The organism is Staphylococcus epidermidis (genome assembly GCF_006742205.1).
Classification (GTDB): Bacteria; Bacillota; Bacilli; order Staphylococcales; family Staphylococcaceae; genus Staphylococcus; species Staphylococcus epidermidis.
Map to the genome: position 1 here is coordinate 1,787,818 of NZ_AP019721.1, position 57,671 is coordinate 1,845,488.

Here is a 57,671-nt window from a genome sequence, read left to right on the forward strand (position 1 = left end):
AAACTGAAGCTCGTTTAAGAGAAGCTCGAATTAAAGAAAGGGAGGCTGTAAGTCATGAGTCATGATGCAAATACTATTGATTCTCGTACACACGAAGGCGAATTAAATAAACTTGGCTTTTGGATTTTCCTTACAGCTGAATTTGCGTTATTCGGTACCCTATTTGCAACGTTATTAACGTTACAACATGGTGGCGGATATGGCGGTAAATTAACTACCGACTTATTCGAATTACATTTGATTTTAATAATGACTTTTGCATTATTAATTAGTTCTTATACTTGTGGTATTGCAATTTATTACATGCGACAAGAAAAACAAAACTTAATGATGTTTTGGATGATTATCACAGTTATCCTAGGTCTTGTATTCGTAGGTTTCGAAATTTACGAATTCGCACACTATGCTTCTGAAGGTGTTAACCCAACTATTGGCTCCTTCTGGTCTAGTTTCTTTATACTACTAGGTACGCACGGTGCACACGTATCATTAGGTATTGTTTGGGTTATTTGTTTGTTAATTCAAATCGGCACTCGTGGTTTGGATTCATACAATGCTCCTAAATTATTTATAGTAAGTTTATACTGGCACTTCTTAGATGTTGTTTGGGTCTTCATCTTTACTGCCGTATATATGATAGGGATGGTGTATAGCGGATGAATACAATCGTAAAACATACAGTAGGTTTTATTGCTTCTATCGTACTAACGCTTTTAGCAGTTTTTGTAACTCTATACACTAATATGACATTCCATGCTAAGGTAACTATCATCTTTGGTTTTGCTTTCATTCAAGCTGCCCTTCAATTATTAATGTTCATGCATTTAACTGAAGGTAAAGATGGACGTTTACAATCGTTCAAAGTTATCTTTGCAATTATCATTACTTTAGTAACTGTTATCGGAACATACTGGGTAATGCAAGGTGGACACTCTTCTCACTTATAAAGATGAGTTTTCCAGGGTTGATTTCAATAAAGAATGAATTTGAATATATTTGTTCTTTATTGATTCATTTCCACCTTATATGTAAAGAGCCTGAGACTTTTAAGTCTCAGGCTCTTTTTATTTCGTTATCGTAACAATCCCATACCATGTTATGCTTTAATTATTATGAAATACGGAGATGATGATATGTCTATTCCCATTATAATTGATACTGATCCTGGTATAGATGATGCTACAGCAATTAGTATCGCACTTTCACACCCTCAATTTGACGTTAAAATGATATCAACTGTGAATGGTAATGTAGGTATTGAGAAAACGACAGCAAATGCATTAAAGCTAAAAAGGTTTTTTAATAGTTCTGTTCCTGTACATAGAGGGGCATCCCAACCATTGATTAATGACATCTTTGAAGCTACATCAATTCATGGTGAGTCTGGTATGGATGGTTACGAGTTTCCACAAATAAATCAAGATGATTTAACATCAATTCATGCAGTTGAAGCAATGAGAAATCTATTAGTAAATACTCAAGAACCTTTAACCTTGATTGCCATAGGTCCACTAACAAATATCGCTATTCTTTTAACTAGTTATCCCGAAGTTCAACCATTTATTAAGGAAATTGTTTTAATGGGTGGTAGTACCGGTAGAGGTAATGTAACGCCTTTAGCTGAATTTAATATATATTGTGATCCAGAAGCTGCTCAAATTGTATTTAACTCTGGATTACCTTTGACTATGATTGGTCTTGATTTGGCTCGTGAAGCATTGTTTACTCACCATTTTGTAAAAGACTTCAAAGATACAAATGCAACTTCAAACATGTTATATAATTTATTTCAGCACTATAAGAGTGAAGATTTTGAAATAGGATTTAAATTATACGATGTATTCACTATATTATATTTGTTGGATCCAGAAGCCTTTAATGTCAAGGAGGCGTATACTCAAATAGAATTAAATGGCAACTTTACAAGGGGAGCCACAGTGGTAGACTTTAATATGGAGCATCCCAATTGTACAGTTGTTTTAAGTCCTGTTGAAAGACAGTATGAGGATTTATTCTTAAACGCCCTTTCTTATTGTAAATAATTAAATTGCAATTTGAATGTTATTTTATTAATCATATAACAAATGCCCGGTTACACTTCAGATTGAAGTTCCGGGCATTCGTTATATATAATTTATTGAAGACTAACCTTGTAAATATGGAATAACGAGTCTAATCCATTATTAACAAAATTACAATTACTCAACTTTAACACCTGCTGTATTATAAGGCTTTTTCTGGTCAAGAATATTATAGAAAATGTGTCTCATTTTGTCTTCATTACTCACTAATCCAGGTGTATTACTTACATTCGTCCCTAAAATGACAATATACCGATCATTAAAGTAAACAGTAAAAATTTGACCAAAGAATACCCCGTTGACTCTATTTAAATACGGAGTTATGTAAAAACCATATCTATATTCTTCTGGATATTCTTGAGTTCCAAATTCATGTAAAATAGGTCGAGTTTGACGTGCATTAAAGATTTTATTTTGTTGTAACGTATAAATTAATTTGCCCATATCATGTGGCGTCATATATAAATTACCAGCTCCATAATATTGATCTAATATATTAGGTTTAAGGAATGAAAAAGTATTATTTTTAAACTTATAGCCTTTTGCCATCTCACTTTGAAGAGGTTTCTCGTCATAAAAAGCAGTATGTTTGAGATTATATTTATTACCTAATCGTTCATAATAATTTTTAACATATGGTTTTCCAGTAACATTTTCAATAACTTTAGCTAAAACTAAATAATTAGCATCATTATATTGATGCTTATGATAAACTGTATCATCAATACCTCGAGCTTGAATTGCTCTAACAGCCTGTTCTAAATTTTTGATATTAGTTGAAGCTTCATATTTATATAGTCCACTTTTATGTAACATTAAATCTTTAATTGTAATTTCTTTATTTGTTTTAAACCAAGGAATATATTTAGTGACTGAATCTTGCAAATTCACTTTATTTTCGACTTCAAGTTGCTTCAGCATTAAACCTGTTGTAAATTTTTGCGCTGATCCTATTAAATACATTGTATTTGCAGTGTTCTTTTTGCCTTTCTCTATATCTTGATAACCATATCCTTTATTCATTTTAACTTTTCCATTATCAAATACAGCTACAGTTCCATTAAATTGAGTTTTTTCTAAATATTTGTTTATCGATTTGGAAGTAGGATCTTTTTTATCATATTTAGTCTTTATTTTTTTAGGTTTCTCAACAGTCTTATCTCTCTTTTCTATATAATTCGTATTTCCACTTTCTTGACTTAACGTTTGTTTTTTTAATTCTAGGTGTCTTGTCCATTCAACACCTAATATACCTATTGACACGACTAAAGTTAATAATACGATAATAAAAAATACGATTTTAAATTTATTTAATTTCATCTTTATTGTTTGCCTCACACTTTAATGTCTTAAAATTTTGTTGACTATTCACATCATATATCAATATATTATATTATTCGTTATCATTTTTAAGAATTAATACCCACAATACTTGAATAAATAATTATCTGATGAGATATCTGAAATAAATGCTTATATATTTTCCTAGCTAAAATGATAATGACTTTTTTATTTAATCACACGACTACACTTAAACGATTAAAAGATTTTAAATACTTTAACTGTAATTTAATAATACTTTGGTTATCTGTGACACATCCAGTTACTTTTAAGAATTACAATGCAACTAATATTATGATATTCATAATGTCAACGAATACAAATACTTGTTCAAGAACGTTATAATATATCTAACTACTAAATTAATTAGTAAATACTTTTTTGATTATCAAATTTAAGATTCTTAATCAGAAATATTACTTACAGATATTATTTTTGAACAACTAATCCGTCTGCACCTTGTTATAACAATATTTGTAGCTATTAAGCTAAAGTTTATTATAACTTAAAGCTATAAAGAAATCACTTTAATTAGATAATACACTTATTTAAAAATAAATCTATAGTACTTTGGTACTATATGAAAATTGAGTTAAACAATAAGTTGTTTAACTCAATTTTATAATCATTCGTCAATAATATTTTGTAACAATAAAATGTTGATGAGAGTTGTAATTTGATTAATAAAGTAATACAATTTAAGGCTATAGTGTACTTAATAAATCATAACTTTTTATGTATCAATCATTTGTGAAATATTTAAAATTTAACTAGGAGTACTAACAATGAACAAATTTATAAAATATTTTTTAATATTATTATCTTTTGGTCTCCTCGTTGTTCCAATTATTTTTGCTACTCAATTATATCAAAGTTCAGAATCGGCATTTGAGTCATCTCAAAACACTAAAGATTCTCAACGAAAGTCTACTTTAAGAGATTCAAAAGTTGATCCTGAAAAACAACCTATATCAATTTTATTCTTAGGTATAGACGATAATGAAGGTAGAGAAAAAAACGGGCAAAGTGTAGAACATTCTAGGTCAGATGCTATGATATTATCTACTTTTAATCAGAAAAAGCATCAAATAAGAATGCTTAGCATACCTAGAGATACTATCAGTTATATACCTAAAGTTGGCTATTACGATAAAATAACACATGCGCATGCATATGGTGGACCTCTTGCTGCTATGGACTCAGTTGAAGCAACAATGAATGTACCGGTAGATTATTATGTGCGTATTAATATGAAAGCCTTTGTTGAAGCAGTTGATGAATTAGGTGGTATATATTATGACGTACCATATAACTTAAATGAACCTAACAGTGATGATACTGGTAGAATTAAAATAAAAAAAGGATACCAAAAGCTAAACGGCGACCAAGCATTAGCTGTAGCTCGAACTAGACACCATGATTCAGACCTTAAACGTGGTCAAAGACAAATGGAACTTATTAAAATATTGTTCCAAAAAGCTCAAAATTTAAAATCTATAGATAAACTTGACAATGTTATTAGTATTGTAGGGAAAAATGCTAAACATAATTTAACTCAAAAAGAAATTAAGTCTCTAGCCAAAATGTATCTTGGTGGTAGTACTGAAATTAAAACATCACAACTTAAAGGTAAGGATGACTACTTAAATGATATATACTATTACCACCCAAGCGTAAAAAGTATTATGGAATATTCAAATCTTTTACGTAATGATTTAGATTTATCTAAAATAACAAACAAAAACGATTTCTTAGATCAAAGAGTCATTAAACGATATGGTTCACTCGTACCCTTAACAGAATTAGATGAAGACTTATTGCGTAAGAACCAAAAGGAATCGACTGATAGTCAGAAAGAGTCTGATTCTTCATCACAAAATAATGATGAAGAAGATCAAACTAACGAACAAACAGACCAAAATAGCTTAAACGGAAACGAACAGTACCCAAATCAACAAGACAACAATCAAACCAATGGTGAAAATGGTATGATAAATAATGACAATTATCCTTACGCACAATAAAAGCTATATAAACTTATGTAGTAAATATACTTAAAAGGAGCGCAAATATGAGTCGTAAAACATATGAAAAAATTGCTAATATTAATGGTATGTTCAACGTACTTGAACAACAAATCATTCATAGTAAAGATATGGCATTATTTAGGAATGAATTTTTCTATGTAAACCATGAACACAGAGAAAATTATGAAGCGCTTTTGATCTACTACAAGGATAGTTTAGATAATCCCGTTGTAGATGGCGCATGTTACATTCTTGCATTACCTGAAATATTTAATAAGGTTGATGTGTTTGAGTCTGATTTACCTTTTACCTGGGTTTATGATGAAAATGGACTTTCTGATACAATGAAAAGTATCAGTGTGCCCCTTCAATATCTTATTGCAGCCGCTTTGGAAGTGACTGATGTAAATATATTTAAGCCTTCAGGTTTTACTATGGGCATGAACAATTGGAATATTGCCCAATTACGTATTTTTTGGCAATACTGCGCTATCGTCAGAAAAGAGGCTTTATAATACTATCAATTAGTAATAAACGTATCGTTTCTTAATTCTTTGGTTTATAAATTATATATTTTTCTAATTATCAGAGTGAGGTTAGGATATAATTCCTAGCAAAATAGCCAGTAAATGAGTTTTTTATAAATTCATTTACTGGCTTCTTTATTTATAATACTTCGTATTGTTTTCTCGCTTTCTTAGGGGACAGCTTCAACCTGTAGTCTTCAGCTTGACCTGTTCCCTCAAGAGTCTCGCCAAAAACTTTATGTTTATATGTAATTTCACATTGAAATACTTTAAAAAAATAAGGCCCTTTCGTAAAATTTAATAAATATCACTAAAATAAATTAACGAAGTTCCTTATGTATAAAGATTATAATAAGACTCAACTTACTTTACCAATAGAAACTTCAGTTCTTATCCCCACAAATGATATTCACGACATGTACCTGACTCATTCTTTTTTTGGTGATGAACTAATTATGAATTTATAATGAACCTGCTTTATTCCATTTTTTATAAATTTTCATTTTCAATATGGTTAAAATAATTTTTTAAGGGAAAACCAGTGAAAATGGAGGTGATACTGTGTTTCAAATAGCAAAAAACCAAACGATGCTAGATGATTGCTTTGAAATAAGAAAGTGTGTTTTCGTCGAAGAACAAGGCGTACCACTCGAAAATGAATTTGATCAATATGAAGATTACTCATTCCATATAGTGGGATATATAAATGGTGTTCCTATGGCAACTGCTAGAATTAGACCTTTAAATACTCATATTTGTAAAATTGAACGTGTAGCAATCATCAAGTGGTATCGTGGTCTTGGGTACGGTAAAAATTTAATACATGCTATTGAAACAATTGCAAAAAAACACCAATACAATGAACTCACTATGAATGCTCAATTACAAGCTCGAGACTTTTACTTAAAACTAGGTTACTCACCTTTTGGTAAAGTATTCTTAGAAGAAAATATAAATCATATTAGTATGAATAAGTTTTTATAAATTGATTTACATTCTATATACAAACTTAGCAATTTTAAAAATTGTAATAATCTTTATGTAGCTTACAAGCTTATAATAAACGTAAATAGTGATTTGACAATGTTCCCAGCATAAAAAAACAATATTTCTATTTGAGGCACAGGTTAAAATTACATTACAAATATGTTAAAAGCCATACAGTGTTAAGCCTTAAAGATTATAATTGAAACAAATCATATTAATGCGAGGAGTAAGAAATAAATGGCGAAAAAATTCAATTACAAATTACCGTCTATGGTTGCTTTAACGTTATTTGGCACAGCTTTTACTGCACATCAAGCAAATGCTGCTGAACAACCACAGAATCAGTCTAATCATAAAAATGTATTAGATGATCAAACTGCCCTCAAACAAGCAGAAAAAGCTAAAAGCGAAGTTACACAATCAACTACAAATGTATCTGGTACACAAACATATCAAGACCCTACCCAAGTTCAACCTAAACAAGACACACAAAGTACTACATATGATGCATCATTAGATGAAATGAGTACTTATAATGAAATTTCATCAAATCAAAAGCAACAATCTTTATCAACAGATGATGCGAATCAAAATCAAACGAATTCTGTTACAAAAAATCAACAAGAAGAAACAAATGATTTGACACAAGAAGATAAAACATCCACTGATACAAATCAATTACAGGAGACACAATCTGTAGCAAAAGAAAATGAGAAAGATTTAGGAGCTAACGCAAATAATGAACAACAAGACAAGAAGATGACTGCAAGTCAACCTTCCGAAAATCAAGCAATTGAAACTCAAACTGCTTCTAATGATAATGAAAGCCAACAAAAAAGTCAGCAAGTAACTTCTGAACAAAATGAAACTGCTACACCTAAAGTATCAAATACAAACGCATCTGGTTATAATTTTGATTACGATGATGAAGACGATGATAGCTCAACAGACCATTTAGAGCCTATCTCATTAAACAATGTGAATGCTACATCTAAACAAACTACTTCATATAAATATAAAGAACCAGCTCAACGTGTAACAACTAATACTGTAAAAAAAGAAACGGCATCTAATCAAGCGACTATAGATACAAAGCAATTCACCCCATTTAGTGCAACTGCTCAACCGAGAACAGTTTATTCTGTATCTAGTCAAAAAACATCATCATTACCGAAATATACACCAAAGGTTAATTCTTCAATAAATAACTATATTCGTAAAAAGAATATGAAAGCACCAAGAATTGAAGAAGATTATACGTCATATTTCCCTAAATATGGCTATAGAAACGGTGTGGGACGTCCTGAAGGTATCGTTGTTCATGATACTGCAAATGATAACTCAACAATCGATGGCGAGATTGCTTTCATGAAACGTAATTACACAAATGCATTCGTACACGCATTTGTTGATGGCAATAGAATTATAGAAACAGCTCCGACAGATTACTTATCTTGGGGTGCAGGTCCATATGGAAATCAACGTTTTATCAATGTTGAAATCGTCCATACACATGATTATGATTCATTTGCACGTTCAATGAACAACTACGCTGATTATGCTGCAACGCAATTGCAATATTATAATTTAAAACCTGATAGCGCTGAAAACGATGGAAGAGGAACAGTTTGGACACATGCTGCTATCTCTAACTTCTTAGGAGGTACTGATCACGCTGACCCTCACCAATATTTAAGAAGTCACAATTATAGCTATGCAGAATTATATGACTTAATTTATGAAAAATATTTAATTAAAACGAAGCAAGTAGCACCTTGGGGCACAACATCTACAAAACCGTCACAACCTTCTAAACCATCAGGAGGAACTAATAATAAGTTAACTGTGTCTGCTAATCGTGGTGTTGCTCAAATTAAACCAACAAATAATGGCTTATATACAACTGTTTATGACAGTAAAGGTCATAAGACTGATCAAGTACAAAAAACTCTATCCGTTACTAAAACTGCAACATTAGGAAATAACAAATTCTATTTAGTTGAAGACTACAATAGCGGTAAAAAATACGGTTGGGTTAAACAAGGTGATGTTGTTTATAACACTGCTAAGGCACCAGTAAAAGTGAATCAAACATATAATGTTAAAGCAGGGTCAACACTTTACACAGTTCCTTGGGGTACACCAAAACAAGTTGCTAGCAAAGTATCTGGTACTGGAAATCAAACATTTAAAGCAACTAAACAGCAACAAATTGATAAAGCAACGTATCTTTATGGTACAGTGAATGGTAAATCTGGTTGGATTAGTAAATATTACTTAACTACAGCATCTAAACCTAGCAATCCAACTAAACCTTCAACAAACAACCAATTAACAGTGACTAACAATAGTGGTGTTGCTCAAATCAATGCAAAAAATAGTGGCTTATATACTACAGTTTATGACACTAAAGGAAAGACAACAAATCAAATCCAACGTACATTGTCAGTGACGAAAGCTGCCACACTTGGTGATAAAAAATTCTATCTTGTTGGTGATTATAATACTGGTACAAATTATGGTTGGGTAAAACAAGATGAGGTCATTTACAACACAGCTAAATCACCTGTAAAAATCAATCAAACATACAACGTCAAACCTGGTGTTAAATTACACACAGTACCTTGGGGCACATATAATCAAGTGGCTGGAACAGTTTCAGGTAAAGGCGATCAAACTTTTAAAGCAACTAAACAACAACAAATTGATAAAGCAACATATCTTTATGGTACAGTGAACGGTAAATCTGGTTGGATTAGTAAATACTATTTAACTGCACCATCAAAAGTTCAAGCTTTGTCTACTCAATCAACACCAGCACCTAAACAAGTAAAACCATCTACACAAACTGTAAATCAAATTGCTCAAGTGAAAGCTAATAATTCTGGAATAAGAGCATCTGTATATGATAAAACAGCCAAAAGTGGTACGAAATACGCTAACCGTACATTCCTTATCAATAAACAACGTACTCAAGGTAATAACACGTATGTACTACTTCAAGATGGAACAAGTAATACTCCATTAGGATGGGTAAACATTAATGATGTGACAACTCAAAATATCGGAAAACAAACTCAGTCTATAGGTAAATATTCAGTAAAACCTACAAATAATGGTCTATATTCTATTGCTTGGGGTACTAAAAACCAACAATTACTAGCACCTAATACGCTAGCTAATCAAGCATTTAATGCTTCCAAAGCTGTTTACGTTGGTAAAGATTTATATCTATACGGTACAGTCAATAACAGAACAGGATGGATTGCTGCTAAGGATTTAATCCAAAACAGTACTGACGCTCAATCAACACCATATAACTATACTTTTGTTATCAATAATAGTAAAAGTTATTTCTATATGGATCCAACAAAAGCAAACCGATATTCTTTAAAACCATATTATGAACAAACTTTCACAGTCATTAAGCAAAAAAATATTAATGGCGTTAAATGGTACTATGGTCAACTTTTAGACGGTAAATATGTTTGGATAAAATCAACTGACTTAGTTAAGGAAAAAATTAAATATGCATATACTGGAATGACTTTAAATAACGCGATAAATATCCAATCTCGTCTTAAATATAAACCACAAGTACAAAATGAGCCTTTGAAATGGTCAAATGCTAATTATAGTCAAATTAAAAATGCTATGGATACAAAGCGTTTAGCTAATGATTCATCCTTAAAATATCAATTCTTACGTTTAGATCAACCACAATACTTGTCAGCACAAGCTCTCAATAAATTATTAAAAGGCAAAGGTGTACTTGAAAACCAAGGCGCTGCATTTAGCCAAGCTGCACGTAAGTATGGTCTAAATGAAATTTATCTTATCTCACATGCTTTAGTAGAAACAGGTAATGGAACTTCACAACTTGCTAAAGGTGGAGATGTTTCAAAAGGTAAATTCACAACTAAAACAGGTCACAAATACCATAATGTCTTTGGAATTGGTGCATTTGACAATAATGCACTTGTAGATGGTATCAAATACGCTAAAAATGCTGGATGGACTTCTGTCTCTAAAGCAATTATTGGTGGCGCTAAATTCATTGGAAATTCATACGTGAAAGCAGGACAAAATACGCTATATAAAATGCGTTGGAATCCTGCAAACCCTGGTACGCATCAATATGCAACTGATATTAATTGGGCAAATGTCAACGCACAAGTATTAAAACAATTTTATGATAAAATTGGTGAAGTCGGTAAGTACTTCGAAATTCCAACATACAAATAAATATGAAGTAAGGCAGCTCTCATAGTTCATGAAAGTAGAGCTGCCTACTTTTTTGATGATTATTTATCCTGTCACTGCTTCGAATATGACATATGCTAAATATTAAACTTTTTCAAATATAAAAAAGCTAAGCACACTTATATGTAATTTAATATTACAATTCAGTTGCTTAGCTTTATATGTTTATATATAATTGAATGTATTTTACACTTAACATCATAATTAAAAACCGATATATATCAGATGAAAATGTGTCTACTATTAAGTTTGTTTAATAATTGATTTAAACTTGCAATTTCGTCTGAAGATAGACATTGACATCTCGCTTCAATTAACTCGCATCTCGCCGTGTTGATTTGCTGAATTAAAGCCCTTGCTTCTTCAGTTAATATCAGTTCTTTACATCGTAAATCTTCATGAGATTGTTGACTCATGATATAACCTTTTTGGACTAACTTTTTAATCCATCTTGATACAATTGATTGTTCCCTACTAATCTTCATAGTTAAATCGTATTGAGATAAACGATCATAATTATATAAAATACGTAGTAACTCTAATTGTTCAGAAGTAATGTCAGTTCGTTGACCAAAGCGTCTATTAACTAAATTCAAATCATTATTTGTCAGTGTGATAAGTTTTTCAAGTTGTTTATACATGTTGTTCTACTCCACTATATTAAGTTAATAATATTATATGCCTTATTTATAAATTATACAATACAAATATACACATTGCACAAATTCGTTGCATCATTACCTATTTTTATACTACATTAGAGTATGTCTAAATTGTAAAAAAGGAGAGCGTTTATGACAGCCATCAAAGATAGGGATTATTTTTTCGATAATGCTCGAGCAATATTGATATTTCTAGTCGTATTAGGACATTTATTACAGCCTTATACATCTGAAGATAAATTTTTACAAGCTTTATATTTATTAATATATAGCTTTCATATGCCTACCTTTCTGTTTATCTCAGGCTATTTTGCTAAGAATTTAGATAAACCTAACTATTTAGAAAAAATTGCAAAAAAATTACTTCTTCCTTATGTAATATTTTTTGCGTTTTTCTCACTTTATTACTATTTCACTGGTAAAGAAGATGCAATTCAATTAGACCCATTTAATCCGGTTTTTGCATTGTGGTTTTTACTCACCCTTTTTTTCTTTCACGTTGTTTTAGTTATAGTGAGAAGGTATAATCCGTATATTGTATTATTCATATCCATACTTGTTTCTGTATTAGCTGGTTTCTCTGGCAATATCGATAGTTATATGAGTATATCAAGAACCATTGTGTTCTTCCCTATCTTCTTTATAGGACATTTGGTTACACAATCACATACGGAAAAACTTAGAAATAAAAAATGGATCCCCATTTCAATAATCATTCTGATTACCTTCTTTATAGGATACACAATCCATCCTATTAATGGAGATTGGTTATTAGGAAGTACACCTTATACTTCTTTAGAAAGTAACGGGGAGGATGTTTATAGTCCTCTAAAACGCTTATTACTCTATATCATTATACTTTTAACTATGTGTGCATTTCTAAATCTAATGCCACAAACTAAGCGTATTTATACATATATAGGACAGCGCACAATGTTTGTTTATTTATTACACGGTATCGTTATAGGAGTCATTCGCGGGTTTGATTTATATCCATTTAAGGATCAGATTTCTATCTTTACCTATCTTTATTTATTTATCAGTGCGAGTGTGATTGTATTAATATTATCTTCAAAATGGGTTTGCAAATGGACGAATCCGTTCATTAATTTAAAAAGGCCCTCTCAATTTAAAAATTAAAATTTCATAAAACAATTCAGTAAATCACCAAAATGTAGAGATTAAAATATGTTATGATAGTAATAATTTGAAAGAATTATGAGACTATTTAAACAATTTAAATACTACATTTTGGTATTTTTATATAGAGAGGTTTTAGCAAATGAAATTATCATTAAATTCAAGTTCAAAATTTTTAAGAGCCCCTAGTATTCGTCAATTTTCTAATAGAATTAAAGCGATTGACGATTGTGTTAATTTAACAATTGGACAACCCGATTTTCCTATGCCAGATGTGGTCAAAAATGCTTATATCAAAGCAATCAAAAACGATAAAACAAGTTATTCTCATAACAAAGGTTTATTTGAAACACGCGAAGCTATTAGCCAATATTTTAAACGAAAATATAATTTCCTTTATAGTGAGGAAGAAATCATCGTTACTAATGGTGCGAGTGAAGCATTAGATACATCGTTAAGAAGCATTATTGAGCCTGGCGATGATATACTTATTCCAGGACCGATATACGCTGGTTATATCCCATTAGTTGAAACTCTAGGTGGAAATCCAGTATATATAGATACCACACAATCAGATTTTAAAGTAACACCTGAACTGATTGAGTCGCATCTAACGCATAAAACTAAAGCTATACTTCTAAATTACCCTACCAACCCAACAGGTGTAATACTCGAACGCTCTGAAGTCAAAAATATAGTAGACACACTTGTAAACAAACACATTTTTATAATCAGTGATGAGATTTATGCTGAAAATACGTTTAAAGGACAACATACATCTTTTGCTGAATTTCCAGAAATTCGAGATCAATTATTACTTATAGGTGGTTTGAGTAAGTCCCATTCTGCAACAGGTATTCGAATCGGCTTTTTACTTGGTCCTGAATATTTAATTGAAAAATTAACCTTTATGCACGCTTACAATTGTATTTGTGCAAATGTACCAGCTCAAATTGCTTGTACTACCGCTTTAAATGAAGGGATAAATGCCCCTCTATACATGAATCGTGATTATATCGAACGTCGTAATTACCTGAAAGAAAAATTAGAATCATTAGGCTTCGAATTAACTGCTCAACCTGAAGGCGCATTTTACATCTTCCCTAGTATTAAAAGATTTACGGAAAACGATTTTGAATTTTGTGTTGATGTGTTGGAGAAAGCACACTTAGCTATGGTTCCTGGTTCTTCCTTCACCGATATTGGCAAAGGGTATATTCGAATTTCATATGCTTATGATATGGAAACATTAAAAAAAGGAATGCATCGATTAGAAAATTATTTACAGCAACATTATCCAGAGCAAATGACCACTCCAACTAAATAAATCGTCTGGCAAACGTTTATTCCTGAATTGAAATTTATGAGTGTACCAAGCCCACACAACAATAGGTTTAAATGTATCAAGTGTGTGTGCTTATCTGAGATTTACACTCGCAAATCGTGAGCATCCACTTTAAATAGTACATTTTCATTTTTTACATTGGTGATTACTTATATCTCCCAATTTTGCTAATAGTTACTGATACTTATTAATTCCAATGAAATAATAAAATCGCCTAAGACATAATTCGTGTCTTAGGCGATTTTAAATAATTGCTATTCAGTAACTAGATTGGAATTGTAATTATAATATGCATTTCAAAACCAGTCTATTATTCAACATATTGCTTATGGGAATTTAGGGAATTGGTCAAAATCAGGATTACGTTTTTCTTTAAACGCGTCACGTCCTTCTTTCGCTTCATCAGTAGTATAGTAAAGTAAAGTCGCATCTCCAGCCATTTGTTGTAAACCAGCTAAACCATCAGTATCAGCATTCATTGCTGCTTTTAAGAAACGTAAAGCAGTTGGTGAGTGTTGCATGATGTCTTTACACCATTTAACTGTTTCGTCTTCAACTTGTTCTAATGGAACTACAGTATTCACTAAGCCCATATCCAAAGCTTCCTGTGCATTATATTGACGGCATAAGTACCAGATTTCTCTTGCTTTTTTATGGCCAACTATACGAGCTAGGTAGCCAGAACCGTACCCAGCATCAAATGAGCCTACTTTTGGTCCAGTTTGTCCAAAAATAGCATTGTCTGCAGCGATAGTTAAATCACAAACAACATTAAGTACATTTCCTCCACCAATTGCATAGCCTCTAACCATTGCTATTACTGGTTTAGGAATCACACGAATTAAACGTTGTAAATCTAATACATTTAAACGAGGAATATCATCTTCACCTACATAACCACCGTGTCCACGTTTTTTTTGATCTCCACCTGAACAAAACGCTTTGTCCCCTTCACCAGTTAATACAATTACTGATACATTTTGATCATCACGCGCACGTGAAAATGCATCAATCATTTCAGCAACTGTTTTAGGAGTAAATGCATTTCTTACTTCTGGACGATTAATCGTTACTTTGGCAATCCCTTCGAAAAATTCATATTTAATTTCATCATATTCTCTAAGTGTTTCCCACTGTCTAGTCATTTTGCTCCTCCTTTAAAAAACCTAATATTATTGTATCAAATTCCGTACTATCTTCCACATGAATTGTATGTCCGACATTAGAAATTTGAACTTTATGACTATCTTGTAAGTGATTCTCTAATTGTTGTCCTATCTGAACAAACTTTTTATCTTTTTCCCCTACTAAAATTAAAGTAGGAATGCGTATCAATGATAGATGTGGCCATAAATTAGGCATATGACCAGTACCATAATCACGAAGTGCTTTGGCCAATTTATTAGCATCTTGATTCAAGCGATTATTGCGAATACTTTGGCGTATCTCAGGTGCTAGATTATACTGCGAACGAAAAAGTGGTAACTTTTCCCAATCATTCACAAAAATATCTAAACCAGCAATTTCAAGTACTTTTGCACGTGCAGCATCCACTTGGGCACGTTCTACTTTATCCGTCTCATTTTGAATACCTGCTGAAGTACTCACTAAGAGCAACCCTGATAGCGTTTCATTACCATGTATAGCATAATAAAGTGCTACCCGGCCACCCATAGAGTAACCTAGAAGAAACACATCATATGTTTGATATTGTATTAAAACTTCATCAAGTTGACGTGTAATAAACGGGAAATCCCACACTTCGTCCATAGATGAAGTATCTAAGCCATGGCCAGGCAAGTCAATTGTGAGCACGTTTGTATGTTCTACGAGGCGTTCTATATGTGAATGATAAGTAGTAGCATCACTTATAAAACCATGCAACATCACCAATAATTGCTTACTTTGGTTCTTAGATTCATAAAAATTATAATGTAACATTAACAATCTCACTCAATTTCTGATATAAATTTTGGTGTTGATGCAAATTTTCGTCTCTATTGGTTATAACTTCATACATGTGAGAACCCATTTTAGATAATTCAGCATATTTAAAGTCAGTCAAATTATCAAAGCGCTTAAATGTAAAATCATATAACAGTGCAGTATATTCAAAGTTTAAGCCTGTTGGTGTTCCAAATAATCGCTCAAAATATTTTGTAGCCGATCGTTTTTGAGGTAAATATGAAAAGATACCTCCTCCGTTGTTATTAACTAATACAATGTTAATATGAAGTTCATTTAATTTGGCCATTAATAAACCGTTCATGTCATGATAAAAAGATAAATCACCAATAAGCAATGTCACATTCTTATGTGCCGCCATACCTAGCGCAGTTGAAACTACTCCGTCTATTCCATTGGCACCCCGATTAGCGTATACAGATGCCTCACTATCAAACAGTAAATTATCGACATCTCTAATTGGCATACTATTTCCAACAAATAATGTATCTTCTTTTGTAAGTTTTTGAATTAAACTCCCTACATATGCCGCTTCATCTGTCGCATGCTTTAAGTAATCACTTATTTCAATGCGTGCTTGTTGTTCAAGTGATTGCCATTGCTGTAACCATTTTTTTCGTTCAACAAGTGGTTCTTCCATTAATGAACGGAAAAAATCATTTGCTGAAATCTCATAAGATATATGAGGTGGTGTCGGAAATACATCAATTTGATCATTATTCTGCACAATAATTTGATACGCATCGGTTTTCTTCAACCATTGATTTAATTTTTTAGAAATAACTGGCTTACCTACACGTATGACATAGTCTACTTCTAAATTTAATCCTGCTCGATACAATAAATCATAAGTGGTTATAACATTAGGATGTTTCTCTTTACGAAGCTGACTAAGGGGATCTGCTAAGATTGGCAGATCATATATAGTTGAATACGTTAATATTTGATCAACAGCTTGGTGTTGCATATCTCCGACAATGATGAGACCATTTTTTTCTTGTAATATGTCTTTTATATCATCTACCGAAATCGATTTCTGATAATGAGGTAACGTTTTAGTTACAGATGTTAATAAATCGACACGATCTAAATCTGGTGTTAGTGGTTCTCTAAATGGTAAATTAAAATGAATCGGTCCTCGGTGTGGTCCATATAAATATTGACTTGCAATTTGCATTTGATAATTAATTGTATCAATTGTATGTTCACTTCCATCAGCAATCGGCAAATCAAATTGAAAGTTCACATAATTACTAAACATATTTACCTGATTGATTGCTTGAGGTGCACCCACACTGCGCAGTTCATGCGGTCTGTCGCTCGTTAAAACAACGAGAGGCAAACGACTAATTTGACTTTCAGCTATAGCGGGTGTGTAGTTCGCAGCGGCTGTTCCAGATGTACAAAGAATTGCTACAGGTTTTTCGCTACCTTTAATAAGACCTAAAGCAAAAAATGCAGCACTTCGCTCATCAGGGTGAATCCATGTTTTAATATTTGGATGTGCTTCGAAAACAAGTGCTAATGGTGTTGAACGTGAACCTGGACTAATTACTACTTCTCTTACACCATAAGCATAAAGCTCTGAAGCAAATGAAAATACTTGTTCAGTTAAAGCTTCACTATGATTCATCATTATTATCTACTCCTAAGGCGTTCATCATTGGTGAGAATTTAACTGCAGTTTCAGCAACTTCACTATCAGGATCCGAATTTTTAACAATGCCGCATCCAGCGTATAAAGTCGCTTGTTGCTCTTTAATTAGCATAGAACGTATAGCAACAATGAATTCACAATCATCATAAACATCAATATAGCCTACCGGCGCGCCATATAAACCTCGAGTACCAAACTCTTTATTCTCAATAAAATCAAGCGCTTCTTCTTTAGGGTAGCCACCTAACGCAGGTGTAGGATGTAAACGATCGATTAAACCAATGTATGATTTGTCATTTAAATTAGCTTTGATTTCCGTATATAAATGATACATATGATCATTTTTTAAAATATTAGGCGTTTCATTGTACTCTACATCCTGTACAAAAGGCTCAATATCATTTAAGATGCTCTCAACAACAAAACGATGTTCTCCTAAATTTTTCTTATCTTTAAGAAATGCCTCTATATTCTTATTATCTATTTGCTCATTATGTGTACGTTTAATGGTACCTGCTACAGCTTTTGTAGATAAAACACCATCTTCAACTTTGATTAATTGCTCAGGCGTTTGAGAAAAGAATATTGACTGATTAGCTTCTAATAAAAATATATAACTATTTTTTTCATTTTCAAGAGCCCGGTTTAAAACATATGGAATATTGATTTTTTTATCAAATTTGACTAAACGACGACGTGCGAGAACGATTTTTTTATTGTCGTCAATCGTATCAATCGCTTCTTTTACGAGATCACGCCAATCATCCTTATAAATATCTTCCATACGCGTCACATCTCCAAGTGCTTCCTCAGGGTTATCCATGGTTGTTTGTTCAAAATGTGCCACTAAAGTTTTAAATGCTTGTAAATCAAAATCTTGTCGCTTTGTTGTATAAGTTAGATAAGTACGCGTACCTTCATTAGAAATTAATACTTTAGGTAAAACAAAATGGTTTAAACCATATTCTCTCCATTCATCATCTGATTTGTGACTCGAAAATTGAAAACCGCCACACAATCTAAGATGATGATATTTATTATGTGGATGAATAAGTTCAATATTATTTTTTAATTTTTCCCAGTCCTTAAAAATGGATTGCTTATTCTCAAAGTCGTTTTTAAACCTATGAATAGCATGATATCCAAAATACGAAGAATAATTATCATTTAAGCGCATGTAAAAACGGTCCCCAGCATCTTTTTCAGTTAAATGAAACAACACACTAGGTTTCATAGTTTTATTTAATTCAACTTCAACTGAAACCCAATCTTTTGTACTTTCATATAACTTATCGACGATTGCCTGTTCGTCTACATTCACATCCATTTTTTTCACTTCTTTCTCCTCCGAATTTTACTCATTATTATATTGTATCATTTTTAATCTTTTATGTAGTTATTAATGCTTAAACTAAACATGCAATTTTTCACGTTGATTGACCTTTACTGGTGTTTCATTTAAAATGTTGATGATAAATCTATATAAATAAGAGGTTGTGCATATCATGTCAGATCAATATCAACAATATTCCACTGTTAAGAAGTACTGGCAATTGATGAGACCTCATACTTTAACAGCCGCTGTTGTCCCTGTACTCGTTGGTACTGCAGCAGCTAAAATATATTTACTCGGTAGCGAAGACCATCTGAAATTCAGTCTTTTCTTAGCTATGTTGCTTGCATGTTTGTTAATTCAAGCTGCAACAAACATGTTTAATGAATACTATGACTTTAAAAAAGGTCTTGATGATCATACCTCTGTGGGTATTGGTGGCGCTATTGTACGTAATGGTATGAGTCCTAAACAAGTAATGAATTTAGCAATTGCTTTTTACATCATTGCAGCACTTTTAGGTATCTTTTTAGCAATACAAAGCTCATTCTGGATTATTCCAGTAGGCATAGTTTGTATGGCAATTGGCTATCTATATACCGGTGGCCCTATTCCAATTTCATGGACACCTTTTGGTGAACTATTTTCAGGATTATTTATGGGTATGATTATCATACTACTTTCATTTTTCATACAAACCGGTAATGTTCAAGGATATGCCGTATGGTTAAGTATTCCAATAGTCATCACAATTGGTTTAATCAATATGGGTAACAATATTCGTGACCGTGTTAAAGACAAGGCTAGCGGTAGAAAAACTTTGCCTATACTTTTAGGTAAACGTGCTTCAGTTATTTTTATGGCAATAATGTATGCCATCGCATACATCATTGTCATCATTACAGCCTTTTTTAAACCTGCGGGATCACTATTTTACTTGTTAGTTTTATTATCATTCCCAATGCCTATTAAAGCAGTGAGACGTTTTAATAAAAATGATACACCTGAAACAATGATGCCTGCGATGGCTGCGACAGGTAAAACGAATACATTCTTTGGTTTATTGTATGCATTAGGAATCTATATTAGTGCACTTTTAGGTGCAATCTAAACTTTCACACGAATGAGTCTGGGACAATAATAATGCCCCAGGCTTTTTTATTGCAAAGACAGACAACAATTAAATTTAAAAACATACTTCTATCAAGTTATTTCAACAATTGTCTAAACCCAGAATTTCAAACAAAAATTCTACAGACAAGGCAAGTTGGGGTTCAGAGTATGTTTAGACAACGCGCTTATAACTTATGCCCCACTGAAACCATTTATAAAAATTCAATCTGTAAACAAAATTAATGTTTATTCATTTATATACATCACACACCTTTCATTATGATGTGATGTTACTTATTATTCAATGTCATATGAAAATATTGATGGCCATATAAACGAATTGTCGCATCCTCTTTAAACCCTAATTTGTGATATAGGTGGCGTGCTTTATTATTATCATAATCACAATTCAATCCCCATTTTTCATGTGCATGAGTGGAAATTACATACTTTAAAAGTTGTGTTGCAATACCTTGTCCTCGATATTTTGGAGTCGTTACTACTGCTTCTATATATATTTCATCATCGTATGATTCTTTTTCAGGTAATGGTGTACCTAACTGAAGGATATCTTCTTCAAGTGGTAACTTAAGCCATTGTTGTTCAAAATCCATTTCCTCTTTCCCAGGATACGCAATTACACATCCAGCAACAACCCCGTCTTTCTCATATACCCAAATATGCTCATAAAACGACCGATATCTCACATTCACAATACTTAATTCTATCGCTTCAATAATACGATCTTTAGTTATTTCCTTGGTAATATCTAATTCCATATCTCTCCAAATAAGGTAACATAACTCTGCAATCTGTCGATTATCACTCGTTTTCGCTTTTCTAATCACATTTGACTCCCCTTTTAGATATTGATAGCTAAAGTTTATACTCAATTTCTAAATAAAAAATAAATACGACATAATGTTGACATCTTAAAATTAAACAATCACTATAAATTGAAACCTTCACTTTATATCATAACATCTTCTTTAATACTTTTACTTTGATAAACTAAATAATTATCTGTAAAAATAAAGATAAGACTAAAAACTAAAATAACCATACGGAGGTAGACATAATGAAAGTTAACAAAACAATTTATATTATAGTTGCATTGATTTTAGGTGGTCTGGGCGTGCATAAATTTTATGCCGACCAAGTTGGACAAGGTATTCTACATCTCGTCTTTTTCTGGACTGGCATTCCAAGTGTTGTCGCAATCATTCATGCTATCATTGTTATTTTTACTAAAAAAGCAGATGAATACGGCTACATAACTTTTGATAAAAAATAACATCTAAAAATATTTCTTCATATTTTCCAAAATAACAAATTTTACTTTTAGCTCCTACAAAAACTGGGTATAAAATATCAAACAAAATATAAGGGGAGTTAACATGCAGAATATTATTAAGAGAGTTATTAGAATTTTAGTTTCCGGTTATATTGTCAAAATGATACGAAACCTTATTTTCAAAAATTCTAACGATAGCAATAAAAACAATCACAAATAGAAATATAAAAAACGGAATTGATTAGCAATTCCGTTTTTTATATTGTCCGTTGCCAAAAATATTCTTTTTGTATTGTTATGCACACGCCAATTGCTCAACTTATCGAACTACATCTTTGGTACGTTTCTCTTATTTTCTTCATTCTTAATTTACTAAAATATTAAATATTGATTTAAACTTTTATTATTAACTTTAGTATTCAATATTAGTTTAGGATTATCAAAATTACTTTTTAGGTCTAAACGACCATCTATTTCCAAAAGAGATTTATAGTTATATAGTTTATGACTTTCTCAGTTTTTTCGACAGTACTAGCTAGTTTTTAAAAAACTTACTCTCCCCATTTTTTTCTAGTTTATTTATTAAAACAGATTTCCTTTTGCTCATAATATTTTCATCAAGATTTAAATCTTGATGAAAATATCGCAGTGTGGAGAAACCTTCAGTATTATCGTTAATACTTTTACGTGGTGATAATAATAAACATACACATTTGTTTGTAGAATTTGAGGAGTTCGACAGAGCAAATGAAGAAAAACACGCAAAAGTTGAATATCATAGTTCTAAAAATAAAACAGATACATTATAACACGTAAAGCACTGCCCTATTTTGAACAGTGCTTTACGTGTTATGTACATCCATCAGTTTGCCTTCGCTCTAACTTAAAATTCCAACAATATTTTTTAATATAATTAATCCTACAATAATAACAATAACGCTAGAAACTTTATTTAAAATAACGATATACTTACCACTTTTATCAATTTTTCCTGTAATTCTTCCTAAAATAGCTAAAAAGACAAACCAAATCCAAGATACAGAAATTGTAGCCAATGAAAAAACAACTTTGTCATAACCATCATAAACTGAAGCACTCGTTCCGATAACACCAACAGTATCCATTATTGCATGAGGATTTAATAAAGAAACAGATAAAGCAAATAAAATCTGCTTTTTAGCTGAAATAGGTTCTATTTCTTCGATATTTGAAGGCTTTTCCGTCCATAAAGACCATGCCATATACATCAAAAACAAAAACCCGATGATGTAAATAAAAAGTTGTAAAGTTGGCATAGATATTAGTATTAAAGATACTCCTAAAATAGCTATTACAATTAAAAAAGTATCACACAGTCCAGCTGTTATAATTACAGGTAATGCTTTACTAATTTTTTTTGGTTAGCTCCTTGATTAAATACAAACACATTTTGAGCCCCTAAAGGTAAAATTAAACCTAAAGCTAATAATAGTCCATGTATCAAAGGTTGCAACATATTCTAACTCTCTTTCCTTTCATAGTTCGGTGTAAAAATATCTTTAACTACACTATAAAAGCCAGGCAATGTAGTTTTAAAAAATCCAGTACAATGATGAGCATTTCGATATGCTGTATAACTAGTAAATACTGGAAATGCAACAAATAAACAAGTTATCCATTTATTCCAAAACTTATTTGTAAATAAAGATCGATGACAAGCTTCATGCATTAAATTATCAAATGCTCTCATTCTACTACCAATTAATATAATAGCTACAAGATAGATCAAAATGTTATTAAAAGTTACAGAAATTAAAATACTACTAAAAATAACAAACCAATCAAATAATAACGCAATCACGTTATTATAAATGTTCTTTTTTATTTATCGTAATATTAACAAAATTCAGAATTTTAATCAACTATATGTGCATGTTATAAATGCATACCTCTATCCGTTTTTGATTCTTTTGTTCTTGTATTTGTTCTAGCTCTGAATAGAATTCTGGGTTCATTTGTTTATCTAAGTGTACTGCTGACCCATTTAGTTATGATTCATCTTCTGTTAACTTATTAACTCTTTCCGCAAATGTGTTTCTTCATTAGCTCTTTTAGTAAAATTTTTAAAAGCTTTAAAGCTATTTCTACATTCTCTTTAAATGGCTTTGCCATTTCGTAAAGTCGATTGAAATTATCGTATGTATTTTCAATACGCCCAACTGCTTTATTTAATAAATCATCTTTCTCTCGTATTTCCTTCTCTTTATCTTCTAAGGCGCTAACAGATTTTATACATTCGTAATCCTCCATAATTCTTTGTGCTATTTTTATTACTCTTGAAACTGATTAAATTCATCTTTGTTTATAACAACATTAGCAGTCTCTTGTAATTCTTTATCAAACAAACCGCCTACTTTTTCTGTTTCAACCTTATATAGAACGTTTAAAGGCTTTCTAAGCGTTTCTAGTGATTTTAGGTATGTTATTGTATCAATTCTTCGTTATTTTGTTTTATATGGGCTGAATTTTATACCTACGTTCATATTCTTTCTTATGATATTCTGTTTTTTGTTTATAACTATTAACTTGATCGTGTTGTCTATTTGTTAATTCTCTTGAAGTTCCTTGTTCTAATTCATAACCACGTTCATTTACATACTCATTAAATTTATCTTGAAAGCTTGCTAATGCTTTTTTATTACCTACAACATCTTTAGCACTTAATCGTCCATCTTCTGTAATTGGTACAATTTCAAAGTGCACGTGAGGCGTTTGTCCATATGAAGCTTTGCGTATAACAAATTATCTTTCCCGTATTCTTGTTCTAAAAATTCTTTAGCCTGTTCAAAAAAATTTTGTATTTACTGGTGTCTGATTACTAAAAAATTCATTATCTGATGTAATCATTCCGTCTATATGTTTTACTGCGTCTTTTCTAATTTTTCTTTTGCCTGTATAGTTCCGCTCAATTTTTTCATCAATCAAATCATTAAAATTTTGTTTTCCGTCATTTATCAAATCATAATTTAGATGTTTTTTTGAATGGTCTATATCTTCATTTTCATAATTAATATTTTCTCTTTGAACATGATTTTTGAATACCTATTGTGTTTGTTCCAGTTTTTAATTTTTCTACTCTGATAATCGAATAAGACATATTAAAATCACTCCTCTACATAAAGGTTTTGCGTGTATTTTATAATTAAAGTCTAACAGACAAGACTTATTTTCAATAAGTCATTAATACATATGCTCTGCCGAGAGCAAAAAATATCGCTTATAATGGATTTAAACCATTATAAGCGTCATTACAGAAAAGACTAGGTCATGCAAATATTGAAATTACTTGGCGTGTTTATAGTCATTTATTAAAAGTATTAAAAAGTGAAGAAGTTGCAATGCCGGATAATATAATATATTTTTAAGTGCTCAACGAACCAGACAACTTGTCTTTAATTTAATCAATATTGACTACGCATTAATCAAAATAATTAAAACAGACTTTTACAGATTTTCAACAAAATAAAAAAGAACGCTGATATATCAAGGTTCTAGCGTAATTTAGTTAATCAGAATTAAACTGATTTTTATTAATGAACGGAAACGTAATTTAATATTGCGGGTGGCGTTTTTATCAATTTAACAATATAGAGGAACGTTTAGTTTAACTTACGAGGTTTAACGATAGATAACAAGATATAACAAAACCCCGTCAAATCAACGTTTTGTTTTACGGGATTTAACGAGGTATAAACAAATAACGGAAACGGAGGGATTCGAACCCTCGCGCCGCTCTCGCGACCTACACCCTTAGCAGGGGCGCCTCTTCAGCCAACTTGAGTACGTTTCCATATGGCTCCGCAGGTAGGATTCGAACCTACGACCGATCGGTTAACAGCCGATAGCTCTACCACTGAGCTACTGCGGATAAATAATAATTAATCTGTCTCTATCAAGCACAAGTATTATTATATCAATCTTGTTGAATTTTTCAAGAGTTATATTAAAAAAATATACGGAACATTTACACTTATTTAATATTAACGTCCCGCATATTTTAAATTGAAACACTGTCATCAATTTTTAAAATCAATAGTTTGGGAAAAAAGCTAATTTTCTTCAAAAAGGGAGTAGCGTGAGAGCGCCTCGAAAATATTTAGAGAAGACTGATTATAGTCAATGGGTTGTTCAGGGTTGTTAGATTTCATTCGTGATTGCTTATCTACCATGTAATAATAGATGATTGCATTCGTATATTGATGCCACAAGCTATGAAATGATACATTGAGCGTTAACGAATCACCATTCGCAAAAATTATTTTACTCTTACGATTTTTAAGTTCTTTAACATTTTCAATATAATGCATATTAATCCATATATTTTCTTCTTGACGGTCTGAGTGAGTTGGAAAAAAGTAAGTAGGAAAAAGAGGCGTAAGTAAAATAGGTGGTTTACTAGAGATTCCAGTAATACGATTCGTTTCTGCTTTTTTACTAATATAATTATTACCATAAAATTTACATGATCTTTCGATAATTCTCTGTACTTTAAATGGACTTTCTTTGCGAGTTTGATCAAATCTGATAATTTCAGTACCATTTGTTTGCTGATATTCATCATATTTAGGTCGTATTACCATATCACCTTTTCGTATAACATAAATCGTTTCGGGTAAATGTGTCATTAAAAAACCTCACTTTATTCGATTACTTAGATGGTTATTAAAACTAAAAAACTATAACCTAATAATATTTTATCCAAGCTTAAAATAAATTCAAGTTCCACTTTTATTTTCTTTTTACACATATTTCTTTTAAAATGTCAGAATATTCATTGATTTCAAAATTTAAAATCAGTATAATACATGTATATTAAATAATTGAAAGGTCGTGGTCTTTATGAATCACAATACTGAGGTCAAGTACACTACATTAGAAGATTTTGTAATGACAGTGAACGATTTAGGCGTTGAACTCGTCATTGAAGAAGCACTCAGAAATGCAAGAAAAGCTAAACTTAAACTCTTAATTGACGAAGCGCTCATCAATAAAAACGAGAACGATTTTATTCAATATACTAACGAATTTAAACAATTGGAGGCATTTTTAAGTGAATAAATTAGACTCGAGTCACTCATCATAAAAGGTCTATTCCCTACTTTAAAATAAGTTGAGAATAGACCTTTTTATCATACTTAGGACATCAATCTTATAATTTCATACTTATCTATATCCCCAAAGTAGTGATAGAAATCATAATTTTGAAGTGCCTCTTCTATATGTTCAAAATCATGTAAGCAACCTACTAACGCATGTTCAAGTTCGGTTACATCTCCTTCGCCGAAGAAATCTCCAAATAGTTTTGCCCGTTCAATTCTTCCTTTTTTTACATCTAATTTTATTTGAATAAAACCTTTTTCAAATTTCTCTTCACGCTCAATATTATATTTTGGATTGCTGCCATAGTTCCATTCCCACGTACGATACTTTTCATCACTTAATTGCTTAATATTTTTCCAATCTTCTTCTGTTAATATATATTCTTCAACTTCATTTTCACCAAAAATAGTTTTAAGAATAATTTTTTTGAATTCTTCTATATCTATTGGCTGTTCTAGAAATTCCTCAATATTGGCAACTCTTTTTCTAACAGATTTAACGCCTTTAGATTTAATTTTAGCTGGATTCACTTTTAATGCCTTTTGAACTTCATTTAAATCACAATTCAGCATTAATGTACCATGACTAAACATTCTATTTTTTACTTTAACCATAGCATTTCCAGATATTTTAGCTTGCCCTACTTGTATATCATTCCTTCCAGTCATTTCAGCATTAACTCCCATTGATTGTAAGGCCTGTACAATGGGCATCGTAAACTTTTTAAAATTATGAAAGCTATGGCCATCATCATCTGTGATAAAGCTAAAATTTAAGTTTCCAGTATCATGATAAACAGCCCCACCACCAGAAATACGTCTCACTACATCTATTTGATGTTTATCAATATACGCTTGATTAACTTCTTCAATTGTATTCTGATTCTTTCCAACAATAATTGAAGGTCTGTTAATATAAAATAAAAAATAACTTTCTTCAGAAGGTAAATTTTTAAGAACATACTCTTCCATTGCTAAATTGAGGGAAGGATCATTAATATTATTGTTGCTAATAAATTTCATAACATTCTCTCCTTAAATAAGTCTCTCTATATGCCCTTACCCTAGTTATGAATCATTTATAGAAAAATTTCCACTCTTTTACTCATTTATGAATGACATTTTATAATTTTCTTTTAGTTCACTTCTTTTTCATAGAAATTAGTTTATTTGTCAAGTAAATTTTAGTACAATATAATCTAGCTATGATTTAAGGGAGGACTCGTAATGACTGTTGCAGAAGTAGGTAATATAGTAGAATTTTATGACGGTTTAAGAGGCCGTGTCGAGAAGATTAATGATAACTCTGTTATTGTAGATTTAACTATTATGGATAATTTTAATGAATTAGATTTACCGGAAAAGACAGTTATCAATCATAAGCGATACAAAATCGTTGATCAAGAAGGTTAATTAAAATGAAAAATGTTTCTAAAGCTTTGATTTGGTTTGTTATAAGCTTCATCATCTTTCACGCAATATTATTTGTGATGTGGGGAGAACATCAAGAATACTGGTATTTATATACTGGCATTATGTTAATAGCTGGAATAAGTTATGTTTTTTACCAAAGAGACATTGCATCTAAACGATTATTAACTTCCATAGGCATGGGTATAATAACGAGTGTCGCACTTATTATTATACAATTAATTTTTTCACTTATTTCATCAGAATTATCATACGCATCTTTAATCAAAGAATTATCACGAACGGGTTGTCTACTTTAAATGGCAAATGCTCGTTACTTTATTATTTGTGATACCTTGTCATGAATTATATATGAGAACTGTTTTACAAAAGGAATTAATAAAATATAACTTACCGAAATGGGCTAGCATTTTAATTGTTGCAATATGTTCAAGTTCATTATTTATATACTTAGATAATTGGTGGATTGTATTCTTTATTTTTGTAGCTCAATTCATTCTATCTCTTAGCTATGAATATACGAGACGTATTGCTACGACTACAATTGGTCAAATTGTGGCTATCATTTTATTATTGATATTCCACGGATAAAAAAAGCATTTCTTAGACTCATGAATTTGAGCTAAGAAATGCTTTTTTAAATTAATTAAAGAAAAAGTTACACATACACCGTTATAAATAGTACGAGGAAGATTAATAAACTTTAAAATTATGATTTAATTTCACAGAATACATGTCACATTTTAAATTTTTTCTAATCAATCCACCCATCGTTTCCGAATATGTGTCGTGAACGATAGCTTCTTGTAAATACATTTTGTAGTTTCTATAACAATAATCTGTCATTGTTATTCTATACGAATCTTCTTCATTTAGACCATTTAATTTAACTCTATTAAACGGTGATTGTGACATGTCTATACAATAATCAAACCCTTGCCAAACTGTAAATAACGTTTCATCTATCATTGTCATACTTAATTGTCGCTTATTAAAATCAATATGCGCATAACTGTATTCAAGTATATCTTTGATATTTTTACCTTTGACAGTGATATCTATAGGTTTATCTGGATGAGGGTATGCATCGTATATATCTCTATTTCTTATAGTTCCTTTTAACCCTTCCTCACCATTCTTAGGTATATGCACACAAGAAATATCATAATTATAGGCTAATCTAATTGCATCATGTAATAATTGAGTAAAAGGATGCGGCTTACAAATAATATCTTCAATACATTGAACTGTTAAGCCATTGTTTTTGTTTGAAACTACTGAATTTGCCCAGTGTTTGACTGCCTTACGATCATAATATGTTTCTTTTAATAATTGCTCATCTTCATGGTAATCATTTAAGTCAATAACTTTTGAGTCGATGTGCTCAATCTCATAAGAAGTTGTACGTTTCTTAAATTTAATTGAAAGATGTACTAATTCCTCAGCATTTTGACCTGCTTGAACATATATAGTTCCATGATCTTTTCCAACTACTGTTTGATGTTGATGAGCGGTAATAATTACATCAATAACACCAAGTTCTTCCATAATTTTTTCAGCTTCGTTTGCATTTTTTTCATTTCTTTTATTGGCACTACTAATTTTATTTAACCCACCATGATAAATAACAATAAGGAAGTCTGGTTCTTCAACTTCATGTATGTATCTAATCCAACGTTTAGCTGAAACCAAAGTCTTCTCAATACAGACATCTTCTTCCATTTCTGCGTACTCGTTCTTCATTAATCCATCTGATGTTAAACCTACGATAGCAATTTTCAAATCTGAATACATTTTGATTGTATAAGGCGTAGAAAAATATGGCTCTCTAGTAACAGTATACTCTATATTTGCTGATAGCCAAGGAAACCTTGAGAGTGCAACTGAACGTGTCAAAAAAGATAATCCAAATTTAAATTCATTAGGGCTAATTCCACTAGCATCATACTGCATTGCATTCATCAACTTAATCATAGGATGACGTTTATATGGTGCTACAACGGCGTAATAAAATGCTGCAAGTGATCCCGCCAAACTTCCCCCACTATCTAGTAATATGACATTTTCATTATTTTTTCGAGCTTCATTAACATAAGTACCAGCCCGATAAATGTTTGAGCCATAATCACCATTTAAGAAGTGACTATGCATATCAGAAGTTGCAATCACATCAACTATTTTATTTTCATTTTTTTCCATAGAGCCACTCCTCTCCTTGAATTTAGTGTAACATGTACCATTCATTAAATGTTATAAAACTATTATCGCATTGATATCATTCTAAATAAAAAAACTATTAGCAAAGGTGCACGTATGTCTTTGCTAATAGTGTATTGACTATCCAATTTGTATACGTTCTTTAGGATAGCTATATTTTTCGGGTTCTTTACGTCCAGCTAACATAATAATGAATGAAATAAGTCCTACACGACCTATAAACATTAATATCATTAATACAGCCTTGGTAATGTCGTTGACATCGCTTGTCACACCTAAGCTTAAACCACATGTACCAAACGCAGACATTACTTCAAAGAAAATTTGTAAAAAGGACAACTTGCCTTGTTCAGTGGCAGATATAATAATCATGCTAATAAATGTAATTAATGACGCCATAGTAAATACGGCAAATGATCTTTGTACATCCATAATATGTACTTCTCTGTTGAAAATTTTAATACCTGTTTTGTCACCAGTATTATTAAAATTAATAACAAACAAAATTAAAATAGCAAATGTTGTTGTTCTGATTCCACCTCCTACAGAACTGGGAGATGATCCTATAAACATCAATAATCCCATTACAATATTTGTTGCGTCGCTGAAATGTGACACATCTATCGTTTGCAAACCTGCACTTCTGGTCGTTGATGATTGGAACAATGCATAAAATAATGATTGATGCCAACTCAATCCTTTAAATGCATTGCTATGTTCTAATATTAATACAACAATAACGCCGAATAAAAATAAGAATAAATACGTTGTTGTCGTTATTTTTGTGAATAATGAGAACCTAAAATTAGTTACTCGATTCTTTATATATGCTTTTAACTCCAACAAAACTGGAAAGCCTATAGATCCTAACACAATTAAGAACATTACTATTGTTTGTACAAAATAGTCTTTTGCATAGGGAACTAAAGATTCACCAGTAATATCAAGACCACCGTTAGTCGTAGCAGATACTGACACAAAAATGCCTTGCATTAATGCGTTTTTTAAATCAGGATTATCCCGATAAAAATAGAACGCGAGTAAGAGTGCACCTATAAACTCAATAATAAAAATTGTTCTTACAATTTCTAAAATCAGTTTAACCGTTCCACTCATAGTATCTCTATTATTATCTAACATAATGAGTTGTCGTTCTCTAATTCCAATATGTTTGCCTAAAACAACCCAAAGCATGGTTCCAATAGCCATAACACCTATACCACCGATGTTCAAAATAATAAGTATGATAATTTGACCAAAGGTTGAGTATGTGTCGACTATAGTAATTGGTGATAATCCTGTAACACTAATACCTGATACAGCTACAAAAAGTGTATCAATTGGATTAACCTCAACCCCTTGTTTATGAACATATGGCAAATTTAATAATAAAAATGCAACGACGATGGCAAATAGATAATAGAGTATAATCCCTTGTTGAGGGCTAGATTTTTTAAGCAGCTGACTTAAAACTGACATGATTTTCACCTCAACATTTATTTCAATTTGATTTTAATATTTTTCTCCGCACCATTTCGATAAATTTTAGCAGTAATTGTTTTTTGATCATCATAATGACTATATATGACTTGTCTATATCGTAAGTTATCTTCAATCTTCTTACCATCTAATTCTACTATTACATCACCTTTTTTTAAACCTGCTTTGTCTCCTAAACCATTTTCTTTCACTTCACCGATTAATACACCATGATTCACTTTAGCTGGTAAGTTGATTGCATTACGTTCAGAATCGTCAAGGTCACCAACATTTTTGATTTTGATTTCAGTATTGGGGTAGTTCACTTTACCTTTATGCTCTAATTCTTTCGCAATCTTACGTACATCATTAATAGGTATCGCAAAAGCCATTCCTTCTACATTATGCATATCAATTTTTAAAGAAACTATACCTATGAGTCTACCGTCTCTATCGACCACAGCACCACCTGAATTTCCTGGGTTCACAGGCGCATCAATTTGAAAAGCTTTCATCAAAGCATCATAATTATCATTTTTATCAATGTCCACAGGTACATGACGATTGAGTCCAGACACAATACCTTGAGAAACACTTCCTTTAAAGTCTGTGCCTAGAGGATTGCCTATAACTAAAATAGGTTCAGCCAATTTAATATTATTAGAATCCCCCATAGTCATTGGTTTAATATTTTCGTCAGCAACTTTAGCTTTTACAACTGCTAAATCAGACCATTTATCTTTACCAATTACCTTACCTGTCACAGATTTATCATTACCATATGTTACTTTTTGTTTTTCTTGATCACCGACAACGTGTGCATTAGTAAAAATATAAATAGAGTCGCCCACTTTTTTGTAGACGACACCTGATCCTATCTCATTATCAGATTCATTTTTGTTATCAGACACAGTCGTGTCATTAGACAAATCATTCTCGACAGTTACAACTGACTTAACAGAGTTTTCAGCAATTTTCATCGCTGTTGTTTCATCTTTAGCTGTACCGTTAAATGCACTATCATTTGTATGATCATTTTTATTAACTGTAGTGAATATGGCATTTAATATTAAAAGTAATACTATAATACCGATAATAATTAACATTTTAGGCCAGTGTTCTTTAAAGAAAGCTACCACCAATTGTTTAAATTCATTAACTTTTTTTATATTTTCGGCTCTGTTACGTTGTTTGTCTTCTTTTTTAAGAAATTGCGCTTGTTGAGTATTATCGTTGTCTTTATCTTTTGGTTGTGAATAGCTATGTTTTGAAGAATATGGTTGTGTACTTCTTGAATCTTGCTCAGTATGATTAGAATTTACGCCTAGCATAGATTCCTTTGAAGTCAATTTAGTATGTTGTTTACTTTCGTTTCCAGAATCATCATAGTCTTTTATTGACTTATTTTGATGCGGTAAAGTGGAGGTATCACTTGAAACTCGCACATCATGTAGACTTTCTTCTCCAATTTTATTATCGTCGTCTTTAGATTTATTCATTTGATTATTTTGATTTAAAGTTTTTTGTTTATAACTTTTATCATCACGTTGTTGATGTATTTCTTCTTGTGTCAGCTTCTCTATTCTTGCTTTTCTCAAATTATCTTTAACACGTTCCTCATTGACTTTAGTTTGATGTTGTTCTCTTTTAGCTTGATTTTCCTTCTCTATTTTCTCACGTCTTATGCGCTCTTCTCGCTCTACGTTATGAAAGTATTCACGTCTTTTACGTCGATATTGACTGCGTGGTATGACTTGTTTTTTATTGTTATCCACTAGAAGACCACTCCTATAGTTTCTTTAACTCATTCTTTATCTGTAAAATTCAAGTTATTTTAATACTATATATCATCATCATTTTAAATTCGTTTATAATCTAAAGTTTAATATTTTAACTATAAAACTGCAATATTCTAATAAAAATTAAAATAAAAAGAACCTCCACTTAAATTATTATTAAGCAAAGGTTCTAGCATATCAATCAAATTATTTTTGATTACCTTTTTTCTTGTTGCCAATTGCTGAAGTTAACCATCCTATTAAAACTAAGCCAACTAATACTACCCAGAAGATTGTTTGCCATAAAGCACTATGTGGAAATGCTTCTGGTAAAACGCCAATATCAGGATGTGCAAGTACCATTATAATAAGTTTAATACCTACCCAACCTACAATTGCAAACGCAGCACCTTCAAGTCCTGGATATTTATTCAACAATTCTACAAACCAAGTTGCTGCAAATCTCATCAAGATGACACCTATCATTCCACCAAGGAACATAACAATAAATTGGCCTAAGTCCATACCACCAAAATGTATGCCAACTTTTGGTAATGTAACGGCTATGGCTAATGCGGCAAGCATCGAATCAATTGCAAACGCGATATCAGCGAATTCAACTTTAAATACTGTTCCCCAAAAAGATTTAGGGCCTACTTCTTTTTCGTTGCCTGTTTCATCGAAATGATGTTCGTCTCCTGTTTCTTTATGATGTTTTTCATTTGATTGATGGAAAAATTGCCATAAATTTTTAATAGACATATAGATTAAGTAAACAGCACCTGCTGCTTGTATCCACCAGAAGTTTGCAATAATACTTATTAAAAATAAAGCAATAAATCTAAAAATGAATGCACCTAATAGGCCATAAAAAAGTGCTTTTTTACGTTGTTTAGGTGGTAGATGTTTAACCATTACCGCCATTACAATTGCATTATCAGCTGCTAATAATCCTTCTAAAAATACAAGTACTAAAAGTACCCATAAATAAGGTAAAATCAAACTCGGATCCATTGTGGACAACTCCTTTTAGTTTAAATACAAATAAAGAGACCTATGCTAATTTAATAGCAAAGGTCTCACTTAGCAATATTTTTGCCCACTTTACCGGAAGACTTATCTTCGTAATGACGACAAAGTGTTGAATAGTTATTATCAGTTTAAATGCATTCAATAACTATTCTCAAGTTACTCCCCTCTGACAGTTTTGTCATAGGTATTTATTTGTTATTTTCAGTATACATACTATGACACTGCATAGCAATATAAACATTTTTCATATACTATGGTGTGCCCGAATAGTGATATGTTTAAACATTCAATTATAATAAACTATACAGTTTAATATCAGAGAATTTTTCTTCAAACCAACGCGTTGCAAATTCATTTTCAAATAGGAATACATAATTGTCGTATCTATCTTTTACTAAAATTGATCTAGAAGTATTCATATTATCTTTAATATCTTCTTCATTTTCAATCCAACGCGCAATTTTACGTCCAACTGGTTCCATAACCACATCTACATTATATTCATTATTCATGCGGTGTTCAAACACCTCAAATTGTAATTGACCCACAGCACCTAAGATAATTTGATTTGTGTGCAACGTTTTATAATATTGAATTGCACCTTCTTGAACAAGCTGTTCAATCCCTTTATGAAAATGCTTTTGTTTCATTACATTTTTGGCAGAAACCTTCATAAATATTTCTGGAGTAAATTGTGGTAACTCTTGGAAACTATATTTCTGCTTACCACCAACTAAAGTATCGCCTATTTGATAGTTACCTGTATCATACAAACCAATAATATCGCCTGCTACAGCATGATTAACAGTTTCTTTATCATCAGCCATAAATGATGTGGAACGAGTTATTTTTTGTTTTTTATTAGTTCTTTGTAAGGTTACATCCATTCCTCTTTCAAACGCACCACTTACCACGCGCATAAATGCAATTCTGTCACGATGCTTTGGATCCATATTGGCTTGAATTTTAAAGATAAACCCAGAAAAATCTATGTCGAATGGACTAACATCAACCTCTTCTTTAGTTTGTCTCGCATTAGGCATTGGCGCATGATCAACGTATGCATTTAAGAAATTTTGTACGCCGAAGTTTGCTAATGCCGATCCAAAGAAAACAGGTGTTAATTCACCGTTCAGTAACGCTTCATTATCAAATGCTTCACCCGCTTCATCGACAAGCATCATTTCTTCAATTGCTTGTTCAAATGCACTATCATTTTTTATCGCGTGTTCTTCTTTAAGTTCGTAATCTTCGTTTAAATGTAATAAATTTTCTTCATCTCTAAATGGTTCAATCGTTTTAGAGTGTCTATCAATAATACCAAAGAAATTTTGTCCCATACCAACAGGCCAATTCATTGGATAAGTGTCAATATTAAGTGTTTCTTCTATTTCATCAAGTAATTCAAATGGCTCTTTCCCTACTCTATCCAATTTATTGATGAATGTAAAAATAGGGATACCTCGCATTTTACAAACTTTAAATAATTTTAATGTTTGTGGTTCTATACCTTTTGCACAGTCAATAACCATAACTGCACTATCTACTGCCATTAATGTACGATACGTATCCTCTGAAAAATCTTCATGCCCGGGCGTATCTAAAATATTTATCTTATAATCATCATAATCAAATTGCATTACAGAGCTTGTAACTGAGATACCACGTTCTTGTTCTACCTTCATCCAATCACTTGTTGCAAATTTACCCGTCTTTTTCCCTTTAACTGTCCCAGCTTCACGAATCGCTCCACTGAAATACAACAATTTTTCAGTTAAAGTTGTTTTACCAGCATCGGGGTGTGAAATGATGGCAAATGTCTTTCTTGACTCTATTTCTTCTTTTAAATTCATTTATCATTCTCCTTTGGATTCATTTCTAATCAAATCAGTTATATTACTTGCCAATGTATCTGCTTCAACTTCAGTCAACAAATTGAATAATTGCATCACTAATTCCTCATATAGCTGATTTGCATCTAACTCTTTGGATAACTCAATGGACCAAAAAAGTTCTGGAATAGCTAACATGATTAAATCATTAGAATGATAATGATATACGTTTATCATCATTCCATGAAACTGAAGTGATTTAATCCTCAAGAGGTCCACCACCAAATTTTTGATATGCTGCTTTTAAGCCAATTAAGTCATCGCGATGTGGGACTTTAACATGACCAGGCATAATTTGATAAGGCTCTCGACCTTTTGAGGCCAAAACAACTGTATCACCTGGTTCAGCAATATCAATCGCGTGTCTAATACCTTCTGCACGGTCATCAAACTCTATATAATTGTTATGCGTTGCACCTTTAGCTAATTCAGCTGTCAACATTTTAGGATCATCGTTAGCAGGATTATCTGGAGTAAAAATAACATAATCTGCTCGACATGCTACTCTCCCCATCTCAGGTGTTTTCGTTAAATCTCTTTCCCCAGCCATACCTACTAAAAAGATTAGCTTTTGTTTAACAAATGGTTGTACAGCATCAATCAGTTTATTCATACCATCAGCTGTATGTGCATAATCTATAATCAAATCTATAGGAAGTGATGGATCAAGTACTTCTAAGCGCCCCTCTACAGGTTCAAGCTCAGTAACAGCATTAATAATTTCATTTAAATTTGTTCCCTTACTCCAAACCGCAATCATAGCAGCCATAATATTTGAAATGTTAAACCTACCTACATAAGGAGATTTAACTGGAAAACTTCCAAATGGAGTACAAAATTCAAATTCTACACCTTGCAATGATTCTTTAATGTTTTTAGCCATAAATTGTGCTTCGTGAGTAATACCATATGTAAATACTTCATAGGGTGTCACACTTGCTAAATAATCGGAGAAGTCATCATCATTATTTAATACAACATATTTTTCTTTAGACAAATCTTCACCTAACTGGCTAAATAATAACGATTTAGCATGTCCATATGCTTCCATAGTTCCATGAAAGTCTAAATGATCTTGAGTCAAGTTTGAAAAGATAGCAACGTCAAACTCTACGCCTCTAAGTCGACCTAAGGCCAATCCATGACTAGAAACTTCCATCGTCATTGCTTCTGCATTGGCATCAACTGCTTCTTTGATCTTTTTTGTTAATGCTACTGTTTCTGGTGTTGTATTCGCACCTTTTGTTTTTGTTTCATTAACTTGAAATCCATTCGTACCTAGATATGCACTATTTTTATTCAATTTTCTATAAATTAAATGAATCATAGTTGCAATCGATGTCTTACCGTTCGTCCCCGTAACACCATATGTCGTCAGTTGATGACTAGGAAACTCGTATAATTCATGTGCCAATAGACTTGCAACACGTAAAGTATCGGGAACAACGACTTGCGTCACATTACCTTTAAGTTCGAGTTCTCTATTGACAACAACAATACCACAACCTTGATCTACTACATTTTGACAAAACTTATGACTATCTACCGTATATCCTTTAGATGCTACAAATAGACTTCCCTCTTTAGCTGTACGTGAGTCAGTGGTAATATCGTCCACCTGTATATCTAATGTACCAATTACATTTTTTACTCTAATTTTTTTGAACAACGCACTTGCATTCAAAATGTATCGCTCCTTTTTTTACAATAAGTCTATTATACACGTTTTATTATCGTTGATAAATTTATAATTATAAGTCTTATTAATTTATTTTTAATCATAATTGACGTAATATATCCGAATCACGTTCTATTAGATAGTGATAAAATCATTCATTAAAGACTGTTAAGGTAGTGTTAAAATATACTTAAAATTTTGTTGCGCTCACCTTTAAATAATTCATTCCTTATTTAAATAATGCTAAGATATACATGTATTAACATAATATATAGCAAATACTAAGATTTTTTGAAGACAATACTAAAATCGTGCAGAATGTGTTCAAATTTAGTTTCGTTACCTTGCAACCATACTTAATAAATAATGAACACTTTATAAAGCAAATTTACGACAAAGCATGGTATTGTACGCCTTATTTATAGTATTTAAATACAATAAATGGTACACTTCTTTTCCTTTTACAATGCATGAAAATACGTTACAATTATTATAAATTTTAAAAATTAACGGAGGGTGGCTATAAATGGTTACTCAAAATAAAAAGATATTGATTATTACTGGATCATTTGGTAACGGTCATATGCAAGTCACGCAAAGTATTGTCAACCAATTGAATGAGATGAATCTCAATCATTTATCAGTCATTCAACATGATTTGTTTATGGAAGCTCATCCAATTATGACTTCTATATGTAAGAAATGGTATATCAATAGCTTTAAATATTTTAGAAATACATATAAACGATTTTATTATAGTCGCCCTAATGAGCTCGATAAATGTTTTTATAAATATTATGGATTAAATAAACTCATCAACTTACTTATTAAAGAAAAGCCTGATCTCATATTATTAACATTTCCAACACCTGTGATGTCAGTGTTGACCGAACAATTTAATATAAATATCCCTATTGCGACAGTTATGACAGATTATCGCATGCATAAAAATTGGATTACACCATATTCACAAAGATATTATGTAGCAACAAAAGATACTAAAGATGATTTCATTGAAGCTGGTGTTCCTGCTTCATATATTAAAGTGACGGGCATTCCTATTGCTGATAAATTTGAAGAATCTATTGATAAAGAAGAATGGTTATCGCAACAACATTTAGACCCTTCAAAACCTACTATATTAATGTCAGCAGGTGCATTTGGTGTTTCAAAAGGCTTTGACTATATGATTAATAATATTTTAGAAAAAAGTCCAAATTCGCAAGTGGTCATGATTTGTGGACGTAGTAAGGAACTTAAACGTTCATTAAAAGCTAAGTTCAAAGATAATCCAAGTGTAATAATATTAGGATATACAAATCACATGAATGAGTGGATGGCATCAAGCCAACTAATGATTACAAAACCTGGTGGTATCACAATTTCCGAAGGACTTAGTCGTTGTATTCCTATGATTTTTTTAAACCCTGCACCCGGTCAAGAACTTGAAAATGCATATTACTTTGAAAGTAAAGGATTTGGAAAAATAGCAGATACTCCAAATGAGGCAATTGATATTGTTTCTGACTTAACAAATAACGAAGAGACTTTAAAGGTTATGTCATCTAAAATGCTAGAATCAAAGGTAGGATATTCTACTAGAAAGATTTGTAAAGATTTATTAGATTTAATAGGTCACTCATCTCAACCGGATGAAATCTATGGAAAGGTTCCTTTGTATGCAAGATTCTTCGTCAAGTAATTACTCAAGTAACAGAAACTTTGTTATGATGTTGGTAATTCTGTTTCTGATGGAATTTGCAAGAGGTATGTACATACTAAGTTATATAAACTTTTTACCTACAGTGACCTCTATCGCAATAGCAATCACATCATTTGCTTTTTCCATTCACTTTATCGCAGATGCTGCAACAAATTTTGTCATCGGCTTTTTACTTAAAAAATTTGGTTCAAAATTAGTACTTACATCTGGATTCTTACTTGCTTTTATAAGCTTGTTTTTAGTGATATGGTTCCCGGCATCACCATTCATAATTATTTTCAGTGCTATTATGTTAGGAATTGCTGTGAGTCCGATTTGGGTTATCATGTTATCTAGTGTAGATGAAAGAAATCGCGGCAAACAAATGGGTTATGTCTACTTTTCATGGTTGCTAGGTTTATTGGTGGGTATGGTTATCATGAACTTGCTTATTAAATTCCATCCTACTCGTTTTGCATTTTTAATGGCCTTGGTTGTGCTTATTGCCTGGGTACTATACTATTTTGTTAATATCAACTTAACAAATTACAATACTAAACCTGTGAAAGCACAATTAAAGCAAATTGTAGATGTTACACAACGTCATCTTATTCTATTTCCGGGTATCTTGTTACAAGGAGCAGCTATAGCAGCACTTGTACCTATTCTTCCAAAATATGCAACGCAAGTTGTGAAAGTATCAACCGTTGAATATACAGTAGCAATCATTATTGGTGGCATAGGCTGTGCTTTCTCTATGTTATTTTTATCAAAAATCATCGACAATAATAGCAAAGGGTTTATGTATGGAGTTATTTTTAGTGGCTTTATACTATATACAATTCTTATATTCGGGCTATCTACAATTACAAATATATATATAGTTTGGGCCATAGGACTTTTTATTGGGCTAATGTACGGTATCCTCTTACCGGCTTGGAATACCTTTATGGCTGGGCATATTAATCCTAACGAACAGGAAGAAACATGGGGCGTGTTCAACAGTGTTCAAGGCTTCGGTTCAATGATAGGCCCACTAGTCGGAGGTCTAATTACTCAATTTACTAATAATTTAAATAATACCTTTTACTTTTCAGCGATGATTTTTCTTGCACTTGCAGTATTTTACGGATATTACTTTATTAAAACAAACAGAAGGGTTAAACCTTAAAATCTATAAATCGTTTATATAAAGATTAGTTGTATATATTAATGAAACGTCATTCATATGCATTTGAAATATGAATATTCAATATAAAACGTACATTAATCTTTTTGAATGATTAACTATACAATATAATTATGTTTCATATAAAAACGCCAAATCCCACTGAAACACAATAGGATTTGGCGTTTTTAGTTGATTAAGCGCTCTTCACGTATTTAACAATAATGATTCTGTAAATTCAATTTCACTTTACAATTTTGAACTTTTTATCCTAATGTAAAAGTTTCAATAATAGTCCATTTGTCCTCTTCTTCACTATATTGAAGTAACGATAGTTCTTCAATTATTTCTCTATGGTCTACCCCTGCTAATTTTACTTGACCATATATATCTTCAAATTCTTGACTTGTTAGACCTTGGGCAATTGTAAAATGTGGTACAAAAGGATGTTCAGCTGTACCGTAAAAATCTTCTGTATTAAATTGATTAAATAATTGATCTAATGACTCTGTTTTAGCAACTTTGAAGTATATAACATTACTGATTGGAGCGAAATTAGATGCCTTTGTAGCATGTACTTCTACTGGTTTAATACTAGAAATTCGATTTTTCACTTCATTTTTAATTAAATTAAAATCATGATCATCGATTTCAAATTGAGGTTTAATCGTGATATGAGGCATTATTTGAGCATAATGATTGTCATATCGCTTGCGATAAGCATTCACCTCATCTTGAAATGACTTTGACGGAACCAATGCTAATCCTAAAATCATTTAAATTCCTCCTTTGTTTAACTTATTCCTATTATATCAAAACTTTTTGAAAACCGTTACTTTTATCATGAAAACAATTACATTTCTGAAATTAATAGTGTTTCGCATTCAACAACCATTCGCTAACATACTATTTTATTTATCTTACTTTATTAAACATATTTTCCATTTATTGGATCACCTAAAAATTGTAAGAGAATATCTCCTAGCAATGGTTTCCATGATTTCCAATGATGTCCACCGTTAAATTCTTTATAGAAATATTCAATATTATCTTCTTTAATCAGTTGATTTAATTCACGGTTAGGTGTTAAAAAGTTAGCTCTTTTACCATTAGTTGGTAAAATAAAATCTGCTTCTTCTAAACCAATGGCATGCCATATCGTCAATTGACCTTTATTCATACATGTATCAATTTTTTTCTTAATATTTTCATTATACATTGGGCTCAATAACGCAACTCGACTAAAAATAGTTGGGTAAGTCATTGCAGTCATTAAAGCGATACTTCCTGCTAAACTATCTCCAATAAGTAACCTTGTATTACCTACTTTATAAGTTGGAAATGTCGCATCGATATAAGGAAGAATTTCTTTTCCCATTGCTTTAATGGTTAAATTAGAACGACTTCCTGAAGGATGAAATTCTTCCCTACGTTTTTCAACATCTTCGTAATGGAATCCTACTATAATTGCACGTTGTATTGATTGTTCTTCACGTAACTGTTCATATATGCGTTGTATTCTACCAAATCTAAAAAAATCTAAACCATCAAAGCAAAAAATCAACTGATATTTAAATAAGTTTGTATAATCCTCAGGTAAATAAACCGATAATGTTACATCTCTATTTAAAATATCACTATGTATTATTTTTTTATTAATCTTACCTACTTTAAACTCCGACATAAACCGATGCTCCCTTGTAATGTTAATACTATTGTATCAATACTTATAATACTTTTAAATTTATAGCAAGCTCGTATACAAATTAATTTCATACTAGTTTTTTCATTTTATTAAAAATAAAGTGCATGCAGTTATATTGTAAAAGTATTTACTCTTTTTAATGACTGAGTTTTGATATATACTTATTGAGTATGAAAAAGAATAAAATAGGAGGATCACAATCTATGTTCAATAAGGTTTGGTTTAGAACAGGAATATTTTTTATTATGCTGTTCATACTCATCAAACTATTTATGGAAGTGCATGAAGTATTTGCTCCAATAGCTACTATCATTGGTTCAGTCTTCCTTCCATTTTTAATTAGTGGATTTCTCTTTTACATATGTTTACCTTTTCAAAACATATTAGAAAAGTGGGGCTTTCCACGTTGGGCTAGTATAACAACAATATTCATAGGATTAATAGCTATCATCGCTATTGTGGTATCATTTATAGCACCTATCATTATTTCCAATATTAATAACTTAATTAAACAAACACCATCATTACAAAAAGAAGCCGAACAATTAATTAATTTCTCGTTAAGACAAATGGATAAATTACCAGATGATGTCACACATCGTATTAATAAAGCGGTTAAATCCATGGGAGATGGCGCAACGTCTATTTTATCTAATTCAGTGTCATATATTACGTCTTTCATCTCAACTGTATTTTTATTAATAATGGTGCCTTTCTTCCTGATATATATGCTAAAAGATCATGAAAAATTTATCCCAGCAATCGGTAAATTTTTCAAAGGAGAACGTAAAGTTTTTGTTGTAGATTTATTAAAAGACTTAAACTTCACTTTAAAATCATATATTCAAGGTCAAGTGACAGTTAGTATCATCTTAGGTATTATTTTATATATAGGTTATACGATTATAGGATTACCATATACACCTTTATTAGTATTATTCGCCGGCGTAGCTAACTTAATACCATTTTTAGGTCCATGGTTATCTTTTGCACCGGCAGCGATACTAGGTATTATTGATGGCCCTTCAACTTTTATTTGGGTATGTGTCGTAACATTAATCGCACAACAACTTGAAGGTAACGTGATAACTCCTAACGTAATGGGTAAATCATTAAGCATTCATCCATTAACTATTATTGTTGTCATACTTGCAGCTGGAGATTTGGGTGGTTTCACACTCATTCTTGTTGCAGTTCCATTATACGCTGTAATCAAAACATTAGTGAGCAACATTTTTAAATATCGTCAACGTATTGTCGATAAAGCAAATAGTAATGTTAAAGATTAATAATAGTTATAATCATAAGATTGAAAATTATACCACCAATTCAAGCCAAGGACATAATTAGATGTCCTTGGCTTTTTTATACACGTAAGCAATGAAACATGTCCTCTTATTAAACTCCGTCATTTCTACTGTTTATATGGAATGATGCATTTAATAAAATTTATAACCTCCGATACATTTCTAACAACAAAATAAATAGTGTCATCTAAAATTGATATTTATACCTTAAATATATTATAAATATCAAAGCAACATTGTCGATTGTCAATTTATTTCTTGAATAATTAAATGTCAAAACGCATTCTTATACACAAAAACAGGGATGATTTTAATTTCAAATCATCCCTGTACACCTATTGTGAGATTATACTATCTGATTTTTTAATTTATCAATAATTATTTAATTGCGTGGAATCCACCGTCAACGTGGATGTTCTCTCCAGTTACACCACTTGAAAGATCACTTAATAAATACGCAGCCGTCTTACCTACTTCTTCTTGATCAACGTTGCGTTTTAACGGCGCTCTCGCTTCAATTTCTTTAAGAATTGTATTAAATCCACCTACACCTTTAGCACTTAAAGTACGAATTGGCCCTGCAGAAATAGCATTGACACGAATATTATCTTCACCTAAGTCTAAAGCTAAATATTTAACATTCGCCTCTAAACTTGCTTTAGCTACACCCATAACATTATAGTTTTGAACTGCTGCCTCACCACCAATATAAGTCGTCGCAACAATACTTCCACCTTCAGGCATAAGTTTTTTGGCTTCATGAGCTACGAGAGTAAGTGAATATGAACTAATTTCTTGTGCAAGTAAGAAACCTTCGCGAGATGTTTCTGAAAATCGACCTCGTAAATCTTCCATATTGGCAAATGCGATTGAGTGATAAACACCATCAATCTGGCCTACATCTTTTCCGATTTGAGAAAAACCATTAATGATATCCTCATCATTCTGCACATCAATTTCATAGAGATGATGTTCAGATTGATTTAATTGTTCTAATAATTTCTCTAATTCTTTACGACTGCGTTCTTTACGATATGTAAATACCAGTTTAGCACCTAATCGATCTAATACTTTAGCGACGCCAAATGCGATACTACGTTTATTCGCAATACCCATAATGACGTAGGTTTTATTTTCTAGATTTAACATGATAGTGACTCCTTAATTTAAATTGATTATTACTACAGGCTGGCTAACTCTATGTTTACTAACCCTTTATACCCTTAATAGTTTAACATTTTTAGTACCTGATAATAAAGCAAAATAAAATGACCACAATAATCATATTCACTGTATATTTTTAACGGTTTACGAACAAAATTTACCAAACTTATTTTATTATAGGTAACCTCTGATAATTATGACTTATGTTAAATCAATCCGTAACTATCTTTTTGTTGAACAGTCCCACGTTTAATATCTTCATCCAAATTACCCATCATCTCTTTAAATAATTCTTGAAATCTTGTTTCATCTTGATCAGAATAGCCCTCAAATATAACGTTATCAATATTATCTTCATTGAAATAGTATATTTGATCTTCAACAACACCAACTGGGTATTTACATGCTTCTGCTTCTATTATTTCTACGCCTTTTCTTTCACATAGTTGACGTAAAATCACTCCAATATCTCTTTTGATTTTTCCATATATCACTTGTCTTCTATATTTTGGTGCAAAGACTATGTGATACTTACAATTCCATTTTGTATGTGCTAAACTGTTTGTGTCAGATGACATTAAAAAGCATCTCCTCGTGTTGAATATTTTGGTTGGCTGGCCAATATATATTCTAGCATGATGAGATGTTTTTTTAGATAACGGTAAAACCTTTTCTGAACCATACACATAACGCATGGCTTTCTATATACAGTAATGGCTTACCAATGACTTCATCCATCCTAGGCAAGCTGGTAATCATCAATTGAACCTCTTTGTCTTTTAAATAATTAACGGTATGAATCACTTCATCATAATTCCGTCCCAAACGGTCAATAGACTCTACAACAAATCTATCTCCCTTTCTCACAAAATTAAGTGCTTATAGAAATATAGGTCTGTTTTCTACTGACTTTCCCGATCTTTTTCTGTAAATATTTTTTCTAAGCCAAATGTTTACAAATTAGCTAGCTGTCTTTCTAAATTTTGTTTTATAGATGATACTCTCGCATAACCAACAATCATTAAATTTTACTTTTCTAATTTTATATATATAATGCAAAAAATCTATACAATAGGATGTAGTTTGGTATTTTTATTTCTTCGTTTAGTTATAGATATTTGAGCAGTTTAAATTACTAAAAAGCACAAAGGTTTGCAAAATTAAAAAGTGCCAGACGTGTCATTGCCATTGATCATGTTGAGCATAGATTAGCTCATACCGAGAAATATAACGGTGCTGAGGTTTATAATTTTTTAAAAGAAGATGACGTAGGAAAACTATTACATGAAACAACACGCGGTGGTGCAGATGTTGTTATAGATTGTGTCGGAATAGATGAACAAGTAGTTCAAGATGACTTAGAAGTTAGCTCAAATTCAATACAGAGAGGAAATATCAGCCCAATTGTTACGGCAACAGAATCAGTGAGAAAATATGGAACAATCCAATTGATAGGTGTCTATGGAACTGCAGCTGATAACTCCCAATTAGACTTAATATTTAATAGAAATGTTCAAGTGAAAAGTGGACAAGCGCCAGTTATTCATATGATGCCAAAACTTTATGACATGATTAAAATAAAGTCTTTGATCCAACAGAAATTATCACTCATACTATGCCTTTAAAAGATGTAAAAGAAGTTATGATATCTTTGATCAGAAAAAAGATAATAATGTTAAAGTCATTTTAAAACCACAATAACATATAGATAAAGACGCCTTACTTTGAATAACTCATTCAAAGTTGAGGCGTCTTTTACATATATATTTAAATTTTAACATTTTTATATTTAGAAATTTTTTCCAGAAATTCATCCCCCCAATCACAAATTGCATAAACTACTTTATCTAGTGTTTTCCTATGTTCGTTTACTTATACTCAACTTTTGTGGAACTACTGAATTGACAATTCTTTCAATAATTTCATCATGCTCTAATTCTCTAAGCTGTCTAATAAGCATTCTTTAATTAATCTCAGGCAACAATTTTTCAAAAACACTAAGTCGTAAAACTTCTGTTTGTAATAACTGATATATGATAGGTGTTTTCCATTTTCCTCAAATAACAGATAAAGCTAAATCTTTAGATGTATAAAATTTCTTGTTATGATGTTCAACATTTTTATATTGAAAGAACCTAGGATGAGAAAAGAGTTGATTGAATATAATAAATATAAACTCATCCAACTCTTCTATTTTTACTGTTTGATATAGCGTTTCAAGTGTTTAGATGTCAATGTTTCTGAACTATCAATGAAGTTTTTAGGTGTTCCACTAAATTGGACCTTTCCGCCATCCAACCCTGGGCCTGGGCCGACATCGATGATCCAATCTGCTTCACACATAATCGATAAATTATGTTCAATCAAAATAACAGTATTGTTTTGATCAATTAAATCATCAAAACACTCCATCAATATAGGGATATCCGATTCATGTAGGCCTGTAGTTGGTTCGTCAAAAATAAAAATACTATTCTTTATCTCTTCATCTAAATGTTGTCCTAGTTTCACGCGTTGAATCTCTCCACCAGACAAAGTGGACAAAGGTTGTCCTAGTGACATATAATTCAAACCTGTCTTACTTACAGATTGTAATTTTGACTTAATATCATTCTTTTTATCAAAGAAAATGATACCTTCGTCAACCGTCAAATTGAGAACATCGGCAATTGAATACCCGTCTATGGTAGCATCTAATACTTCTTGTTTATAACGTTTGCCATGACAAACTTCACATGTCTGTGAAAAATCACCCATAAAAGCAAGTTCCGTTTTAATATAGCCCTTTCCACCACAATTTGGACAGGCACCTTTTGAATTATAACTAAACATAGCTTTATTTAAGCCTGTTTCTTTACTGAAATAGCTTCTTACACTATCAAAAACACCTAAATACGTTAATAGATTAGATCTATTAGATCCTTGAACTGCTTTTTGATCAATAAAGATGGTATGGTCATTATTTTCAAAACCTGCTTTAACAAGGGTACTCTTACCTGAACCAGCAACACCTGTTAAGACTGTTAATACGTGTTTAGGTATAGACGTTTTTACGTTATTTAAATTGTTTTGTGTCACAGGACCGATATTATAAAAGTGGTTAGCTTCACGAATATTCTCTTTTAAATTATGTTTGTTACGTAATGCGTTACCTGTCGAAGTATTTGAAGATAGTAATTCATTATATGTTCCTTCAAATGTGATTTCACCGCCGTTTTTTCCTGAACCTGGCCCCATATCTATGATATAGTCTCCTTCTTTAATGACATCGGGATCATGTTCAACAATTAACACAGTATTACCTTTTTCTTTTAATGATTTTAAAATTTCATTGATTTTAGCTATATCTTCCGGATGCAAGCCAACACTTGGTTCATCTATAATGTAAACTAAATCCGATAAAGAACTATTTAAATGACGTATTAATTTAAGCCGTTGCGCTTCACCGCCTGATAATGTCGTTGTGACACGGTTAAGCGTTAAATAACTTAATCCAATATATTCTAGTGCTTCTAACTGCTTTTTGAGAGGATCAATAATATATTTGGCTGTTGGATCCTCTAATTTATTAAGAAACTCTAAATTTTCCTTAATTGTCATTTGTGTGAAATCAGAAATATTTTTACTCATAATTTTAGAACTTAATATTTTCGAGTTTAGACGTTGACCTTTACATGTTGAACAGATTTTATTATTTACTACATTTTTAAGATGTTTGGCGTAGCGTTTCTTATTAAATTCTTTATCACCTAAAAATATTCTACTGAATCTAGGTATTAGTCCTACATATTTAGCTGACTTTCTCCATTCTTTAGGAGGATTTTTTAATGTCATTGGCTCTTGATATAAAAACAATTCTAATTCATCTTTTGTATAATCTTTCAATTTTTTATTATTATCAAATAAACCACTATCTCGATAGGCTTTACCACGCTCTTTGTCTGGTCCAAAAGAAGGAAAGTCTATTGCACCTTCATTTAAAGACTTATCCCAATCTAGCAATTCATCTAAGTTAATGTCTTCAATATATCCTAATCCCTCACAAGTTTTACACATGCCCTTAGGACTATTGAAGGAATATGCATCTGAATAACCAACAAACGGTTCGCCTATTCTAGACCACAGTAATCTAACAGAAGCATATATATCTGAAACTGTTCCTACCGTGGAGCGAGAATTCCCATTGAATCTTTTCTGATTAATCGTCATTGCTACAGGAAGATTTTTAATTTTCTTTACTTTCGGTCTGGGTTGTTGATTTAAATGAAATTGAATATAACTAGAATAACTTTCATTTAGTAGCTGTTCAGACTCCGCAGCAACAGTATTAAACACTAAAGATGATTTCCCTGAACCAGAACGACCTGTAAATACCGTTACTAAGTGTTTTGGGATATTTACATCTATGTTTTTCAAGTTATTTTGTGAAGCACCTGTAATATTAATAAAATCCATTAATTGTCCTCCCTTTATAAACTTTATAACATTGATTATTGCATATTAATTAAGGATTAACTACTCATTCAAAACACGACAACTTTAGGTCTTTTATATTACAAATTATTCCACCAATTCAATCCGTCTTCACTAAGTAATTTTTCACTTTCTTTAGGCCCATAGCATCCAAAGGCATAATTAGGAAACTGTGGCTATTCTTGTTTCCATACATTTTCAATATCATCAATAAATTTCCAAGAATTTTTAATTCTTCCCAATGCGTAAATTTTGTTTGTTCTCCAATTAATGTATCGTAAATAAGATTTTCATATGCATCAACTGTGTTCATTTTATCTTTAATCGGCATAGTATAAGAAAGCTTCACTTTTTGCATTTCATTATTTTGATTACTTTTCTTACCATTCACACATAAAGAAAATCCTTCATTAGGTTGTACGTTGATGACTAATAAGTTTGATGCATTCTGTTCACAATTACTATAATAAAATTGCATTGGATTTTTTAAACTCTATAACGATTTGGATAGATTTTTTTCATTCTTTTTTCTGTACGAATATAAAATGTAACACTAGCCCATTTAGAGTTTTCAATTTCTATTTTACCTGCTACAAAAGTTTCAGTATTAGATTGTGAATTTACATTAGGTTCATTTCTATATGCAGGAACGAACTCATTATTCATCATTCCCCCATCATATTGACCACGTACGAAACTTTCTTTAATTTCATTTGGATTAAAACATTTCAAGGATCTTAAGACTTGAACTTTTTCTTTTCTTATATCACTACTTTTTCTACTAATTGGAGGTTCTATTGCAAGTAATTAAACCATTTGTAATAAATGATTTTGAACCATGAATTTTAGGGCGCCGCTTGATTCGTAGTAACCACCACGATATTCTATACTAATCGTTTCTGAAGAAGTTGCTTGTATATTGGAAATATACTTATTATTCCAAAGTGGTTCAAATATAGTGTTTCAAAATCGTAGACGTTCAATATTTTGAATCATTTCTTTACTTAAATAGTGACCAATTCCAAATATTTCTTCTTCTTTAAAAGACTTACTTATTTGATTATTTAATTTTTTTGCAGATTTTAAATCATCACCAAATGGTTTTTCTATAATTATTCGCATTAACCCTTTTACGTTCGTTAATCCAGACTCTTTCAAGTGGTTTGTTGCAACTCCAAAAATTTAGGGGACATTGCAAGATAGAACAATCGATTTTCTTTTAGGTCAAACTTATCATCTAGTTCTAAACTCATTTCCAAAAATTTTTGGTAGCTATCTTTACTATTAGCGTCCTGTTGTTTATAAAATAAACGTTTTAAAAACGCACCAATTTCCTTTGAGTTTTCAATATTATTTTGAATAGCATTTTTGACTTTTTCTCTAAATTCATCAGTAGTTAACTCATTTAAACCACTGCCAATAATTGTTAGTGAATTTTCAAAGTATCCTTTTTGAAACAAATTATAAATAAATGGGAAAAATTTTCGATAGCTTAAAACACCTGTTGCTCCAAAATAAAGAGCTTCTTATTCAGTAGAAACAAAGTATAAAGCCGTTGAAATGAAAGCAGCAGAATTTTCAACAAAAGAAATTATGAAAGAATTAAATATTAGAAATAGAACACAAGTAAAAAGTTGGTGGCTATGGTATCAAAATGAGGAAAGTATGTTTGTTTTATATCTTTATCCTCAGTCATTAATTATTTGTCTATCTTTGCATTTCTCTACTAACCAGTGTTATAATCTAGATAATGAAAATGATTAGCAATTAATGCACCAATCCCCACACTACTGCAATAGTGTGGGGATTTTTATGTGTGTCTATGGTTGCCTATTTATTATTGCAATTACATATCCAATGAGTAAATAATGCAATAATACAACAACTGAGGACTGTGGTCGTGATGTGAACGAAAATGATTAGCAATTAATGCACCTCCTCTCTTCGTCAATTGACGCCTGAGAGATAGGCGACTCATATATTATATCATCTCTGAATATTCGATAATAGATAACTTCAGATAATCATGACTTATGTTAAATTAAACCTAAATTATCTTGCTTTTGAACAATACCTTGTTGAATATCATCATCTAAATTATTTTTCATTTCTTTAAATAATTCTTGAAATCTCATCTCATCTTGATCAGAATAACCTTCAAAAACGACTTTATCGATATTGTCTTCGTTAAAATAGTATATTTGATCTTCTACGACACCGACAGGATAATTACATGCTGAATAATCAAATATATATTTTTGATTATCTATATCTACAATAGGTCCTCGATTGATAATCATTAACTTTTGGGAACCTTCTTTTAAATATATGATACTCCTATTGTTTCCACTTTATCTCACCTATCTTCTTATATTTTTAATTTTGGCATGTACTTTTCTATCAGAAATTGAAGCCATATTCAAAGTAGTAAATATAAATAATACACCTACCCAAAGTATATATCCTAAGATGTTTTTCTTTTCCTCAAAAATCATTTGAAAAGGTGCAATTGAGAAAAACAGCATCATAAAATAGCAAAACACCACCAATATCATATTTTTAAATGATGGTATCAATATTACTTTTTGTTTACTCTTTTTATTAAATGCTGGATGATTTAACTTCTTTCTTATAGATAAACGAAGTGTGATCACAGCAACAAATCCAATTAAAAACATAAAAACTATCCAAATTCGACTAATATTAATATCTATATAACCCACAAGACTTCTTAATAGCACACTGATAGTGACGCCAACGCCAGCAGCCATCATACCATGACTCTTTTGTCCTCCATTATGAAATATGTTTATATTATTGAATTCTTGATAAGTTAATTCTGTGAATTTAATAGGTATAAACCAATTCAGCATTGGACATAAATATGAATACCAATTTTGTTCTAAATCGACCATTAAATAGCGATTATCTTTTTGAATGATGTTATATCTAGGATTTTTATAAATTGTGTATACATAATCCATCTTGTTTCACCAACTCCATTTCATTGGATTTACAACTTTTTTGACATTATTGACAGCTTCTCCAACATTTTTTTCGACTTTTTTGCTTTATTACTAAAATAGTTGGCATCATTTTCAACGCTTTCTACAACCTCCTGAGAACTATCCTATAATTTATTTTTCATATGTAATGCACCTTTCACTTCTAAGGTAATTTCCTTAGTTTTAAAATCAATGTATTTATCAATTCCTTTGTCAATTTGATGACCAACCCAGTCAATTTTTTAACTCGTACCTAATCCTTTAGTTGAATTTACTATGTCAACGCCAACGAATTTTCGCATATTAAATCTAATTTGTTCTCCACTAGCTACAATAACGGCTGAAAAGAATTATATCCGAGAATCATAAGCAAGTCCTTGTGACCCACCCGCTCCACAATTACATGATACTTTTTTGGAAACAATCATATCTACTTAAAATACTTTTCACTATAATTTCAACATTAGAAGAGTAGCCTTTTGATGTTAAAAAAAAGTATTAAGCAACTGACTAAAAGTGCTTAATACTTTTTGTTATCAGAAAAGCGACGTCAACATAGAAACAAAACTTTTAAACAATTTATTCTAAGTTATGAAGCTTATTAAAATACATTTAACTTTTTATCTTAGATAAATACTAACAATAACGTACATAATCGAAACCTGATAGTATATAAACAATGCCGTGTTTAATAATAAAATTCCAATTCTTGCTTTAATTCATCTACATATTCTTTAGTTCCCGTCACAATCAAACGATCTTTATATCGTAACTGTGTATCACCATGAGGTACGATTGAATCGTTATCTCTTATAATACGAACAAAAATAATATCGCCACCAAATGGGAAATTACGTAATTGAATATTTTCATACTGATAATTTAACATTTGAATTTCATATAGAGATGTTTCTACATTACTTAATAAATTCAGCATATTAGGTGTTTCTATTAAACTTTTTAGTAAGATTTTATTACTTAAATAATTACTAAACACCTCTATACCTTGATGTTTCAATGTCGGATCTTCGTTTGTGCTTTCGAGTCGACATATAACACGTTTAACACCATGTTTTTTAGCCATTAACGCAACGCTTTTATTTATATGGTCATCATTTGTAGAACATACAACAATATCTCGCTCGAAAAGTCCCAAGCGTTCTAATAAATCTTCTTCGTAATCTGCTATTTCTATCATAGTAATATCGTCAGAGAGCTTTCTACTATCACTCAAATCTTTTCGATAGTATAAAGAAATATCATATAATTGAGAAGTTAAATTTTGTGCTATTGGAATAGTTAATTGATTCTTTCCAATCATACTTACTTCTATGCGGCGTCCCACTTCATTAGGAATTGGGAACATCTTCTTGAATATCACGGGTACGAAGACACATGTAATCACAGCACTAAGAATTAAAATGCCTGAAGTTTCCGGAGAAATCGCTTTTAATTTTTCAGCAATTTTAGCCGCAGCTATAACAAGTGATAAAGTTGATGTAAGTAAGAAAGCAGATGCAATGGTAGTTTTAGTGTCAAACCAGCGTCTAATGTAAAATACTGGTATCAATTTTGAAATAATAAATGAAAAAATGAGTACAGGTATAATAAGTAACAACGATGGTTCTTTAATTAAACTTGGGATATCTAAATCGACACCTACCATGATAAAGAAAATTGGAATAAAGAAACCATAACCAAAGGAATCTAATTTTTCGACCATCTCTTCATTAGGTTTAAGTAAAGAAACAACGACACCGGCAAGAAATGCACCTAATATGTATTCAGCACCAACACCTTCAGCAAGTGCTACTAATAAAATAATAAGTGCAAATACTGCTCTTATACCTATTTGCGTTGTACCATCCATTAACTTTTGTAAGAAGGACATACGTTTAAATAACACACCGATTACATAAAAGACAACTGTAAATACGACTAAAATACCTGTAAGCCATATTGTACTACCACCTTCACCATAAATAGCACCATAAACAGTTAGTAAAATCATGGTAAATAAATCTGCTAATACAGCTACTAGTAAAATAAATTGTCCTATCGTTGTACGCATAATGTTCATTTCTTTAAGGGTTGGTACTACAACTCCTAAAGAAATTGTTGAAATGATGATCACCATTAAAAGGACATCATTAACTAATCCTAACCATTTAAATGCAAAAGCTAAAACAACCGAAATCATCATAATAAATGCAAATACTGTCAGTGCCAGTTTAAGATGCCCAGGTACATCCTTTTCATGTTTATCTTCTCCTTGTCTTGGACGTGAATCCTTTTTAAATGCATTAAAGTCAATTTCTAGACCACTTAAAAACATTAAAAAGATAAACCCAAGCGTAGATAAAATATTAAGGAATGCATCTCTTTCCACTAAATTGAGAAAAGAGTGACCTATCACTATCCCCATCAATATTTCAGCTACAACAACAGGAAGAAAGTTTATATTAAAACGATGCACAATGATCGGAGTCATAAATGCAGCTACGACGACTATAACTAAAGATAAGAATTCCATATGACCTCCTTATGTTAGGTATGACATGAATGATGTAGCTAATCCGAAATAAATAAGCATACTCACAATGTCATTAATTGTTGTAATAAAAGGACCACTTGCAACAGCAGGATCAATTTTACATTTGTTCATTACTAAAGGAATCATTGAACCAACTAATGTACCTACTGTCATTGCGCATGTCAAACTTCCACCTACTATTAAAGCTAATAACGGTTGTCTGAATATGACGACAATAATTAGGAAAAGGATAACTGCACATACAATACCAGATAATAAACCACTTCCCGCTTCTCGCAATGCAATCTTAAATTTACTCTGTTCATTTATTTCCCCAGTAGATATATTACGGACAGAAACGGCTAATGATTGTGTACCAGAATTTCCTGACATACCACTTATAATTGGAATAAATGCTGCAAGTAATGCCACTTGAGATAAAGTATCTTCAAAACTACCTAATATTGTAGCAGTAATCATACCCAAAAATGTTAATACAATGAGCCATGGTAACCTTTTACTCGCCGTTTTAAACACTGAGTCACTTGTAGAATCTATGTCAGATACCCCAGCTAATCGTGAGTAGTCTTCACTTGCTTCTTCATCCATAACATCCAGGATATCATCAATAGTAATAATACCTAGTAAATGATTTTGATAATCTACAACTGGAACAGCTATAAAATCATAGTCTCTCATTAATTGAGCAATATCTTCTTGGTCATCACCGACATTAGCACTGATGACACGTTCACTCATAACATCTTCAATGTATGCATCATTCTCAGCTACAATAAGATCTCTAAGTGATAGAACACCAACAAGTTGTTCATCTTCATTTACTGCGAATATGACATATATTGTTTCAGCATCAGGCGCTTGTTCTTTTACGTGAATTAACGCTTCTTTAACAGGTGTAGTTGATTTTAAAGAGATAAACTCCGTAGTCATTATACCGCCGGCAGTATCTTCTTCATAATGTAATAAAGCTTTGATTTCATTAGCTTTATCTTTGTTCATTAATGTTAGCAAACTCGCCACTTTAGGTTTAGATAACTCATTTAAAATATCTACTGCATTATCGTAAGACATTTCCTCTAAGACATGACTAGCATAGGTAGCGTCCATATTATCAAAAAGGCTCTCATAATCATCGTCATCAAAGTCTAATTGATCAAAGAAATTTGCTACTTCTTTGGGTGATAAAAACTCAAATATTTTTTGTCTATTTTCATCATCCGTATCTTCAAAGTATTCACTTTGTTCATAGTTATGTAATTCTAAAAATTCTTTTCTGAATTCATCTATATCATTTTGATCTAATAATAGATCAAATAATTCTTTATCATATACGTCTTCACGAACGTTGTCTTTCATTTCAGTTTCGTTAGACATGTTAACACCTCCAAAACATATTTATTATACCATGTTGAATAATTTAATTAATTGTTTGTAGTCAACATTTATTAGGTAATGAGATCTATATATGGGGTGGATAAATTCAACTGAACAGCAATGTAACGCTTGTCCATGAACGCAAGGATGATTTCCACCGTACAAATCATCACCAATTAATGGATGTCCAATATACTCAAAGTGAACTCGAATTTGATGCGTTCTTCCAGTAAGCAATTTAACCTTACATAAACTAGCAGTCTCATTTTGCATAAGCCTTTGATAGACTGTTTTTGCATACTTCCCCTTATCATTAACTTCTCGTTTAATGATACTATCACTCCGCCTTGCAATTGGCGCTTCAATAACACCTGAAGATTGTGTATGGCCATAGGCTAAGGCGACATATTCTTTTTTAAATTTCACCTTTGAAAACAAATGATGTACATGCCCAAATTTAGCAAATACAACTAAACCTGAAGTATTTCGATCAAGTCGAGTCACAATATGAGGATTTATTTTTTCGCCTTTTTTTGTATAATAAGCAAGCACTTGTTCTACTAAACTGCCATGGGGATGTTCTCTAGAAGGTGCACAATTTTGCATTTGTGGCTTGTTTACAATTATCAAATACGCATCCTCATAAATGACTTCTAATTCCTTATCGTATGGAATCAAATTCTCACTTGGTGTTTCACATGGAAAATGAACTTCTAATCTATCACCTTTGTTCATAACATGTCTGACAGTTACAGGTGAACCGTTTAATAGTAAAGCGCCATTTAATTTAATGGCGCTCAACGTGCGTTTAGAATAATCTTGATTTTTCAAAAAAGTTT

Annotated in this window: 51 protein-coding genes, 2 tRNA genes, 5 pseudogenes and 1 riboswitch (2 of these 59 only partly in view); of the genes and pseudogenes, 22 read left to right on the forward strand and 36 right to left on the reverse strand. The window is 31.4% G+C overall.

The features are described from left to right. From qoxB to rihC, 4 genes are all read left to right on the forward strand, one after another. Positions 1-65 carry the 3' portion of a cytochrome aa3 quinol oxidase subunit I gene (gene qoxB, locus FNL83_RS08650; protein WP_001831713.1) on the forward strand. The gene continues 1,924 nt to the left of window position 1, outside the view, so 65 of the gene's 1,989 nt are visible here — the last part of the coding sequence; its start codon lies beyond the left edge, outside the window; its stop codon occupies positions 63-65. Further along, positions 55-660: a cytochrome aa3 quinol oxidase subunit III gene (qoxC, locus tag FNL83_RS08655; RefSeq protein WP_001831738.1), complete on the forward strand. Its 606-nt coding sequence runs from the start codon at positions 55-57 to the stop codon at positions 658-660. Before qoxB ends, qoxC begins: the two co-directional genes overlap by 11 nt. Further along, a complete protein-coding gene (qoxD, locus tag FNL83_RS08660; protein WP_001831700.1) occupies positions 657-947 on the forward strand; it encodes a cytochrome aa3 quinol oxidase subunit IV in 291 nt (96 codons plus the stop codon). Before qoxC ends, qoxD begins: the two co-directional genes overlap by 4 nt. A 186-nt stretch (positions 948-1,133) precedes the next feature. Next, the gene (gene rihC, locus FNL83_RS08665; protein ID WP_001831704.1) at positions 1,134-2,042 is read left to right on the forward strand and encodes a ribonucleoside hydrolase RihC; all 909 of its coding nucleotides are present in this window, start codon (positions 1,134-1,136) and stop codon (positions 2,040-2,042) included. Between the two features lie 156 nt (positions 2,043-2,198). Here the strand turns inward: rihC and FNL83_RS08670 are convergent, their stop codons facing one another. Next, complete coding sequence (locus tag FNL83_RS08670; protein ID WP_001833073.1) at positions 2,199-3,401, reverse strand: serine hydrolase domain-containing protein; 1,203 nt, start codon at positions 3,399-3,401, stop codon at positions 2,199-2,201. Between the two features lie 806 nt (positions 3,402-4,207). On the opposite strand from FNL83_RS08670, the gene FNL83_RS08675 reads away from it, so the two are divergent. The 4 genes from FNL83_RS08675 to FNL83_RS08690 all read left to right on the forward strand — a co-directional run bounded on the left by FNL83_RS08675 (position 4,208) and on the right by FNL83_RS08690 (position 11,208). Further along, positions 4,208-5,446 carry an LCP family protein gene (locus tag FNL83_RS08675; RefSeq protein ID WP_001833067.1) on the forward strand — a complete coding sequence of 413 codons (1,239 nt, stop codon included), beginning with the start codon at positions 4,208-4,210 and terminating at the stop codon, positions 5,444-5,446. A gap of 47 nt (positions 5,447-5,493) precedes the next feature. Next, the gene (locus FNL83_RS08680) at positions 5,494-5,964 is read left to right on the forward strand and encodes a DUF2538 family protein (protein WP_001831729.1); all 471 of its coding nucleotides are present in this window, start codon (positions 5,494-5,496) and stop codon (positions 5,962-5,964) included. A 573-nt stretch (positions 5,965-6,537) separates the two neighbouring features. Then, positions 6,538-6,960: a GNAT family N-acetyltransferase gene (locus FNL83_RS08685; protein WP_001831666.1), complete on the forward strand. Its 423-nt coding sequence runs from the start codon at positions 6,538-6,540 to the stop codon at positions 6,958-6,960. 240 nt (positions 6,961-7,200) lie between these two features. Continuing rightward, positions 7,201-11,208 carry an N-acetylmuramoyl-L-alanine amidase gene (locus tag FNL83_RS08690; protein WP_001831665.1) on the forward strand — a complete coding sequence of 1,336 codons (4,008 nt, stop codon included), beginning with the start codon at positions 7,201-7,203 and terminating at the stop codon, positions 11,206-11,208. Between the two features lie 239 nt (positions 11,209-11,447). On the opposite strand, the gene FNL83_RS08695 is transcribed toward FNL83_RS08690, so the two are convergent. After that, positions 11,448-11,867 (reverse strand): MarR family transcriptional regulator, encoded by a 420-nt coding sequence (locus FNL83_RS08695; protein WP_001831691.1) that lies wholly within the window; start codon positions 11,865-11,867, stop codon positions 11,448-11,450. Between the two features lie 153 nt (positions 11,868-12,020). On the opposite strand from FNL83_RS08695, the gene FNL83_RS08700 reads away from it, so the two are divergent. Both FNL83_RS08700 and FNL83_RS08705 read left to right on the forward strand, forming a co-directional pair. Continuing rightward, positions 12,021-13,028 (forward strand): acyltransferase family protein, encoded by a 1,008-nt coding sequence (locus FNL83_RS08700; RefSeq protein WP_001833065.1) that lies wholly within the window; start codon positions 12,021-12,023, stop codon positions 13,026-13,028. Between the two features lie 142 nt (positions 13,029-13,170). Further along, positions 13,171-14,355: an aminotransferase class I/II-fold pyridoxal phosphate-dependent enzyme gene (locus FNL83_RS08705; protein WP_001831637.1), complete on the forward strand. Its 1,185-nt coding sequence runs from the start codon at positions 13,171-13,173 to the stop codon at positions 14,353-14,355. Positions 14,356-14,699: 344 nt separating this feature from the next. On the opposite strand, the gene menB is transcribed toward FNL83_RS08705, so the two are convergent. Genes menB through FNL83_RS08725 form a run of 4 tightly spaced genes read right to left on the reverse strand, consistent with a single transcriptional unit; the run spans position 14,700 to position 19,322 of the window. After that, positions 14,700-15,518, reverse strand: coding sequence for a 1,4-dihydroxy-2-naphthoyl-CoA synthase (gene menB, locus FNL83_RS08710; protein WP_001831706.1), 819 nt, complete (start codon positions 15,516-15,518; stop codon positions 14,700-14,702). After that, the gene (menH, locus tag FNL83_RS08715; protein WP_001831647.1) at positions 15,511-16,314 is read right to left on the reverse strand and encodes a 2-succinyl-6-hydroxy-2,4-cyclohexadiene-1-carboxylate synthase; all 804 of its coding nucleotides are present in this window, start codon (positions 16,312-16,314) and stop codon (positions 15,511-15,513) included. The genes menB and menH overlap by 8 nt, the downstream gene beginning before the upstream one ends. Beyond that, on the reverse strand, positions 16,301-17,974 hold the full coding sequence (gene menD, locus FNL83_RS08720; RefSeq protein ID WP_001833068.1) for a 2-succinyl-5-enolpyruvyl-6-hydroxy-3-cyclohexene-1-carboxylic-acid synthase: 1,674 nt from the start codon (positions 17,972-17,974) through the stop codon (positions 16,301-16,303). The genes menH and menD overlap by 14 nt, the downstream gene beginning before the upstream one ends. After that, positions 17,961-19,322 (reverse strand): isochorismate synthase, encoded by a 1,362-nt coding sequence (locus FNL83_RS08725; RefSeq protein WP_002439285.1) that lies wholly within the window; start codon positions 19,320-19,322, stop codon positions 17,961-17,963. Before FNL83_RS08725 ends, menD begins: the two co-directional genes overlap by 14 nt. A gap of 178 nt (positions 19,323-19,500) precedes the next feature. Between FNL83_RS08725 and FNL83_RS08735 the strand changes: the two genes are divergently transcribed. Next, entirely contained in the window at positions 19,501-20,439 is a 939-nt protein-coding gene (locus tag FNL83_RS08735) for a 1,4-dihydroxy-2-naphthoate polyprenyltransferase (protein WP_001831680.1), read from the forward strand. Positions 20,440-20,731: 292 nt separating this feature from the next. Here FNL83_RS08735 and FNL83_RS08740 read toward each other — a convergent pair whose 3' ends face one another. Next, a complete protein-coding gene (locus FNL83_RS08740; RefSeq protein WP_001831688.1) occupies positions 20,732-21,289 on the reverse strand; it encodes a GNAT family N-acetyltransferase in 558 nt (185 codons plus the stop codon). Between the two features lie 230 nt (positions 21,290-21,519). Here FNL83_RS08740 and FNL83_RS08750 point away from each other — a divergent pair, with 230 nt between their 5' ends. The 3 genes from FNL83_RS08750 (at position 21,520) to FNL83_RS08760 (ending at position 22,544) form a co-directional block, all read left to right on the forward strand. Next, entirely contained in the window at positions 21,520-21,735 is a 216-nt protein-coding gene (locus FNL83_RS08750; protein ID WP_001831694.1) for a TM2 domain-containing protein, read from the forward strand. Positions 21,736-21,838: 103 nt separating this feature from the next. Further along, positions 21,839-21,955, forward strand: a complete 117-nt coding sequence (locus tag FNL83_RS12395; RefSeq protein ID WP_353616739.1) for an SAR1012 family small protein — start codon at positions 21,839-21,841, stop codon at positions 21,953-21,955. 430 nt (positions 21,956-22,385) lie between these two features. Beyond that, complete coding sequence (locus FNL83_RS08760; protein WP_001829449.1) at positions 22,386-22,544, forward strand: hypothetical protein; 159 nt, start codon at positions 22,386-22,388, stop codon at positions 22,542-22,544. 69 nt (positions 22,545-22,613) lie between these two features. Here FNL83_RS08760 and FNL83_RS08765 read toward each other — a convergent pair whose 3' ends face one another. From FNL83_RS08765 to FNL83_RS08805, 7 genes and pseudogenes are all read right to left on the reverse strand, one after another. Then, positions 22,614-23,126 (reverse strand): LysE/ArgO family amino acid transporter, encoded by a 513-nt coding sequence (locus FNL83_RS08765; RefSeq protein WP_306532126.1) that lies wholly within the window; start codon positions 23,124-23,126, stop codon positions 22,614-22,616. 107 nt (positions 23,127-23,233) lie between these two features. After that, positions 23,234-23,575: a fatty acid desaturase gene (locus FNL83_RS08770; protein ID WP_002456621.1), complete on the reverse strand. Its 342-nt coding sequence runs from the start codon at positions 23,573-23,575 to the stop codon at positions 23,234-23,236. Positions 23,576-23,787: 212 nt separating this feature from the next. Next, positions 23,788-24,024 carry a hypothetical protein gene (locus FNL83_RS08775; RefSeq protein WP_001829451.1) on the reverse strand — a complete coding sequence of 79 codons (237 nt, stop codon included), beginning with the start codon at positions 24,022-24,024 and terminating at the stop codon, positions 23,788-23,790. Positions 24,025-24,225: 201 nt separating this feature from the next. Further along, positions 24,226-24,786: pseudogene (gene mobV / locus FNL83_RS12400) on the reverse strand (MobV family relaxase). Positions 24,787-25,475: 689 nt separating this feature from the next. Continuing rightward, positions 25,476-25,564, reverse strand: a tRNA-Ser gene (locus FNL83_RS08795). Between the two features lie 3 nt (positions 25,565-25,567). Then, a tRNA-Asn gene (locus FNL83_RS08800) sits at positions 25,568-25,642 on the reverse strand. A 181-nt stretch (positions 25,643-25,823) separates the two neighbouring features. Next, positions 25,824-26,399: a competence protein ComK gene (locus FNL83_RS08805; RefSeq protein ID WP_001829272.1), complete on the reverse strand. Its 576-nt coding sequence runs from the start codon at positions 26,397-26,399 to the stop codon at positions 25,824-25,826. A 214-nt stretch (positions 26,400-26,613) separates the two neighbouring features. Between FNL83_RS08805 and FNL83_RS08815 the strand changes: the two genes are divergently transcribed. Beyond that, positions 26,614-26,832 (forward strand): IDEAL domain-containing protein, encoded by a 219-nt coding sequence (locus FNL83_RS08815; RefSeq protein WP_001829292.1) that lies wholly within the window; start codon positions 26,614-26,616, stop codon positions 26,830-26,832. Between the two features lie 77 nt (positions 26,833-26,909). Here the strand turns inward: FNL83_RS08815 and FNL83_RS08820 are convergent, their stop codons facing one another. Further along, positions 26,910-27,896: a lipoate--protein ligase gene (locus tag FNL83_RS08820; protein ID WP_001829269.1), complete on the reverse strand. Its 987-nt coding sequence runs from the start codon at positions 27,894-27,896 to the stop codon at positions 26,910-26,912. A 204-nt stretch (positions 27,897-28,100) separates the two neighbouring features. Here FNL83_RS08820 and FNL83_RS08825 point away from each other — a divergent pair, with 204 nt between their 5' ends. Next, a complete protein-coding gene (locus FNL83_RS08825) occupies positions 28,101-28,286 on the forward strand; it encodes a YkvS family protein (protein ID WP_001829339.1) in 186 nt (61 codons plus the stop codon). A 5-nt stretch (positions 28,287-28,291) separates the two neighbouring features. Next, a pseudogene (locus tag FNL83_RS08830) lies at positions 28,292-28,895 on the forward strand (CPBP family glutamic-type intramembrane protease). Between the two features lie 102 nt (positions 28,896-28,997). Here the strand turns inward: FNL83_RS08830 and FNL83_RS08835 are convergent. The 7 genes from FNL83_RS08835 to FNL83_RS08865 all read right to left on the reverse strand — a co-directional run bounded on the left by FNL83_RS08835 (position 28,998) and on the right by FNL83_RS08865 (position 38,386). Further along, positions 28,998-30,503 (reverse strand): bifunctional metallophosphatase/5'-nucleotidase, encoded by a 1,506-nt coding sequence (locus FNL83_RS08835; RefSeq protein WP_001829277.1) that lies wholly within the window; start codon positions 30,501-30,503, stop codon positions 28,998-29,000. Positions 30,504-30,641: 138 nt separating this feature from the next. After that, positions 30,642-32,000: a TrkH family potassium uptake protein gene (locus FNL83_RS08840; RefSeq protein ID WP_001829321.1), complete on the reverse strand. Its 1,359-nt coding sequence runs from the start codon at positions 31,998-32,000 to the stop codon at positions 30,642-30,644. Positions 32,001-32,017: 17 nt separating this feature from the next. Next, positions 32,018-33,775 (reverse strand): S1C family serine protease, encoded by a 1,758-nt coding sequence (locus FNL83_RS08845; protein WP_001829335.1) that lies wholly within the window; start codon positions 33,773-33,775, stop codon positions 32,018-32,020. A 210-nt stretch (positions 33,776-33,985) separates the two neighbouring features. After that, positions 33,986-34,792 (reverse strand): TerC family protein, encoded by an 807-nt coding sequence (locus FNL83_RS08850; RefSeq protein ID WP_001829314.1) that lies wholly within the window; start codon positions 34,790-34,792, stop codon positions 33,986-33,988. 71 nt (positions 34,793-34,863) lie between these two features. Beyond that, positions 34,864-34,987: riboswitch (yybP-ykoY riboswitch) on the reverse strand. Between the two features lie 113 nt (positions 34,988-35,100). Further along, the gene (locus tag FNL83_RS08855; RefSeq protein WP_001829318.1) at positions 35,101-36,663 is read right to left on the reverse strand and encodes a peptide chain release factor 3; all 1,563 of its coding nucleotides are present in this window, start codon (positions 36,661-36,663) and stop codon (positions 35,101-35,103) included. A 3-nt stretch (positions 36,664-36,666) separates the two neighbouring features. Beyond that, positions 36,667-36,912, reverse strand: a complete 246-nt coding sequence (locus tag FNL83_RS08860) for a YueH family protein (RefSeq protein ID WP_002439147.1) — start codon at positions 36,910-36,912, stop codon at positions 36,667-36,669. After that, the gene (locus FNL83_RS08865) at positions 36,902-38,386 is read right to left on the reverse strand and encodes a UDP-N-acetylmuramoyl-L-alanyl-D-glutamate--L-lysine ligase (RefSeq protein WP_001829323.1); all 1,485 of its coding nucleotides are present in this window, start codon (positions 38,384-38,386) and stop codon (positions 36,902-36,904) included. The genes FNL83_RS08860 and FNL83_RS08865 overlap by 11 nt, the downstream gene beginning before the upstream one ends. Positions 38,387-38,906: 520 nt before the next feature. Here FNL83_RS08865 and FNL83_RS08870 point away from each other — a divergent pair. Together FNL83_RS08870 and ltaA are read left to right on the forward strand one after the other, a co-directional pair. After that, positions 38,907-40,082: a diglucosyl diacylglycerol synthase gene (locus FNL83_RS08870; RefSeq protein WP_001829298.1), complete on the forward strand. Its 1,176-nt coding sequence runs from the start codon at positions 38,907-38,909 to the stop codon at positions 40,080-40,082. Then, the gene (gene ltaA, locus FNL83_RS08875; RefSeq protein ID WP_002494345.1) at positions 40,060-41,253 is read left to right on the forward strand and encodes a lipoteichoic acid biosynthesis MFS flippase LtaA; all 1,194 of its coding nucleotides are present in this window, start codon (positions 40,060-40,062) and stop codon (positions 41,251-41,253) included. The genes FNL83_RS08870 and ltaA overlap by 23 nt, the downstream gene beginning before the upstream one ends. 263 nt (positions 41,254-41,516) lie before the next feature. On the opposite strand, the gene FNL83_RS08880 is transcribed toward ltaA, so the two are convergent. Both FNL83_RS08880 and FNL83_RS08885 read right to left on the reverse strand, forming a co-directional pair. Beyond that, positions 41,517-42,026 carry a YjcG family protein gene (locus FNL83_RS08880; RefSeq protein ID WP_001829296.1) on the reverse strand — a complete coding sequence of 170 codons (510 nt, stop codon included), beginning with the start codon at positions 42,024-42,026 and terminating at the stop codon, positions 41,517-41,519. A 152-nt stretch (positions 42,027-42,178) separates the two neighbouring features. Beyond that, positions 42,179-42,934 (reverse strand): esterase family protein, encoded by a 756-nt coding sequence (locus FNL83_RS08885; RefSeq protein WP_001832657.1) that lies wholly within the window; start codon positions 42,932-42,934, stop codon positions 42,179-42,181. 224 nt (positions 42,935-43,158) lie between these two features. On the opposite strand from FNL83_RS08885, the gene cozEa reads away from it, so the two are divergent. Beyond that, positions 43,159-44,244, forward strand: coding sequence for a lipoteichoic acid biosynthesis protein CozEa (cozEa, locus tag FNL83_RS08890; protein WP_001829303.1), 1,086 nt, complete (start codon positions 43,159-43,161; stop codon positions 44,242-44,244). Positions 44,245-44,640: 396 nt separating this feature from the next. Here cozEa and fabI read toward each other — a convergent pair whose 3' ends face one another. From fabI to FNL83_RS12090, 3 genes and pseudogenes are all read right to left on the reverse strand, one after another. Beyond that, on the reverse strand, positions 44,641-45,411 hold the full coding sequence (gene fabI, locus FNL83_RS08895; protein WP_001829254.1) for an enoyl-ACP reductase FabI: 771 nt from the start codon (positions 45,409-45,411) through the stop codon (positions 44,641-44,643). A gap of 221 nt (positions 45,412-45,632) precedes the next feature. Beyond that, positions 45,633-46,004, reverse strand: a complete 372-nt coding sequence (tnpA, locus tag FNL83_RS12405) for an IS200/IS605 family transposase (protein ID WP_001829249.1) — start codon at positions 46,002-46,004, stop codon at positions 45,633-45,635. 130 nt (positions 46,005-46,134) lie between these two features. Continuing rightward, a pseudogene (locus FNL83_RS12090) lies at positions 46,135-46,448 on the reverse strand (recombinase family protein); the annotation flags it as partial. A gap of 120 nt (positions 46,449-46,568) precedes the next feature. Here FNL83_RS12090 and FNL83_RS08910 point away from each other — a divergent pair. Continuing rightward, a pseudogene (locus FNL83_RS08910) lies at positions 46,569-47,127 on the forward strand (zinc-binding dehydrogenase); the annotation flags it as partial. A 157-nt stretch (positions 47,128-47,284) separates the two neighbouring features. Here FNL83_RS08910 and FNL83_RS12360 read toward each other — a convergent pair. The 3 genes and pseudogenes from FNL83_RS12360 to zwf all read right to left on the reverse strand — a co-directional run. Continuing rightward, positions 47,285-47,386 (reverse strand): winged helix-turn-helix transcriptional regulator, encoded by a 102-nt coding sequence (locus FNL83_RS12360; protein WP_002494359.1) that lies wholly within the window; start codon positions 47,384-47,386, stop codon positions 47,285-47,287. Between the two features lie 236 nt (positions 47,387-47,622). Next, a complete protein-coding gene (locus tag FNL83_RS08920) occupies positions 47,623-49,881 on the reverse strand; it encodes an ATP-binding cassette domain-containing protein (RefSeq protein WP_001829332.1) in 2,259 nt (752 codons plus the stop codon). Between the two features lie 98 nt (positions 49,882-49,979). Further along, positions 49,980-51,413, reverse strand: a pseudogene (gene zwf, locus FNL83_RS12365) (glucose-6-phosphate dehydrogenase); the annotation flags it as partial. A gap of 46 nt (positions 51,414-51,459) precedes the next feature. Between zwf and FNL83_RS08950 the strand changes: the two are divergent. After that, positions 51,460-51,663, forward strand: coding sequence for a transposase (locus FNL83_RS08950; RefSeq protein ID WP_001829258.1), 204 nt, complete (start codon positions 51,460-51,462; stop codon positions 51,661-51,663). 66 nt (positions 51,664-51,729) lie between these two features. Here the strand turns inward: FNL83_RS08950 and FNL83_RS08955 are convergent, their stop codons facing one another. The 6 genes from FNL83_RS08955 to FNL83_RS08985 all read right to left on the reverse strand — a co-directional run. Beyond that, entirely contained in the window at positions 51,730-51,825 is a 96-nt protein-coding gene (locus FNL83_RS08955) for a type I toxin-antitoxin system Fst family toxin (protein ID WP_107362610.1), read from the reverse strand. Between the two features lie 110 nt (positions 51,826-51,935). Continuing rightward, complete coding sequence (locus FNL83_RS08960; RefSeq protein ID WP_025987217.1) at positions 51,936-52,232, reverse strand: DUF4176 domain-containing protein; 297 nt, start codon at positions 52,230-52,232, stop codon at positions 51,936-51,938. A 27-nt stretch (positions 52,233-52,259) separates the two neighbouring features. Further along, positions 52,260-52,883, reverse strand: a complete 624-nt coding sequence (locus FNL83_RS08965; protein ID WP_001829337.1) for a DUF443 domain-containing protein — start codon at positions 52,881-52,883, stop codon at positions 52,260-52,262. A 709-nt stretch (positions 52,884-53,592) separates the two neighbouring features. Continuing rightward, a complete protein-coding gene (locus FNL83_RS08975; RefSeq protein WP_001832661.1) occupies positions 53,593-55,437 on the reverse strand; it encodes a monovalent cation:proton antiporter family protein in 1,845 nt (614 codons plus the stop codon). 9 nt (positions 55,438-55,446) lie between these two features. Further along, the gene (gene mgtE / locus FNL83_RS08980; RefSeq protein WP_002489838.1) at positions 55,447-56,832 is read right to left on the reverse strand and encodes a magnesium transporter; all 1,386 of its coding nucleotides are present in this window, start codon (positions 56,830-56,832) and stop codon (positions 55,447-55,449) included. 24 nt (positions 56,833-56,856) lie between these two features. After that, a protein-coding gene (locus tag FNL83_RS08985; protein ID WP_001829311.1) for an RluA family pseudouridine synthase crosses the window boundary here: on the reverse strand, positions 56,857-57,671 show its 3' portion. 40 nt of this gene lie beyond the right edge of the window; 815 of the gene's 855 nt are visible here — the last part of the coding sequence; its start codon lies beyond the right edge, outside the window; it ends in the stop codon at positions 56,857-56,859.

What these genes read in the sequence shown, in the direction of transcription:
- qoxC (WP_001831738.1), top strand. Translation starts at nt 55, where the DNA reads ATGAGTCATGATGCAAATACTATTGATTCTCGTACACACGAAGGCGAA.
- qoxD (WP_001831700.1), top strand. Translation starts at nt 657, where the DNA reads ATGAATACAATCGTAAAACATACAGTAGGTTTTATTGCTTCTATCGTA.
- rihC (WP_001831704.1), top strand. Translation starts at nt 1,134, where the DNA reads ATGTCTATTCCCATTATAATTGATACTGATCCTGGTATAGATGATGCT.
- FNL83_RS08670 (WP_001833073.1), bottom strand. Translation starts at nt 3,401, where the DNA reads ATGAAATTAAATAAATTTAAAATCGTATTTTTTATTATCGTATTATTA.
- FNL83_RS08675 (WP_001833067.1), top strand. Translation starts at nt 4,208, where the DNA reads ATGAACAAATTTATAAAATATTTTTTAATATTATTATCTTTTGGTCTC.
- FNL83_RS08680 (WP_001831729.1), top strand. Translation starts at nt 5,494, where the DNA reads ATGAGTCGTAAAACATATGAAAAAATTGCTAATATTAATGGTATGTTC.
- FNL83_RS08690 (WP_001831665.1), top strand. Translation starts at nt 7,201, where the DNA reads ATGGCGAAAAAATTCAATTACAAATTACCGTCTATGGTTGCTTTAACG.
- FNL83_RS08695 (WP_001831691.1), bottom strand. Translation starts at nt 11,867, where the DNA reads ATGTATAAACAACTTGAAAAACTTATCACACTGACAAATAATGATTTG.
- FNL83_RS08700 (WP_001833065.1), top strand. Translation starts at nt 12,021, where the DNA reads ATGACAGCCATCAAAGATAGGGATTATTTTTTCGATAATGCTCGAGCA.
- FNL83_RS08705 (WP_001831637.1), top strand. Translation starts at nt 13,171, where the DNA reads ATGAAATTATCATTAAATTCAAGTTCAAAATTTTTAAGAGCCCCTAGT.
- menB (WP_001831706.1), bottom strand. Translation starts at nt 15,518, where the DNA reads ATGACTAGACAGTGGGAAACACTTAGAGAATATGATGAAATTAAATAT.
- menH (WP_001831647.1), bottom strand. Translation starts at nt 16,314, where the DNA reads ATGTTACATTATAATTTTTATGAATCTAAGAACCAAAGTAAGCAATTA.
- menD (WP_001833068.1), bottom strand. Translation starts at nt 17,974, where the DNA reads ATGATGAATCATAGTGAAGCTTTAACTGAACAAGTATTTTCATTTGCT.
- FNL83_RS08725 (WP_002439285.1), bottom strand. Translation starts at nt 19,322, where the DNA reads ATGGATGTGAATGTAGACGAACAGGCAATCGTCGATAAGTTATATGAA.
- FNL83_RS08735 (WP_001831680.1), top strand. Translation starts at nt 19,501, where the DNA reads ATGTCAGATCAATATCAACAATATTCCACTGTTAAGAAGTACTGGCAA.
- FNL83_RS08750 (WP_001831694.1), top strand. Translation starts at nt 21,520, where the DNA reads ATGAAAGTTAACAAAACAATTTATATTATAGTTGCATTGATTTTAGGT.
- FNL83_RS12395 (WP_353616739.1), top strand. Translation starts at nt 21,839, where the DNA reads ATGCAGAATATTATTAAGAGAGTTATTAGAATTTTAGTTTCCGGTTAT.
- FNL83_RS08775 (WP_001829451.1), bottom strand. Translation starts at nt 24,024, where the DNA reads ATGGAGGATTACGAATGTATAAAATCTGTTAGCGCCTTAGAAGATAAA.
- FNL83_RS08805 (WP_001829272.1), bottom strand. Translation starts at nt 26,399, where the DNA reads ATGACACATTTACCCGAAACGATTTATGTTATACGAAAAGGTGATATG.
- FNL83_RS08815 (WP_001829292.1), top strand. Translation starts at nt 26,614, where the DNA reads ATGAATCACAATACTGAGGTCAAGTACACTACATTAGAAGATTTTGTA.
- FNL83_RS08820 (WP_001829269.1), bottom strand. Translation starts at nt 27,896, where the DNA reads ATGAAATTTATTAGCAACAATAATATTAATGATCCTTCCCTCAATTTA.
- FNL83_RS08825 (WP_001829339.1), top strand. Translation starts at nt 28,101, where the DNA reads ATGACTGTTGCAGAAGTAGGTAATATAGTAGAATTTTATGACGGTTTA.
- FNL83_RS08835 (WP_001829277.1), bottom strand. Translation starts at nt 30,503, where the DNA reads ATGGAAAAAAATGAAAATAAAATAGTTGATGTGATTGCAACTTCTGAT.
- FNL83_RS08840 (WP_001829321.1), bottom strand. Translation starts at nt 32,000, where the DNA reads ATGTCAGTTTTAAGTCAGCTGCTTAAAAAATCTAGCCCTCAACAAGGG.
- FNL83_RS08850 (WP_001829314.1), bottom strand. Translation starts at nt 34,792, where the DNA reads ATGGATCCGAGTTTGATTTTACCTTATTTATGGGTACTTTTAGTACTT.
- FNL83_RS08855 (WP_001829318.1), bottom strand. Translation starts at nt 36,663, where the DNA reads ATGAATTTAAAAGAAGAAATAGAGTCAAGAAAGACATTTGCCATCATT.
- FNL83_RS08870 (WP_001829298.1), top strand. Translation starts at nt 38,907, where the DNA reads ATGGTTACTCAAAATAAAAAGATATTGATTATTACTGGATCATTTGGT.
- ltaA (WP_002494345.1), top strand. Translation starts at nt 40,060, where the DNA reads ATGCAAGATTCTTCGTCAAGTAATTACTCAAGTAACAGAAACTTTGTT.
- FNL83_RS08880 (WP_001829296.1), bottom strand. Translation starts at nt 42,026, where the DNA reads ATGATTTTAGGATTAGCATTGGTTCCGTCAAAGTCATTTCAAGATGAG.
- FNL83_RS08885 (WP_001832657.1), bottom strand. Translation starts at nt 42,934, where the DNA reads ATGTCGGAGTTTAAAGTAGGTAAGATTAATAAAAAAATAATACATAGT.
- cozEa (WP_001829303.1), top strand. Translation starts at nt 43,159, where the DNA reads ATGTTCAATAAGGTTTGGTTTAGAACAGGAATATTTTTTATTATGCTG.
- fabI (WP_001829254.1), bottom strand. Translation starts at nt 45,411, where the DNA reads ATGTTAAATCTAGAAAATAAAACCTACGTCATTATGGGTATTGCGAAT.
- tnpA (WP_001829249.1), bottom strand. Translation starts at nt 46,004, where the DNA reads ATGTCATCTGACACAAACAGTTTAGCACATACAAAATGGAATTGTAAG.
- FNL83_RS12360 (WP_002494359.1), bottom strand. Translation starts at nt 47,386, where the DNA reads ATGCTTATTAGACAGCTTAGAGAATTAGAGCATGATGAAATTATTGAA.
- FNL83_RS08920 (WP_001829332.1), bottom strand. Translation starts at nt 49,881, where the DNA reads ATGGATTTTATTAATATTACAGGTGCTTCACAAAATAACTTGAAAAAC.
- FNL83_RS08950 (WP_001829258.1), top strand. Translation starts at nt 51,460, where the DNA reads ATGAAAGCAGCAGAATTTTCAACAAAAGAAATTATGAAAGAATTAAAT.
- FNL83_RS08965 (WP_001829337.1), bottom strand. Translation starts at nt 52,883, where the DNA reads ATGGATTATGTATACACAATTTATAAAAATCCTAGATATAACATCATT.
- FNL83_RS08975 (WP_001832661.1), bottom strand. Translation starts at nt 55,437, where the DNA reads ATGGAATTCTTATCTTTAGTTATAGTCGTCGTAGCTGCATTTATGACT.
- mgtE (WP_002489838.1), bottom strand. Translation starts at nt 56,832, where the DNA reads ATGTCTAACGAAACTGAAATGAAAGACAACGTTCGTGAAGACGTATAT.